General features: G+C 66.9%; 48 protein-coding genes and 1 tRNA gene (2 of these 49 running past the window's edge). 28 read left to right on the top strand and 21 right to left on the bottom strand.

Annotated elements, in window-relative coordinates; all coding sequences use genetic code 11:
* Both DV709_RS15050 and DV709_RS15055 read right to left on the bottom strand, forming a co-directional pair.
* On the bottom strand, positions 1-538 hold the 5' portion of the coding sequence (locus DV709_RS15050; protein WP_117595209.1) for a hypothetical protein. The gene continues 65 nt to the left of window position 1, outside the view; the window shows 538 of its 603 coding nt (coding positions 1-538); it begins with the start codon at positions 536-538; the stop codon falls past the left edge of the window.
* Positions 539-608: 70 nt separating this feature from the next.
* Complete coding sequence (locus tag DV709_RS15055; RefSeq protein WP_157972755.1) at positions 609-1,628, bottom strand: M48 family metalloprotease; 1,020 nt, start codon at positions 1,626-1,628, stop codon at positions 609-611.
* 93 nt (positions 1,629-1,721) lie between these two features.
* On the opposite strand from DV709_RS15055, the gene folP reads away from it, so the two are divergent.
* Positions 1,722-2,891 (top strand): dihydropteroate synthase, encoded by a 1,170-nt coding sequence (gene folP, locus DV709_RS15060; RefSeq protein ID WP_117595211.1) that lies wholly within the window; start codon positions 1,722-1,724, stop codon positions 2,889-2,891.
* Positions 2,892-3,101: 210 nt separating this feature from the next.
* Positions 3,102-3,815 carry a 6-hydroxymethylpterin diphosphokinase MptE-like protein gene (locus DV709_RS15065; protein ID WP_117595212.1) on the top strand — a complete coding sequence of 238 codons (714 nt, stop codon included), beginning with the start codon at positions 3,102-3,104 and terminating at the stop codon, positions 3,813-3,815.
* 117 nt (positions 3,816-3,932) lie between these two features.
* On the opposite strand, the gene DV709_RS15070 is transcribed toward DV709_RS15065, so the two are convergent.
* From DV709_RS15070 to DV709_RS18105, 3 genes are read right to left on the bottom strand one after another with little or no spacing between them, the layout of a single operon-like run.
* Entirely contained in the window at positions 3,933-4,322 is a 390-nt protein-coding gene (locus tag DV709_RS15070; protein WP_117595213.1) for a hypothetical protein, read from the bottom strand.
* On the bottom strand, positions 4,319-5,596 hold the full coding sequence (locus DV709_RS18100; RefSeq protein ID WP_198665729.1) for a signal peptidase I: 1,278 nt from the start codon (positions 5,594-5,596) through the stop codon (positions 4,319-4,321). Before DV709_RS18100 ends, DV709_RS15070 begins: the two co-directional genes overlap by 4 nt.
* On the bottom strand, positions 5,593-6,717 hold the full coding sequence (locus DV709_RS18105; protein WP_198665730.1) for a hypothetical protein: 1,125 nt from the start codon (positions 6,715-6,717) through the stop codon (positions 5,593-5,595). The genes DV709_RS18100 and DV709_RS18105 overlap by 4 nt, the downstream gene beginning before the upstream one ends.
* A 404-nt stretch (positions 6,718-7,121) precedes the next feature.
* Here DV709_RS18105 and DV709_RS15085 point away from each other — a divergent pair, with 404 nt between their 5' ends.
* Entirely contained in the window at positions 7,122-7,646 is a 525-nt protein-coding gene (locus DV709_RS15085; protein ID WP_117595214.1) for a DUF7344 domain-containing protein, read from the top strand.
* 227 nt (positions 7,647-7,873) lie between these two features.
* Here DV709_RS15085 and DV709_RS15090 read toward each other — a convergent pair whose 3' ends face one another.
* Both DV709_RS15090 and DV709_RS15095 read right to left on the bottom strand, forming a co-directional pair.
* Positions 7,874-8,731: a hypothetical protein gene (locus tag DV709_RS15090; protein ID WP_117595215.1), complete on the bottom strand. Its 858-nt coding sequence runs from the start codon at positions 8,729-8,731 to the stop codon at positions 7,874-7,876.
* Positions 8,732-8,844: 113 nt separating this feature from the next.
* On the bottom strand, positions 8,845-9,825 hold the full coding sequence (locus DV709_RS15095) for a quinone oxidoreductase family protein (RefSeq protein WP_117595216.1): 981 nt from the start codon (positions 9,823-9,825) through the stop codon (positions 8,845-8,847).
* Positions 9,826-10,074: 249 nt separating this feature from the next.
* On the opposite strand from DV709_RS15095, the gene DV709_RS15100 reads away from it, so the two are divergent.
* From DV709_RS15100 to sod, 6 genes are all read left to right on the top strand, one after another.
* Positions 10,075-11,136 carry a zinc-dependent alcohol dehydrogenase family protein gene (locus DV709_RS15100; RefSeq protein ID WP_117595217.1) on the top strand — a complete coding sequence of 354 codons (1,062 nt, stop codon included), beginning with the start codon at positions 10,075-10,077 and terminating at the stop codon, positions 11,134-11,136.
* 163 nt (positions 11,137-11,299) lie between these two features.
* Positions 11,300-12,718, top strand: a complete 1,419-nt coding sequence (locus tag DV709_RS15105; protein WP_117595218.1) for a cryptochrome/photolyase family protein — start codon at positions 11,300-11,302, stop codon at positions 12,716-12,718.
* 214 nt (positions 12,719-12,932) lie between these two features.
* Entirely contained in the window at positions 12,933-13,871 is a 939-nt protein-coding gene (locus DV709_RS15110) for a UbiA family prenyltransferase (RefSeq protein ID WP_117595219.1), read from the top strand.
* 105 nt (positions 13,872-13,976) lie between these two features.
* Positions 13,977-15,731, top strand: coding sequence for a histidine kinase N-terminal 7TM domain-containing protein (locus tag DV709_RS15115; protein WP_117595220.1), 1,755 nt, complete (start codon positions 13,977-13,979; stop codon positions 15,729-15,731).
* A gap of 263 nt (positions 15,732-15,994) precedes the next feature.
* On the top strand, positions 15,995-16,612 hold the full coding sequence (locus tag DV709_RS15120) for a superoxide dismutase (RefSeq protein ID WP_117595221.1): 618 nt from the start codon (positions 15,995-15,997) through the stop codon (positions 16,610-16,612).
* Between the two features lie 290 nt (positions 16,613-16,902).
* On the top strand, positions 16,903-17,502 hold the full coding sequence (gene sod / locus DV709_RS15125) for a superoxide dismutase (RefSeq protein ID WP_117595222.1): 600 nt from the start codon (positions 16,903-16,905) through the stop codon (positions 17,500-17,502).
* An 84-nt stretch (positions 17,503-17,586) separates the two neighbouring features.
* Here sod and DV709_RS15130 read toward each other — a convergent pair whose 3' ends face one another.
* Positions 17,587-18,003, bottom strand: coding sequence for a DUF7522 family protein (locus DV709_RS15130; protein WP_117595223.1), 417 nt, complete (start codon positions 18,001-18,003; stop codon positions 17,587-17,589).
* A gap of 232 nt (positions 18,004-18,235) precedes the next feature.
* Between DV709_RS15130 and DV709_RS15135 the strand changes: the two genes are divergently transcribed.
* Together DV709_RS15135 and DV709_RS15140 are read left to right on the top strand one after the other, a co-directional pair.
* Complete coding sequence (locus DV709_RS15135; protein WP_117595224.1) at positions 18,236-18,511, top strand: DUF5827 family protein; 276 nt, start codon at positions 18,236-18,238, stop codon at positions 18,509-18,511.
* A gap of 3 nt (positions 18,512-18,514) precedes the next feature.
* Positions 18,515-19,354 (top strand): ATPase, encoded by an 840-nt coding sequence (locus DV709_RS15140; RefSeq protein ID WP_117595225.1) that lies wholly within the window; start codon positions 18,515-18,517, stop codon positions 19,352-19,354.
* Between the two features lie 2 nt (positions 19,355-19,356).
* On the opposite strand, the gene DV709_RS15145 is transcribed toward DV709_RS15140, so the two are convergent.
* Entirely contained in the window at positions 19,357-19,941 is a 585-nt protein-coding gene (locus DV709_RS15145; RefSeq protein ID WP_117595226.1) for an MBL fold metallo-hydrolase, read from the bottom strand.
* A 107-nt stretch (positions 19,942-20,048) separates the two neighbouring features.
* On the opposite strand from DV709_RS15145, the gene thyX reads away from it, so the two are divergent.
* From thyX to DV709_RS15165, 4 genes are all read left to right on the top strand, one after another.
* Positions 20,049-20,792 (top strand): FAD-dependent thymidylate synthase, encoded by a 744-nt coding sequence (thyX, locus tag DV709_RS15150; protein ID WP_117595227.1) that lies wholly within the window; start codon positions 20,049-20,051, stop codon positions 20,790-20,792.
* Between the two features lie 4 nt (positions 20,793-20,796).
* Positions 20,797-21,291: a dihydrofolate reductase gene (locus DV709_RS15155; protein WP_117595228.1), complete on the top strand. Its 495-nt coding sequence runs from the start codon at positions 20,797-20,799 to the stop codon at positions 21,289-21,291.
* A gap of 178 nt (positions 21,292-21,469) precedes the next feature.
* Complete coding sequence (gene psmA / locus DV709_RS15160) at positions 21,470-22,204, top strand: archaeal proteasome endopeptidase complex subunit alpha (protein ID WP_117595229.1); 735 nt, start codon at positions 21,470-21,472, stop codon at positions 22,202-22,204.
* 66 nt (positions 22,205-22,270) lie between these two features.
* The gene (locus DV709_RS15165) at positions 22,271-23,068 is read left to right on the top strand and encodes an MOSC domain-containing protein (protein WP_117595230.1); all 798 of its coding nucleotides are present in this window, start codon (positions 22,271-22,273) and stop codon (positions 23,066-23,068) included.
* A gap of 15 nt (positions 23,069-23,083) precedes the next feature.
* Here DV709_RS15165 and DV709_RS15170 read toward each other — a convergent pair whose 3' ends face one another.
* A complete protein-coding gene (locus DV709_RS15170) occupies positions 23,084-23,818 on the bottom strand; it encodes an SDR family oxidoreductase (RefSeq protein ID WP_117595231.1) in 735 nt (244 codons plus the stop codon).
* 117 nt (positions 23,819-23,935) lie between these two features.
* On the opposite strand from DV709_RS15170, the gene DV709_RS15175 reads away from it, so the two are divergent.
* From DV709_RS15175 to DV709_RS15190, 4 genes are all read left to right on the top strand, one after another.
* Complete coding sequence (locus tag DV709_RS15175; protein WP_117595232.1) at positions 23,936-25,351, top strand: WD40/YVTN/BNR-like repeat-containing protein; 1,416 nt, start codon at positions 23,936-23,938, stop codon at positions 25,349-25,351.
* A 107-nt stretch (positions 25,352-25,458) separates the two neighbouring features.
* The gene (locus DV709_RS15180; RefSeq protein WP_117595233.1) at positions 25,459-26,610 is read left to right on the top strand and encodes a metal-dependent hydrolase family protein; all 1,152 of its coding nucleotides are present in this window, start codon (positions 25,459-25,461) and stop codon (positions 26,608-26,610) included.
* Between the two features lie 133 nt (positions 26,611-26,743).
* Positions 26,744-27,931, top strand: coding sequence for a helix-turn-helix transcriptional regulator (locus DV709_RS15185; RefSeq protein ID WP_157972756.1), 1,188 nt, complete (start codon positions 26,744-26,746; stop codon positions 27,929-27,931).
* A 75-nt stretch (positions 27,932-28,006) separates the two neighbouring features.
* Positions 28,007-28,081, top strand: a tRNA-Glu gene (locus DV709_RS15190).
* Between the two features lie 281 nt (positions 28,082-28,362).
* Here DV709_RS15190 and DV709_RS15195 read toward each other — a convergent pair.
* Complete coding sequence (locus DV709_RS15195) at positions 28,363-29,379, bottom strand: rhodanese-like domain-containing protein (RefSeq protein ID WP_157972757.1); 1,017 nt, start codon at positions 29,377-29,379, stop codon at positions 28,363-28,365.
* 447 nt (positions 29,380-29,826) lie between these two features.
* Between DV709_RS15195 and glmM the strand changes: the two genes are divergently transcribed.
* A complete protein-coding gene (gene glmM / locus DV709_RS15200; protein ID WP_117595236.1) occupies positions 29,827-31,143 on the top strand; it encodes a phosphoglucosamine mutase in 1,317 nt (438 codons plus the stop codon).
* A 276-nt stretch (positions 31,144-31,419) separates the two neighbouring features.
* Here the strand turns inward: glmM and glmS are convergent, their stop codons facing one another.
* The 3 genes from glmS to DV709_RS18220 form a co-directional block, all read right to left on the bottom strand.
* Positions 31,420-33,222 (bottom strand): glutamine--fructose-6-phosphate transaminase (isomerizing), encoded by a 1,803-nt coding sequence (gene glmS, locus DV709_RS15205; RefSeq protein WP_117595237.1) that lies wholly within the window; start codon positions 33,220-33,222, stop codon positions 31,420-31,422.
* An 898-nt stretch (positions 33,223-34,120) separates the two neighbouring features.
* Positions 34,121-35,479 carry a helix-turn-helix transcriptional regulator gene (locus DV709_RS15210; protein WP_198665731.1) on the bottom strand — a complete coding sequence of 453 codons (1,359 nt, stop codon included), beginning with the start codon at positions 35,477-35,479 and terminating at the stop codon, positions 34,121-34,123.
* Positions 35,480-35,846: 367 nt separating this feature from the next.
* Positions 35,847-36,479 carry a DUF7344 domain-containing protein gene (locus tag DV709_RS18220; protein ID WP_232819754.1) on the bottom strand — a complete coding sequence of 211 codons (633 nt, stop codon included), beginning with the start codon at positions 36,477-36,479 and terminating at the stop codon, positions 35,847-35,849.
* Positions 36,480-37,366: 887 nt separating this feature from the next.
* Here DV709_RS18220 and DV709_RS15220 point away from each other — a divergent pair.
* The 6 genes from DV709_RS15220 to DV709_RS15245 all read left to right on the top strand — a co-directional run bounded on the left by DV709_RS15220 (position 37,367) and on the right by DV709_RS15245 (position 44,797).
* Positions 37,367-38,713: a nucleotide sugar dehydrogenase gene (locus DV709_RS15220; protein ID WP_117595238.1), complete on the top strand. Its 1,347-nt coding sequence runs from the start codon at positions 37,367-37,369 to the stop codon at positions 38,711-38,713.
* Complete coding sequence (locus DV709_RS15225) at positions 38,713-39,795, top strand: glycosyltransferase family 2 protein (protein ID WP_117595239.1); 1,083 nt, start codon at positions 38,713-38,715, stop codon at positions 39,793-39,795. Before DV709_RS15220 ends, DV709_RS15225 begins: the two co-directional genes overlap by 1 nt.
* The gene (locus DV709_RS15230; protein ID WP_117595240.1) at positions 39,792-40,850 is read left to right on the top strand and encodes a DUF354 domain-containing protein; all 1,059 of its coding nucleotides are present in this window, start codon (positions 39,792-39,794) and stop codon (positions 40,848-40,850) included. Before DV709_RS15225 ends, DV709_RS15230 begins: the two co-directional genes overlap by 4 nt.
* The gene (locus DV709_RS15235; RefSeq protein WP_117595241.1) at positions 40,847-41,782 is read left to right on the top strand and encodes a glycosyltransferase; all 936 of its coding nucleotides are present in this window, start codon (positions 40,847-40,849) and stop codon (positions 41,780-41,782) included. Before DV709_RS15230 ends, DV709_RS15235 begins: the two co-directional genes overlap by 4 nt.
* Position 41,783: 1 nt before the next feature.
* Positions 41,784-43,778 carry a hypothetical protein gene (locus tag DV709_RS15240; protein WP_117595242.1) on the top strand — a complete coding sequence of 665 codons (1,995 nt, stop codon included), beginning with the start codon at positions 41,784-41,786 and terminating at the stop codon, positions 43,776-43,778.
* A 578-nt stretch (positions 43,779-44,356) separates the two neighbouring features.
* Positions 44,357-44,797 (top strand): hypothetical protein, encoded by a 441-nt coding sequence (locus DV709_RS15245; RefSeq protein ID WP_117595243.1) that lies wholly within the window; start codon positions 44,357-44,359, stop codon positions 44,795-44,797.
* Between the two features lie 25 nt (positions 44,798-44,822).
* Here DV709_RS15245 and DV709_RS15250 read toward each other — a convergent pair whose 3' ends face one another.
* From DV709_RS15250 to DV709_RS17835, 4 genes are all read right to left on the bottom strand, one after another.
* On the bottom strand, positions 44,823-45,389 hold the full coding sequence (locus tag DV709_RS15250; RefSeq protein WP_117595244.1) for a metal-dependent hydrolase: 567 nt from the start codon (positions 45,387-45,389) through the stop codon (positions 44,823-44,825).
* Positions 45,389-46,519, bottom strand: coding sequence for a DUF1616 domain-containing protein (locus DV709_RS15255; protein WP_157972758.1), 1,131 nt, complete (start codon positions 46,517-46,519; stop codon positions 45,389-45,391). The genes DV709_RS15250 and DV709_RS15255 overlap by 1 nt, the downstream gene beginning before the upstream one ends.
* 5 nt (positions 46,520-46,524) lie before the next feature.
* Positions 46,525-48,234 (bottom strand): asparagine synthase-related protein, encoded by a 1,710-nt coding sequence (locus DV709_RS15260; RefSeq protein ID WP_117595246.1) that lies wholly within the window; start codon positions 48,232-48,234, stop codon positions 46,525-46,527.
* Positions 48,235-48,364: 130 nt separating this feature from the next.
* The gene (locus tag DV709_RS17835) at positions 48,365-48,574 is read right to left on the bottom strand and encodes a hypothetical protein (protein WP_157972760.1); all 210 of its coding nucleotides are present in this window, start codon (positions 48,572-48,574) and stop codon (positions 48,365-48,367) included.
* A gap of 54 nt (positions 48,575-48,628) precedes the next feature.
* Between DV709_RS17835 and DV709_RS15265 the strand changes: the two genes are divergently transcribed.
* Complete coding sequence (locus tag DV709_RS15265) at positions 48,629-50,080, top strand: glycosyltransferase family 4 protein (RefSeq protein ID WP_232819755.1); 1,452 nt, start codon at positions 48,629-48,631, stop codon at positions 50,078-50,080.
* Positions 50,081-50,158: 78 nt separating this feature from the next.
* A complete protein-coding gene (locus DV709_RS15270; RefSeq protein ID WP_117595350.1) occupies positions 50,159-51,526 on the top strand; it encodes a polysaccharide deacetylase family protein in 1,368 nt (455 codons plus the stop codon).
* A gap of 211 nt (positions 51,527-51,737) precedes the next feature.
* Here DV709_RS15270 and DV709_RS15275 read toward each other — a convergent pair whose 3' ends face one another.
* The 3 genes from DV709_RS15275 to DV709_RS15285 all read right to left on the bottom strand — a co-directional run.
* Complete coding sequence (locus tag DV709_RS15275; RefSeq protein WP_117595247.1) at positions 51,738-53,276, bottom strand: right-handed parallel beta-helix repeat-containing protein; 1,539 nt, start codon at positions 53,274-53,276, stop codon at positions 51,738-51,740.
* A 143-nt stretch (positions 53,277-53,419) separates the two neighbouring features.
* Positions 53,420-55,897, bottom strand: a complete 2,478-nt coding sequence (locus tag DV709_RS15280; protein WP_117595248.1) for a flippase — start codon at positions 55,895-55,897, stop codon at positions 53,420-53,422.
* A 207-nt stretch (positions 55,898-56,104) separates the two neighbouring features.
* Positions 56,105-57,671, bottom strand: partial view of a right-handed parallel beta-helix repeat-containing protein gene (locus tag DV709_RS15285; RefSeq protein WP_198665732.1) — the 3' portion only. The gene runs 35 nt beyond the window's last position; only the last 1,567 of its 1,602 coding nucleotides appear in the window; its start codon lies beyond the right edge, outside the window; its stop codon occupies positions 56,105-56,107.

Genomic DNA, 57,671 nt, shown 5'->3' on the forward strand with positions numbered 1-57,671 from the left:
CGCCTTCCTCGTCGTTGTCGTCGCCTTCGTCCGCGTCGGGACCGTACTCGCGCAGGTCGATTCGCTCGCCCTCGAACTCCTCGTTGATTCGTTGGTGGAGTTCGTTCGCGTCGGGGGGACTCGGCAGGTCGTCGGGGTCGGTGTCGACGTGTTCCATCCCGCCGTAGCCGTCGGGCGCGCGGCCGCCGTCGGCGAACCACTCCTGGAACTCGTCGCGGAACAGCTCGTCGCCGACGAACTCGCGGCCGCCGGCCTCGCGGAACCAGTAGAGGAGGTCCGCCTCGTGCTCGTCGCAGAGGACGACTTCGTTCAGCGGTTCGCCGTAGACGATCGTCGCCTGTCGGCAGCGCCCGACGTTCTCCTCGCCGTGGACCAAGTAGCAGGCCTGGCACGGTTTCTCGACGAGCAGACTCAGGCGGAGGAGTCGCTGTCGGGGGTCCTCCGGAATCTCGTCGAGCGGTTTGAACTCTCCCTCCTCGGTGAAGATTTCGGACTCCTCGAACCGCCAGCCGCGGAGTCCGACGCTGACTTTCGCCATTACGCGGTGGTAGCCGGTCGCCGGATAAAAAGCACGTGACTTCGGCGGTTCGGGGGAGCGAGAGCACGAGCTACCGCGACTGAACCTCGCGCTCGGCCTGCTGAAGCCGCGACACCCGGTCGCTCACGGACGGGTGGGTCCGCAGGAACGTCCGGTAGACGAACGCCTCGTATCGGTCCGAGTAGTACGTCAGTGTCGCCGGTTGGTCGCCCTCCGCACCGAGCATGATGGGGTCGTCCGGTTCGACCTGCTCGGGGGAGACGACGGTGAACGCGGCGACGCTCTGGGCGCTGCGGAGGTCTTCGACCGGGTGTTTCCCGAGTTCCGTTTCGATGGACGCGAGCGCGCTCGCAAGCGACGCCGGGTCGCCGGTGATGGCGACGGCCCCGCGGTCGGCGGCGAGTTCGCGCACGCGGGAGAACGACGCGATGAGCGACCGGCCCACGAAGGAGAACAGGCCGGCGACGAGCGCGACGACGGCCGAGAGAAACGCGACGACGAAGACGAGGCCGCGACCTCTGACTGCACCGCCGCTACCGCTGGTGAGTCGCTCGCTGGTCGCACTCGACAGTTCGTGTAACCGGCTGGCGACGGCCGTCGGCACCGAAATCGCGGTCATCAGCGCAACGTCGCGATTCTTCACGTGCGCGAGTTCGTGAGCGACGACGGCCCGGAGTTCGGCGTCGTCGAGCGCGCGGAGCATCCCGAGCGAGACGACGAGTGTCGCGCCACCGGCCGTGTAGCCCGTGACGAACGCCTCGGGGGCGTCGTCGTCGGAGACGGCGATGGCGGGCATCGGGAGGTCGGCCTGCTGGGCGACGCTGCGGACGACGCGGTGGAGGCGCGGCGCGGTTTCGGCGTCGACTTCGTAGGCGTCGGCCTCGCGGACGACACGCGCACCTTGGGTCAGTTCGAGCGCGCCGAACCCGAGGAGAACGACGGCAGCGCCGACGGGCGCGACGACCATCGGCCAACCGAAGAACGCCGCGAGTCCGGCGAACCCGGCGACGAGGGCGGCGGCGAACGTGAGGGAGACGACGCCGAGGAGGACGGTGGCGAGCGCCATGCGAACGAGGAGGGACCGGTCCATGCGTCTACTGGTCATTCCGGTATCATAACTCCGTCGTCGACCACGACTACCGACACCGGACTGCCTATCACGGAGGCGTCCTTCCGAGAGGATATGCGAAACGTGGACGCCGCCGGTCTCGGCATCGGCGACGACTATCCGCCCCGAATCATGGGCGTGCTCAACGTCTCCGAGGAGTCGCCGTACGAGCCGAGCGTCTTCGACGACGCCGCCGAAGCCGCCGACTACGTCGACACCGCGCTCATCGACGAGGGCGCGGACATCGTCGACATCGGCCTCGAATCCGCGAACAAGCGCTTCGAGGTGCTCTCCGCCGAACAGGAACTCGACCGCCTCGACACCGCCGTCGAGGTGCTCGACCACGTCTCCGGCGACGCGGTGTTCTCCATCGAGACGCGGTACCACGAAGTCGCCGACGAGGCGCTCTCGCGCGGGTTCGACATGGTGAACGACATCTGCGGCTTCGCGGACCCGAAGATGCCCGAGGTGTGCGAGGCCCACGACGTCGCCGTCGCGAAGATGGCGAGTCCGCCGGACCTCGAACGCCCCGGCGCGGTCGAGGAGGTCGACGACATCTACGAGGCGCTGAAGCAGAACGGCCTGACGGACAAGACCATCGTCGATCCGGCGTTCGGCGGGTGGTCCGAGGCGAAAACACTAGAGGACGACCGCGAGACGTTCCGCCGCCTCCGCGAGTTCCGCGGCCTCGGTCAACCCATCTTAGTCTCCATCAACCGCAAGAACTTCCTGCGCGAACTCGCCGGCCGGTCCACCGAGGAGGCGCTGCCGGTCAGCCTCGCGGCCACGTCGATGGCCGTCGAACGCGGCGCACACGTGGTCCGAACCCACGACGTCGCGGAGACGCGCGACGCGGCGCTCGTCGGCGCGGCGTTCAAACGCGAACGCGTCCGCGAGGCGGGCGCAGTCGAGGTCGAAGAACTCGACGTGACGACGCCGCGGGAGGCCGCCCGCCACATCGAGCGCGTCGGCGGCGACCCCCGGGCCGCACCCGATGCCGTCTCGAACGTGTTCGAGTTTGCGTCGTTGTCGCCGGAGCAGCGGGGCGCGCTCGTCGCGGCGACGAAGGAGTCGGGGGCGATGCTCGTCGGCGGCGAAAGCGGTCGGACGCTGCTCGTGGGGACGCCGGGGGCTCTCGTCCGGACGTCGGTCGCCGCATCGGGCGTCTCGGAGGCGCTCGACGCGGTGTTGGCCGAGATAGCGGAGACATTCACGTACGAGAAAACTTATGCCGAACGCGCCTGAACCGGAGAAGTGGACGCCGGAACGGCACGCGGGTAGGGGTACTTGGTGCCACTCCGGCCCATACCGTATTATTATTGCCGAGCGCTCGCGCCGTGAGCGCCTACGCCGCGACCACCTGCGCCGCGACCGCTCCCGCCGAAACCGCGCAGTCGTGACGCCGCCGACAGCCACGGCCGACGAGCGGCGCCCCCGAGCGCGACGGAGCGAGCCGTGAACTTCGAGACGTGGGAGCCCGTCTACGAGCGGATTCTCGCCGACTTCGGCTTCGACCGCAGCGCCGACGAACGCGCCCGAGACGACCTGGCGAGGCTCGCCGAACCGTTCGACGAGTCGCGCCTCCGCGTCGTCGACGGCGAGACCGTCGCCGTCGTCGGTGCCGCGCCGTCGCTTCCCGACGAGGTCGACCGCGCGGCCGACGCCGACTACGTCTTCGCCGCCTCGACGGCCGCCGACGTTCTTCGCGACCGCGGTGTCGCCGTCGACCTGATGGTGACCGACCTCGACAAGAACCCCGAGACGGCCCGCGAGTTGACCCGAGAGGGCGTCGCTGTGGCCGCGCACGCCCACGGCGACAACCGGCCGGCGATACGCGAGTGGGTGCCCCGATTCGACTCGGAGCACGTGCTGGCGACGACGCAGGCGGCCCCCGTCGGACCGGTCGTCGACTACGGCGGGTTCACCGACGGCGACCGGGCGGCGTTTCTGGCCGACGAGTTCGGGGCCGAGGAGTTGACGTTCGTCGGCTGGCAGTTCGACGACCCGACGGTCGACGAGGCGAAAGCGAGGAAGCTCGCGTGGGCCGAGCGGCTGCTCGGCTGGTTGGAGCGACGCCGCGGCGAGCGGTTTTCGGTTCTCGACGGCCGCCGGCCGTCGCTCGACCTGCTCACCTCAGAGAGCGAAGTCGACGACGAGAGCCAGCAGTAACAGATACCGGAGTACGAGCAGGCGTCGCGCTTCGGAGCGTCGGCACGGAGTACGAACCGCGAGGTGACCGTTTGGGCGGGTTCGTCCGGCGTCTACCGACCGGTCCTCGGGTGAGTGTCACGGCGAATCGCTGATCGGTCCTCGGGCGAGCGGTGTCGACTGGACCGAGTCGGCGTCCGCGACGGTGAACGACTCGGTATCCCCGTCTCCGGAGGTTCCGTTAGGAGCCGTCGCGTTCGTCTCGTCGGGCGTCGCCGCGTCTGTTTCGTCGGACGGAGCCGTCGCATTCGTCTCGTCGGGAGTGGTCGTGTCCGGAGTCGACGGCGGGAGGCTCGCTCCGCTCTGTTGCCCGGGCGTGTCGGTTCCGGCGTCCTCGGCGACGCTGATGGCGACGTCGACGTCGGCACGGTCGGTGTAGAGCGCGTAGGTGACTCCGCCACCGAACGCCGAGAGGAACACGCAACACAGCACGGCGAGCACGACGACGCGACCACCGGGGCGGTTCACCGCGTCGCCTCCGCAGCAGCGTCGTCGGTCGGAGCGTCTACGCCGGCGTAGACCGCATGGAGGCTCGAATCGGGCTCTTCGTCGGCCGCCGCGTGAGCGTACAACACGTCGCCGTCGACGACGAGGAGCGTGCCGTCGTGCTCGTCGGCGACGAGCGGTCGGCCGACGGTGGTGGCGATAGTGGAGAGCTCGTGGCGCTCGCTGACCTCGATTCGCGGCAGGTCGGCGACCCCGGACGAGAGCCGGACCTCGGCGAGAGCGGCGGTGGAATCGGTACCCGGGAAGTGTTCCGAACTCCCGGCGGGGAACGGTTCGTCGGTGTCGGGCGAATCGCCCGGGTTGCCGCCACCCTCGCTCGACGAGGACGCGTCACCGAGACCGAACCGACGGGCCAGGAGCAACAGCAGCGCTGCGGTGAGTGCGCCGACGGCGACGGTGACCGAGAGCGGGTCCTCGCCGGTCACGCCGACGTAGCCGGCGTACACGCCGAGAACGGCCAACAGCACCGGAGAGAGGGTGAGGTCCGCTCGCGTCAGCGTGATACCGGAGTCGGACGGCTCAGGGCGGTCGGACGAGTCGGGTCGGTCAGACGGGTCGAGTCGGTCGGTCGGAGTCGTCTCTGTATCGGATACGTTCATGGGTGTGGGTTCGGTTGCGTCGGTCGGTGAGTCGTCGTCGGACGACGCGGCGGAAGCAGCGTCGACGCCAGTGCGTTCGCTCGTCACTTTGTCCTCGGGCGCGCGAGTCTCCGCGTGGTCGCCGCGGCGAGCGTGGAGAAAGCCCCGGAGTTCGGTTGTCGCGAGGAACCCGAACGGGACGAGCACGAGCGCGACGAAGCCGACGGGGGTGTCGGCGAACGTGGAGACGTAGCCGACGTACGGCAGCGTCAGGACGACTCGGCCGATGACGGCGTCGGCAGCGACCGGAGCCGGGTCGACGTCCTCGTTGGCGTCGCCTTTCGTGACGAACCGGCGCTCCGCCCCGTTCCGTTCGACATCCACGACGCGGTGGGTGACCGGCGTGTCGCTCGTCTCGGAGCGATGGAACGTGATGACGTCGCCCTCCGCGATCCGTTCGGGAGCGACGCTCCCGACGACGACGGCGTCGCCGGGCTGTATGTCGGGCGACATGCTGGCCGAGAGGACGACGTAACTCTGGTCCGCGCCGACGACCTGCGGCACCGCGTAGACGACGAACGGGGCGACTGCGCCGACGAGGAGGAGCGCCGCGAGTACGTTGAGCACTTTTCGGGAGCGGCCATCGAGGAGGTTCATTCGTCGCCTCCGTCGCCCCGTCCTCTGTTCCCGTCGCCGCTGCTGCTCCCATTGCCTTCTCCGTCGTTGCCGCTGCCACCACCGTTTCCGTCGCCACCACCGTTTCCGTCGCCACCGTTGTTGCCGCCACCACCATTGCCACCGCCACCACCTCCGTTGCCACCGCCCCCGTTGTTGCCGCCTTCGGCGACGAACTCGTCGCCACTCCACTCGAACTTGACGCCGCTGGAGCCGGCGGGGCAGGGCCGTGAGGCGGTGAGCGACGAATCCGGCGTTCCGGTGCCGACTTCGACGTACTCGGGACCGGTCGTCGCCGGGGAGTACTCGAAGTACTCGATTCGCTGACCGGCTTTGAGGACGACGTATCTCACGGGGTCGGTCGACTCCCACGTGAGCGCGACGACCTCGCCGGGCTCTTTCTCGACGAAGTTCGAGAGGGTGACGGCGTCGTCCGGGAGCTCGCCGGAGTCGCTGCAGAACGCGACGAAGCTGATGGCCTTCTGGTCGGTCGGCGGTTCGGGCGTCGGAGTCGACGTCTCGCCGCAGCGTTCGGACCACGGACTCGTCGTCGAGTCGACGTGACGCGCTTGTTCGGCGTAGAGCTGGAGCGTCAGGTCGAGCGTCCGACCGCGAACTTGTCCGGGAGAGACGCCGTTTCGGTCGGGGGGCAGCGAGACGGCGAGGGTGAGACAGACCTCTTCGTCGGGTCGGGCGGGTGATCGAGTCGCCAGGACGCCGTCGGCGATCGCTTCGAGGACGTCCGCGAGCGTCCCCGTGAGCTCGTCGTCTGCGAGCGTCAGGGTCGCGTCGAGCGCCGACGCCAGCGGGTCGGTGGTCGGACACGCCCGAAGCCAGAGCCACGCCGGGTTCGACGAGACCGACAGACAGACCGTTCGCTCGCTGACGCGGCCGTCGTCGCGGAGATTCTCGAACGAGAGCCGAGTGGCGCTCTCCGTGCCTGTCGTCAGCGCGAGTTCGCCGCCGCGAAGCAGCGTCGTCGGCGCGGATTCGCCGTCGCCGAGCACCGCGCCGGTTCCCGCCCCGACGAGTCCGCCCGCTGCGCCGACCGCCGTCAGCGCCGCGAGCAGGCGGCGGCGACTCACCTCCGGCTCGTCGGTCATCTCGTCGCTCCTGTCCGGGAAGCGCTCCCGAGTCGTCGTGCGTCCTTCGTCATAGTGTTCCCCCGGGGGAGTCCCACCGACGGAGTCGAACCGTCGCGTTACCGCTGTGGGGTCGGTCTCCGAGCGGTGGCACGGAGCACGGATATCGCGTCGCGGCGAACCGGTATAGGTACGAGCCGCCGGATACGGACTAACGGTCGGTTCGGCGGCTTTAACCGATAGTTTGGCCCGTCGGAGACGAACCGTGAGGACGGTAGGCACACCGAACCGAATCCACAGGCGACCGGAGACGGACCGGTACGCACCGCCGGTCGACCCCGTATTAGCCCCATACATATGCCGTAGTCCGTCCAGTCGTCGTACGTCCGCGCCCGCCGGCCGGGACGGACGGGGGAGTACGAGTAATGCAACTACGACAACGAACCGTCCCGGAGTACGAGATTCACACCGTCTTATCGAACCAGCGTCGTCGGGTCGCCTTAGAACACCTCGGGTCAGGACCGGGGCGAACGACCGTCCGCGAACTCTCGGAGGTGGTCGCCACCGCCGAAACAGGCGAGTCGCCGCCGCCGCGGAACGTCCGCGAGTCGGTGTACATCTCGCTCCACCAGACGCACCTCCCGAAGCTTCACGACCTCGGGGTCGTCGACTACGACCGCGAGCGGAAGGAGATTCGACTGCTCGAAGGCGCTCGCGACGTCGACCTGTACATGGAGGTCGTGACGAAACACGGCATCACGTGGGGCGAGTACTATCGAGGACTGGGCGTCCTCTCGCTTCTAACCGTCGTCGCGGCGAGTATCGGCGTCCCCGGACTCTCGCTCGCCGCTCCGGTTCTGTGGGCGAGCGCGTTTCTCGCCCTCTTCGCCTGTTCGACGCTGTACCAACTGTGGGCCAGACGGTGGCAGGTGTTCAGAGCGTTGAGATAGCCCCGAACGACGTCGCTCGCGGCGAAAGAGCGCCGGTCAGTAAGTTTCGAGACCAATCTCGTATCAAAATAGTTATCAGCGACGACTCTGTATCGGAAACCGATTGTCGGTGCTGACGGTCTGAGCAGCCATACAGCACACGTGAAGGTGGTGGAACCCTCCAGGTTTCACGCGCATCGACAATCTCTTCTCTCTGATCGCTTCGCCGTCAGCGGCGCGCTTCGAGGTCAGTCGACGAACGCGCCGTCGGTGGCGTCGTACTCGGCTTCGAAGTACCGCACCTCGCAGTGTCCGCAGGACGCCGCGATGACGTCGTAACTCCGACAGCACGATTCGACGGCGTGCGTTCCGAGGTCGACGGTGCCGCCGCAGGCCGGGCAGTGCGCCATACACGCGCGGAGACCGCCGAGCACCTGACCGCGAACGTCGACGGGGAGCCGCGACCAGACGTCCGTTCTGTCGTCGAGTTCCGCGCTCGCGGCCATGTCGGCGGCGAACGCTTCTCGGGACTCCCACTGGCCCAACCAGTCGTCGTCGAGCCACGCGGCGACGGCGCTGCCGTGGTCGCTCAGCGACACCCGTTCGGCGTCGACGCCGACGGTTCGAGCGAGTTGACCGACGCCGCCGTCGCCGCCGCGGACGGCATCGATTCGGTGGAACCACGCCCGCTCGAACGACGCGTCGAGGACGACGTCGGCACCGGCGTCGTCGGCCCGGAGTGCGCCGACTTCGACGAGGAACGTCTCGGTGTCGAACGCCGCCGCGTCGAGTTCGCCGGACTCCCGGTCGGAGGGTTCCAAGACGTGTCGAACCGACCCCGTGCGTTCGGCCTTGTCGAACCGCCGCAGGAGCCAGTCGGGGAAGTACCGCTTCGTGAGCGACGGCGTTCCCGGGACGAGATACCCCCGGAGATAAATGAGCGCGAGCGAGGCGGCGAAAGCCGCGACTCCGACCGGTGGCGAGAGAACGACCACCGGCAGCGTGACGGCGCCCGCGATGGCAAGGTTGACCGCCGTACAAGGGAGACAGCGGTTCTCGCCGACATACTCGGGGTTTCGGACACGTTCGAGCAGTGATGGTATCATCGGATCGACCCACCGTCCGTCCCGTGGACGATACTGGGTCGTTCGCCTCCGGTAGTATAGGTGTGTGGGTCGTCTTCACTCGGAGCGAATCCGGTCGCCGAGATTCGGTCGCCCTACGGTTCGAGCACGACCTTGCCGGTCGACTCCCGGTTCTCGATGTACTCGTGGGCGTCGGCGGCCGCAGCGAGCGAAAACCGCTCGCCCACGACGACTTCGAGTTCGCCTCCGGCGAGGAGTTCGGTCAGTTCGGGCACCGCCTTCAGCACCGACCGGGGGTCGCGCTGCATCGCGCGACCGAGGTGGAAGCCGACCACCGACTTGTTCTCGAACAGCAGACGCGTCGTGTCCGCCTGCGCGGGGTCGCCGCTGGCGACACCGTAGGTGACGAGTCGGCCGCGGTAGTTCAGCGCGTCGAGGCTGGCGTCGAACACGTCGCCGCCGACGCCGTCGAGGACGAGGTCGACGCCCTCGCCGTCGGTCTCGTCTTCGACGACCTCCTCGAACGCGTCTTCGGTGTAGTCGATGGGGTGGTCGAGACCGAGACGCTCCGCGAGGTCGAGTTTCTCCCGACTGCTCGCGGTCCCGAACGACTCCGCGCCCGCGGCGTCGGCCAACTGGACGGCCGCTGTGCCGACACCGCCCGCGGCGGCCTGAATCAGGACGCGCTCGTCCGACTCGTCGCCGTCGAGGCCGCCCCACTCGTGGAGACAGCAGTGCGCCGTGAGAAACTGCACCGGGAAGCCGGCGGCCTCGGCGAACTCCATCCCGGGCGGCACGTCGAAGAGGCCGTCGGCGGGCGTGACGACCTTCTCGGCGTACGCGCCGCCGCCGGTCATGGCCACGACTCGGTCGCCGACCTCGCGGTCGACGCCCTCGCCGACGGCGTCGACGGTCCCGGCGGCTTCCATCCCCGGAACGTACGGCGGTTCCGGACCGCCGCGGTAGTGGCCGCGCCGCTGCATGATGTCGGCGAAGTTGATGCCGGCGGCCTCCACGTCGATCCGGACCTCGCCCGGTCCGGGATTCGGCTCCTCGACATCGACGGGTTCGAGCGCGTCAGTTCCTCCGAACTCGGTGACACGAATCGCGCGCATAACGACCACTACGGGGCGACCGCCGATAAGCCTCGGTGAACGGGGTGCCGGTTGTACGCCGTTGTCGAACCCGAACGGCCGGTGACGAACGGCGGCGTCCACCTGCGCGGGACGAGACGACGGCGTCCACCCGCGCGGGATGAGACGGCGATGTCTCCCGTCCGTCGCGGGCGAATTTGGTCAGTTTGTGAGACTTTCAGTCGAGAGTGTACTGACGTTTATGCGTATTGTTTCCGAGTGTCACACGTAATGCGAGCAGCAGTACTCGAAGCGCACGGAGAACCGCTGGAGATCGCCGACATCGACCGACCGACAGCCGACCCCGACGGCGTCGTCATCGAGACGGAGGCGTGCGGTATCTGTCGGAGCGACTGGCACGCCTGGCAGGGCGACTGGGGGTGGCTCGGGCTGGAGGCACAGCCCGGGCAGGTACTCGGCCACGAGCCCGCCGGACGAGTCGTCGAAGTCGGTGAGAACGTCGAGAACGTCGCCGAGGGCGACCACGTCGCCGTCCCGTTCAACCTCGGCGACGGGAGCTGTCCGGAGTGTCGCCGGGGGCACTCGAACACCTGCGAGAACGTGATGCCGCTCGGCTTCGTCGAACAGGCTCCGGGCGCGTTCGCCGAGGAGCTCCACGTCCCCGTCGCCGACCACAACGCGGTGCACCTCCCCGACGGCGTCTCGTCGACCGACATGGCCGGCCTCGGCTGCCGGTTCATGACGTCGTTCCACGCGCTCGCACACCGCGCCGACGTCGGTGCCGGCGACTGGGTCGCCGTCCACGGTTGCGGCGGCGTGGGTCTCTCGGCGGTCCACATCGCCGACGCGCTCGGTGCGAACGTCGTCGCCGTCGACCTCCAGGAGGAGAAACTGGAGAAAGCGAAGTCGCTCGGGGCGGTGGAGACCGTCGACGCCTCCGACACCGACGACGTTCCGGACGCGGTGAAGGCGCTCGCCGGCGGGGGGACGCAGGTGTCGGTCGACGCGCTCGGCATCGAGACGACGTGTCAGAACTCGGTTCTGAGCCTCGGCAACCGCGGGCAACACGTCCAGATCGGGCTGACGACGCAGGACGAACAGGGGATGGTGTCGCTGCCGACCGACGCGATGGTGATGCAGGAGATCGAGTTCATCGGCTCGCTCGGCATGCCGCCGACGCGCTACGACGAGATTTTCCGCCTCGTCGCCAGCGGGAAGCTCGACCCGAGCGCCGTCGTCTCCGAGACGGTCGGCCTCGACGACGTACCGGAGAAGCTCGACGCGATGACCGACTACGAGACGGTCGGAATCCCCGTCATCGACGAGTTCTGAAGGGGCCGACGCGACCCTCTCGGGTCGATGCGAGGCCGAGCAGTCGGTCGATGCGAGGCCGAGCAGTCGGTCGATGCGAGGCCGAGCAGCCGGTCAACGCGAGGCCGAGCGACCCCTCCGATTCCGTCGGTAGGTTAACGGAAACTGCGTCCTTTTCGACCGCATGCAACTGCACTGGCACCGACGCGACCTGCGGGTGTCGGACAACCGCGCGCTCGCGGCGGCGGCCGACGAAGCCGAGCGTCGCGGCGAGGTCGTCCCCGTGTTCGCCTTCGACGACCTGATTCTCGAACACGCCGCCGCGCCGAGGGTCCGGTACATGCTCGACTCGCTCGCGGAGCTTCGGGAACGATACCGCGACCGCGGCAGCGACCTCGTCGCCGTCCGCGGCGACCCCTCGACGCTGCTCGTGGACCTCGCCGAGGAGTTCGGAGCCGAGCGAGTCGTCTGGAACGACGACTACTCCGGACTCGCCGAGGAGCGCGACGGGGCGGTTCGGGCCGCGCTCTCCGAGGCGGGAGTCGAACACGAGTCGTTCTGCGACCAGGTGCACCACGAACCCGGCGAGATTCGGACGAACGCGGGAGACCCCTACTCGGTGTTCACCTACTTCTGGAAGAAGTGGCGCGACCGCGAGAAGGCGGAGCCGTACCGCGAACCCGAGGCGTCCGAACTGGCGTCGATAGCCGAAGACGACGAACTGCCGACCATCGACGAGTTGGGCTTCGAAGAACCCGCCGCCGAGGTCCAGACCGCCGGCACCGACGCCGCGCGCGAGCGACTCGCGGCGTTCTGCGACGACGCTATCTTCCGGTACGCCGAGGACCGCGACTATCCGACGCGGGAGGCGACCTCTCGCCTGTCGGCGGACCTCAAGTGGGGGACCATCGGGATTCGGGAGGTGTACGAAGCGACCGAGGCGGCGAAATCGGCGGCCGAGGGCGACGAAACCGAGTCGGTCGAGGAGTTCCAGTCGCAGTTGGCGTGGCGCGAGTTCTACGCCCAAGTCCTCTACTTCAACCAGCGCGTCGTCTCGGAGAACTACAAGGAGTACACGAACGAAATCGAGTGGCGAAACGACGAGGAGGGGTTGCAGGCGTGGAAGGACGGCGAGACGGGCTACCCCATCGTCGACGCGGGGATGCGCCAACTGCGGGAGGAGGCGTACATGCACAACCGCCTGCGGATGGTCGTCGCCTCGTTCCTGACGAAGGACCTCCTCGTCGACTGGCGCGAGGGGTACGACCACTTCCGCGAACTGCTCGCCGACCACGACACGGGCAACGACAACGGCGGGTGGCAGTGGGCGGCCTCGACGGGCACCGACGCCCAGCCGTACTTTCGGGTGTTCAACCCGATGACGCAGGGTGAGCGCTACGACCCCGACGCCGAGTACATCAAGCGGTACGTCCCCGAACTGGCGGACGCTGACGCCGCCGCGGTTCACTCGTGGCACGAACTGTCCGCGGACGACCGGGAGGACGCCGCTCCCGACTATCCGGCGCCCATCGTCGACCACGACGAACGGCGCGAGGAAGCCGTCGCGATGTTCGAGCGCGCTCGCGGCGAGACCGACGAGTAGCATCGACCGGGTCGGAGTCGAGAAAGAGCGCCGTACGGCTCCCATCTGGTACAGCCAGAGCCGGTTCTGGAGCGGACTGAGCGCGTTTGTTCTACCTCTGTCGAAGTCAGATTACAGTTAGACAGCTCTTAATTATAGTGTAGTAGGTGTTCGCTCGGAACGAGACGACGGATTCGGGCTCTCCGAACGCCCTCCCCGTCGAAGCGGGCAACCAATGACACACGGAAGTTCACATCAGACGGTAGAGGCGGAGAGTACGGCGGCGTGGTGGGAACGAATCGTCGACCGAACGACGAAGTACGGCGAGCGGGCGGGCGACGCCCTGATGTACAGTTCGGCGTACCTCGCGGTCATCGCGGCGGTGGAGCTCGCCATCGTGATGATGCTTCTGGGCATCGAAGCGAACCCCGCGCCGGTCGTCGTGGCGTTCGTGACGTTCGCCGTCTACGCCTACGACCGACTCGTCGACGTCGAGAGCGACGAGGTGTCGAACCCGCGTCAGGCCGCCTTCGTCAGACGTCACCGCGACGTACTGTACCTGATGGCGTCGGTCTGTTACGGGCTCGCCGTCGCGCTGTCGGTGCTCGGCGGCCCGTACGCGCTGGGTATCACCCTCTTACCGGGGATGTTCGGCGTCCTGTACGCCTCCGACTGGATGCCCGACGTCGGCGTTCGGTTCGCCCGGTTCAAAGAGATACTCGTCGTCAACACGGCCGTCGTGGCGTTCGCGTGGGCGGTCACCTTGACGTTCCTGCCGCTGGCGTTCGCCGGACGGGCGTTCACGCCCGCCGCCGGCGTCGTTTTCTGTTACTTCTTCCTTCGCTCGTTCGTCGACACGGAGCTACCGAACGTCGGTGACGTCGAGAGCGACCGAGCGTCCGACGTCTCGACGCTGCCACTGGTCCTCGGCGTCCGGGGGACGCGGTACGCGCTGTACGGGCTCGACCTCGTTTCGCTCGCGTTAGTCGTCTACGCGGCCGGTACGGGCCTCCTCCCGTCGGGTGTCGCCACGGCGCTCGGCGTCGGAATCGCGTACTCGTCGTCGGTCGTCTCCCGAATCGGTCGGACGGAGGACTACGAACTCCTCACGCTCGCGTCCGAGTGCGAGTACCTGCTCGTCGGTGCGACGCTCGCAACCGTCGTCCTCGTCTGAAAGCGAGGTGGACGGCCCCGGAGACGCCGCCGAACGCGACACGTCTGCGGTACTGACTTTCGTCGGGAAGTTAATACGTGAGCAGTCACATCGGAGAGTACGCCTGTGAGCGCACTGAGCCAACTGTACGTGGTCGTACTCGCCACCGTCGGCATCGGGCTGACCGCGACGCTGCTCGCCTGGCGCGAGCGGCCCGAACCCGGAGCGACGCCGCTGGTTGCGATGCTGGCCGGGCAGAGTTGGTGGTCGGTCTTCTTCGCGTTCGAACTACAAGCGACGACGCTCGCCGCCAAGGCGTTCTGGTCCGACGTCCAGTGGGTGGGCGTCGTCGTCATCCCCGTCGCGTGGGTGCTGTTCGCGATGGAGTACACCGGTCGCGACCAGTACGTCCGGTCCAAGTACATCGCGCTTCTGTCCGTCGTTCCCGTCGTTACGGTGGCGCTGGCGGCGACCGGCGACTACCACGACCTCCTCTACACCGGGTCGGAACTCGTCGTGCGGGACGACGTCACTACCTTGCGCCGCGAAGGCGGTCCGTGGTACTGGGTGACCGCCAGTTACACGTACGTTCTCGGGCTGGTCGGGTCGGTTCCGCTCCTCGGTTACGTCCGAAGCGAGACCTCACAGTTCCGCGGGCAGAGCGTCGCACTGCTGATCGGGACTATCGCGCCGTGGGTGAGCAACATCCTCTTTCTGTACGGCGCGGTCCCGGTTCCGGGACTCGACCCGACGCCGGTCGCGTTCGCTATCTCCGGCGTCGCGTACCTCGGTGCGCTCACCAAGTTTCGACTGCTCGGAACCAGTCCCGCTCCGAACCGCCGGGCGCGGCGACTCGTCTTCGAGCGCATGCAGGACGCCGCCGTCGTCGTCGACAGCCACGAGTACATTGTCGATATGAACGAGAGTGCAACGGAGATGCTCGGGACGACGGCCCGCGCGGCGCTCGGCCGACCGGCCGGGGAGGTGCTCCCGAAGTACGACCGCGTTCCGAGCGTCGGAACGACGTCCGAGCACGTCACCGTCGACGGCCGAAACGGGCGGCGGCACTACGACGTGACGGTCACGGAGATCAGCGACTTCCACGGCCGGTACGTCGGCCGCGTCATCGCCTATCACAACGTCGACGAGCACCTGCGCCACCAGCAACGTCTCGAAGTGCTCAATCGGGTGCTTCGACACAACATCCGCAACGAGACGAACGTCATCTACGGCTACGCCGACCTCGTCGCCGACGAGGGCGGTCCCCAGAGCGACCGTGCGGAGATAATCAAGGAACGGGCGATAGCCATCGCCGACATGGGCGAGAAAGCCAGGCAGATCGTCGACATCTTCGAGCAGGTCCGCCGGGACTCGCGGGCGGTCCCGGTCTCGGACCTCGTGACCGAACGGAGCGCCGACGTCGCCGACCGGTATCCGAACGCGGAGATTCGCGTCGAGGCGCTGCCGGCGGACGCGCACGTGAACGCGGTGCTCGGCCCGGCGCTCTCGAACCTCGTCGAGAACGCGGTCGAACACAACACCGGTTCGACCCCGACCGTCGAGGTGAGCGCCACCGTCGACGACGGTCGCGTTCGACTCGTCGTCGCCGACGACGGGCCGGGCATCGACGTCTACGAACAGGCGGTTCTCGAACGCGGCACGGAGACGGCGCTCGAACACGGCAGCGGCCTCGGTCTCTGGCTGGTCGCGTGGGCGGTCGGCATCGCCGACGGTACCGTCGAGTTCGAGGAGAACGACCCGACGGGGTCGGTGGTCACCGTCGAGGTGCCGGTCGTCTCGGCGGACAGTGAGAATCGAGGGGAGCCAGAGACCGCTCCGAGTCGGGCAGAGACGAGCGAATCTCCGACTGTAAGCGAGTGAACGGACGAACACTGCTGGCGATAAACCAGTTACACGGCCCACGTAGTTGGTTCGACGACGACGGCGAACTGGAGTACGAGCGACGCGAGACGCCGTCCCGAGGCCGACGGCGTAGAGCGTCTGTCGGCGCCGAGAGACTGCCGGCGCGGAGGTCTGTCGACGCCGAGAGACTGCCGATACAGAGAGACAGTTTCTGTTGAAAGTCAGCACAGCTAACCACTGACAGTACGTTTAATCGTTTCTTCGTTGAGTACCCCTACGGAATGGCAACATACGAACTTCCGGACCTCCCGTACGACTACGACGCACTCGAACCGTCCATCGACGCGCGCATCATGGAACTCCACCACGACAAACACCACCAGGGGTACGTCGACGGTGCGAACTCGGCGCTCGACAAACTGGAACAGATGCGGAGCGACGGCGACTACGGCGACATCAAAGGCGTCGAACGCAACCTCGCGTTCAACCTCTCGGGGCACGTCAACCACACCGTCTTCTGGGAGAACATGTCGCCCGACGGCGGCGGCGAACCGGGCGGCGAACTCGCCGACGCCCTCGACGAGCACTTCAGCGGTTTCGACCAGTTCAAAGACCACTTCTCGGCGGCCGCGAAGGGCGTCGAAGGCTCCGGATGGGGCTTCCTCGCCTACGACCACGTCGCCGACAAACCCATCGTGACGATGGCCGAGAACCACCAGAACCAGACTCCACAGGGCGCGACGCCGCTTCTGGTGCTCGACGTGTGGGAGCACGCCTACTACCTCCAGTACGAGAACGGACGCGGCGAGTACGTCGACAACTTCTGGGACGTCGTCGACTGGGACGACGTCGCCGAACGCTACGACCAGGCGCAGTCGGCGAGCCTCATCACCGGGTGAGCGACCGGTTCCGCTCGTCGTTCCCGGCGGCCCGCCTTCGCTCGGAGACGACCGAGCGAACGCGATACCGTCCGCGTCCGTGACACCGTCGACGACTGTCCGCGTCCGTGACACTGTCGACGGTGGTCCACGTCCGCGACACCGTTGACGGCTGTCCGCGCCCGTGGGTGACCGCTGCCCTCTCGAAGCGGCGTCGTACGCGTAGCCCACCGCTTCGTGAGTCGTGCTATCGTATGACTCCTCAATCTTTAACATCGCAGCAGAGTATCATTCGAACTGGAGGATTCAGTATGAGCTACGAACTCGACCCACTCCCGTACGACTACGACGCACTCGAACCCCACATCTCCGAGCAGGTTCTCACCTGGCATCACGACACCCACCACCAGGGCTACGTGAACGGCTGGAACTCGGCCGAAGAGACGCTCGCCGAGAACCGCGAAGCCGGAGAGTTCGGCTCCTCGGGCGGTGCGATGCGTAGCGTCACGCACAACTCCTCGGGCCACATTCTGCACGACCTGTTCTGGCAGAACATGTCGCCGGAGGGCGGCGACGAGCCGTCGGGCGACCTCGCCGACCGCATCGAGGAGGACTTCGGCTCCTACGACGCCTGGAAGGGCGAGTTCGAAGCCGCCGCGAAGGACGCCTCGGGCTGGGCGCTTCTCGTCTACGACACGTTCTCGAACCAGCTTCGCAACGTCGTCGTCGACAAGCACGACCAGGGCGCTATCTGGGGCGGCCACCCGATTCTCGCACTCGACGTCTGGGAGCACTCGTACTACTACGACTACGGCCCGGCGCGCGGCGACTTCATCGACGCGTTCTTCGAGGTCGTCGACTGGGACGAACCCAGCACCCGCTACGACCAGGCCGTCGAGCTGTTCGAATAACGCGACGACCCCGACAGTTTTTTCGACGCTACCGGCCGTCGAGCGACGGCCGAATCGAACGGAGAATCGGGCTCTGTCGGCGTCTCAGTCGCAGGTGCTCGGCACGAACTCCTCGACGGGCGTCTCCTCGACGGCGGAGACGATATCCTCGTGCAGCCGTGCGAAGTCGTGACCGCCGCCCGAGCGGTCGAACCCCGCGAGAACGCCGATACGGTGGTCACAGTCGGCGAGAAACGTCCGAAACTGTTCGGTCTTCTCGAACCCGCGAACCGTGTAGGCGTACTCGTCGTCGAGCAGCGATTCGTAGGTATCGCGGGTGACGTAGCCGTAGCGCTCGTTGTCGATGAGCGCGTCCACGTCGAGCGCCGAGAGGTCGCTCGCGACATCCGACCGGACGTACAGCTGTTCGTGGGTCCACTGGTCGAACAGCCATACGTCGCGGAGCGACTCACCGCCGAACCGTCGGATCGACACGAGGAGTCGCTCCGTCGCGTCGCTCATACTCTCTCCATTCGTGGGTGTGTCATAACCATTTTTGTGATAGATTGGACAGGTGTCAGACGGTTGTCGGACGCATTACGGTTCTCCAACTGGTCAATCCCGTATTATATAATACTGCTTTTGTGTACAATAAAATTGTGTGCGGCGGAGTGAGATTCGAGACGGCGCTCCGAACCGGAGGGGGCAGCGCGGGACCGCAGGAGTTTACGACGGGGGCGGCGTACCCTGGCGTATGCCGCGACCGAAATCCGAGTTCGGGGAGTTGTTCCCGTGCGACTTCTACACCCCCGAGGAACTGCTCGACGCCGACCAGATGTACACCGTCTACGAGATCGCCCGACTACTGCAGGGGCTCGACGCCGACGCGGAGATCGACGAGGGTATCGAGGATATCCTGCTCGACTGGGCGATTCCGTGGATCATGCGCAACTCCGAGGAGATGGTCGTCGCCGAACCGCCGAACGACGAGGAACCCGGCTACTACGGGCTGAAAGACGGAGACGACTGAGGGATGCGGCTGCTCGTCGCCGGCGGCGACCGCGTCGACGCCGGGAAGACGACGTTCTCGGTCGGCTTGCTCGCGTCGCTCCGACGCGACGGATACGCGCCGGTGGGGTTCAAGCCACGCGCGGGCAACGACTACTGGTTCGACCACGACGACTTCCGCAACTCGGTCGACGCCGGGCGACTGTACGGGAAGGACGCCCGGAAACTCGCGGCGACGAGCGCGGGCGACGTCGAACCCGAGACCGTCAACCCCGTCCACCGTCTCTGGCGACCCACTCCCGGCAAAACCGGCCTGCTCGGGGAGAGCGGCCGGACGTTTCTGGTCGACAGGGTGACCGGCGGCGACGGCCCCGAGTTCGTCGTCAACGCCGACGCCGAGGCGGACGGACTCCTGCCCGACGAAGCCGTTCGGTCGCTTCCGCTCGCCGACGCGACTCGCGTCGGGACGGTTCCCGAGTTCAACGAGGTGATGCGCGACCGACACGTCCCGGCCGCGGAGCGTCTCGCACGGCGAGTCACCGCGACGGAGACGAGCGTCGTCGAATCGTACGGCGACATCGCGGTCCCGCTCTCGGGCGTGTCGTTCGACGCGGTCGCCGTCGTCGAACCGGGACGAGCGCGAATCTACGACGCGGACCGATATCTCAAGGCCCGCGAAGCGGCGAGCGGCGGGCCACGCGAGGGACGGCTCGAAGAGTACGTCGACAGCGTGGTCGAGCTGATACAACCGCTGTCGACGGTCGGGTTACCGGCGCTCGGGGGCGAGGCGCGTGGGAACCCGGAGCGAATTGCCGACGCCTACGCCGACGCGTACGACGCGCTGGTCGACTCGGTGAGGCGCTGAACTCACCCCAACCTCGCCGCGCGGGCGGCCATCTCCACGTGGTCGTACGGCCGTTCGAGGACGCTCGGGCCGTGCCCGACGTGCATCGCCGCGAGCGAGTCGTCGACGACGGACCGTACGCGGTCGATGCTCCGTATCAGTAGTTCGCGGTCGCCCTCCGGCAGGTCGGTGCGTCCGAACCCGCCGTTCTGGAAGACGAGGTCGCCGGCGAACAGCGTCCCCGCGTCCTCGCTGTAGAAGCAGAGGTGGTCGTTCTTGTGTCCGGGCGTGTGGAGCGCGACGTACTCCCCGTCGCCGAGTCGCACCGTCGACTCGTCCTCGATGGCGCGGTCGACCGCGGGTTGCTCGGGGTCGAATCCCCACGTCTCCGCGTCGAAGGCCTCTCGGACGGCGTCCACGTTGCCGACGTGGTCGGGGTGAGTGTGGGTGAGGACGACGGCGTCGATGCCGTCGTCGCCGACTCGGTCGCGGAGTTCGGAGACGAGGTCGAAGTTCGCGCCGGTGTCGACGAGGACGGTTCGGTCGCCCTCGACGAGAAACGCGTTGCTGGTGAAGGCGGAGACGCCTCCGGCGAGGTTCTGAATCACACGACCGATTCGGTCGGGGTGGACTCTACTCCATCGGTCCGCGACGGGCGGCCGACGCTGACGACAATGAGTGCCCTTTTTGCGCCCTGAGTCACCTCCCCTCGGATATGGACGTACGCCTACTCGAAGCCACGCCGAACCCCGAGAAGCTCGTCTGCAAGGGCGCGAGAAACGACTACTCCGCGGAATTCGTCGGCAGCCAGTCGTTCGAGGAGACGATGGCGACCGTCGACGGCGACACCGGGAGAGAGAAGATGGAGACGCTCATCGGCCACCTGCTGAGCCACGGCCACTTCGGGCCGTTCGAACACCCGCAGGCGACGTTCGCCATCGAGGGCGTCAGTCGCTCCTGCATGGCGCAGATCACGCGACACCGCCACGTCAGTTTCGACGTGCAGTCGATGCGGTACGTCGCCTTCGACGACGTCGACCCCGCAGACGTCGCCGCGGGCGAGATGGTCGTCACGCCGCCGTCGGCGTCGGACCCCGACTGGGTCGGCCGCAACCAGAAGACCGGGGCGGTCGACGAGGAGACCGTCGAGAAGCGCAAGGAACTGTTCCGCGAGTCGGTCAGTCGGTCGGTCGCCGACTACCAGGAACTCTTGGACCTCGGGATGCCGCCGGAGGACGCCCGGTTCGTCCTCCCAATCGGCACGGAGGTCAACATCGTGATGTCGATGAACGTCCGGATGCTGATGCACGTCGCCGACATGCGCGCCGCCGCCGACGCCCAGTGGGAGATTCGAGAGCTCACCGAGTCGGTGCTGGAACTCGCCGAGGAGTGGTGTCCCATCACGTTCGAGTACTACGACGAGAAGATGCGCAACCGCAAGAACCGCCTCGCGCCGTAGTCGAATGGAACTCGCTCTCATCGCCGCCGTCGCCGAAAACGGCGTCATCGGGGCCGACGGCGACGTGCCGTGGCACTACCCCGAGGACCTCGAACACTTCAAGCGGACGACGATGGGTCACCCCGTCGTCGTGGGGCGACGGACATACGAGAGCATCGCTCGACAGCTCGGCGGACCGCTGCCGGGGCGGACGAACGTCGTCCTGAGCAGGGACGAGATGGACCTCCCCGAGGGGGCGATTCACGCCGACTCGGTCGACGCCGCGATGGACGCAGCGAGGGAACTCGTCGGTGAGGGGGACGGAACCGTTTTCGTCGTCGGCGGTGCGACCGTCTACGAGCAGTTCCTCCCGCGCGCAGACCGCCTCGTGCTGACCGAGATTCACGAGTCGTTCGAGGGCGACACCGAGTTTCCGGCGTTCGACCGCGACTCGTGGGTCGAGGTCGCGCGCGACGAACGCGGCGAGTTCGACTTCGTCGAGTACCGGCGTCGCGAGTAAACCCAGCGAATCGGTTTCTGTCGGGCGTTTTCGGGTGTCAGCGGGTCGGATAGTACGGACGGACGGTGATATCTGCTATAATTCGTCTTAGCGAGAGTTTTTCCGGACGGGCCTCGTAGACAGGTCCGATGACCGGCAGCGTCCTCGCACGGACAGGTCGAACCGACGGTGATACGCGATGAACAACTCTAACCAGCAAGCGTACGACCGGGGCACCTCGCTGTACTCCCCGGACGGACGCATCTACCAGGTCGAATACGCGCGCGAAGCGGTCAAGCGCGGCGCGCCCGTCGTGGGCATCCGCGCGGCGGACGGCGTCGTTCTCGCCGCCCGGACCCGGTCGAGTTCGTCGTTGATGGTCACCGAGAGCATCGAGAAACTCCACAAGGTCGACGACCACGTCGGCGCGGCCAGCGCCGGCCACGTCGCCGACGCCAGGCGACTCGTCGACTACGCCCGTCGAGAGGCGCAGGTCAACCGCCTCCGCTACGGCGAACCGGCGGGCGTCGAGGGGCTCACGAAGGAAGTCACCGACTTCATCCAGGAGAACACCCAGCGCGGCGGCACGCGCCCGTTCGGCGCGGCGCTGCTCGTCGCCGGCGTCGACGCCTCCGGTCCGCGGCTGTTCGAGACCGACCCCTCGGGGACGCCCCACGAGTGGAAGGCCGTCGCCATCGGCGGCGAGAGCGCGACCATCCGCGAGTACCTCGAAGACGCGTACGACCCCGAGATGAGCGTCGACGACGGCGTGACGCTCGCCGTCGAGGCGCTCCTCGAAGGCGCGAAAGACGACGAGATCGCCGCCGAGGGCGTCAGTCTCTCGACGGTCGACGAGTCGGGGCACCACACCTACAGCACCGACGAGATCGCCGCCGTCATCGACGGACTCGACGTCGACGACGACGACGAGTAACCGGAGACCGCCGCCGAGTCGCCGCCGACCACGACTGTTTTGCGGCCCCGCGGCGAACGACCGACGATGGCGACGCTTCGTCGAATCTTCGTCTACCCGATAAAATCGCTCGACCCGCAGACGGTCGACGCCGCCACCGTCGTCGAGAACGGCGGTCTCGACGGTGACAGGGAGTTCGCGCTGTTCGACGCCGACGGCCGGTACGTCAACGGCAAGCGCAACCGCGACGTCCACCGACTCCGCTCGGCGGTCGACCGCCGAGACGGAACGGTGCGTCTCGAACCCCGCGATGGCGACGCACGGACGTTTTCGCTCGGCAGCGACGACCTGACCGACTGGCTCTCGTCGTACTTCGGCGAACCCGTCACGCTGGAGCGCGAGCGCGCCGGCGGGTTCCCCGACGACACCGACGCCTCCGGGCCGACGGTTATCTCGACGGCGACGGTTCGAGAGCTCTCGTCGTGGTATCCCGACGTCGACCCCGAGAGCATGCGCCGTCGCCTCCGGCCGAACCTCGAAGTCGACGGCGTCCCCGCGTTCTGGGAGGACCGCCTCTTTTCGAGCCGCGACGAGGTCGTGGAGTTCGCCGTCGGCGACGGTGACGACTCGGTCGCCTTCGAGGGCGTCAACCCGTGCCAGCGCTGCGTCGTCCCCTCGCGCGACCCCGACACCGGTTCGGAGTACGACGGCTTCCGCGAGCGGTTCGTCGAGAAGCGCCGCGAGACGATGCCCGACTGGAGCGGCGGCGACTGGTTCGACCACCACTTCCGCGTGATGGTCAACACCCGCGTCGACGAGTCCGACTGGGGCGAGACGCTCTCGGTCGGCGACGAGGTGGAGATACGGGGCGCGAAACCCGCGTGAAGGCGGGGAGTCGGGCTACCAGTCCGAGAACTTGTCCCGGCGGAAGAGGTCGAGTTCGCTCACCGTGGAGTTCGTCTGCTCGGCGGCGAAGGCGATGGCGTCGGCTATCTCCTCCGGTTCGGTGACTTCGCCGGGGTCGAAGCGGTCCTCGAACGCCTCGTCTATCTCCGCGCCGAACTCGGTTCGGACCTCCGTCGGGTTGACGACGGTGACGCCGACGCCGTCGTCGCCGGCGGCCGCCTCGACGCTGTGGGCGAACCCGCGGAGCCACCACTTCGTCGCGGCGTAGACGGGGTTGAACGGTCTGGGGAACTTGCCGGCGAAACTGCCGACGTAGACGAGGTTACCCTCGGTCTCGCGGAGGTGCGGCAGCGCCGCACGCGTGGTGAAGAACGCGCCGTCGACGTTCGTGTCCATCATCGTCCGGTACTCCTCGGTCGAGATGTCGACGCCGGAGCCGAGTCCCAGCCCGGCGTTGACGACGACGATGTCCAGCGTGCCGAACCGCTCGACGGTGTCGGCGACGACGGAGTCGACCGCCGACTCCGCTCGGACGTCCGCCGGGGCGACGAGCGTCTCGACCCCGTGTTCGGTTTCGAGTTCGTCGGCGAGTTCGGTCAGTCGTTCCTCTCGGCGCGCGGAGAGCGCGACGTTCGCGCCCTCGGCCGCCAGTTTCCGTACCGTCGCCGCGCCGATTCCGGAGCTCGCACCCGTCACGAGTGCGACGCGTCCGGCGAGTTCGTCTGCCATACGTCCCGATAGGTGGGCCGTGACTTAGTTTCCGAGGCCGAAACGGAGCGAATCGGAGGTGCCCGCCGCGCCCCGGCGGCGACAACGCTGATTGTGCTCCGCCGACTATCGGAACTCATGTCGTCGAACGGTCGCGTGCGCGACTTCTCACAGTTCTACCGGGAGTACGCCCGCGGCGGTGTCCACGCAGCCAGCGCCGCCGCGATGACTGCGTTCGGTCTGCTCACTATCTACCACGAGGCGTTCGCGCTGTTGGCGGTGGTGTCGTACGTGGGACCGGCGCTCTACGTCTACGCGGAACGAGACGGAGACGCCGAACCCGAACCCGAACCGGAGCCCGGCCGAAACGTGGAGCCGGAGGCCCGCCGGTCCGACCCCTCACCGACCGCGAAACCGTCCGAGTTGGACGCCAGGAGCGCCAGCAGGTCCGAAAACGTCGACCGCGAGAGCGACGAGAGCGGCGCGCGCCGCGACCGCACCGACCCCCGACCGCCGCCGTCGACGGCGGCGACCCTCGACGACAGTGATGCCGACGGGGGCGGGGAGCGCGGGGACGTGAGCGACGACGTCGAGGGCGGGGAACCCGACCGGAAGGGCGAATCCGACGCGACGACCGAAGACGATGGTGCGTGGACGAGCGTCGACTCGCCGGTCGGCGTCGACTTCTCCGATGCGGTCGCCACGGAGGAAGCGGTCTACGCCGTCGGAGAGGACGGGTACGTCCTCGCGCGCGGAGACGGCGGGTGGTCCGCGGTACTCGAAACCGGCCCCGGCGCGCAGGGGGAGAACCTGACGGGCGTCGACGTCACCGACGACGGACGCGCCGTCTGGGTCGCCGGCGACGGTGGCGCGCTCGGCAGAATCGACGCGGAGTCGGGCCGACACACCGACTACTCCGCGCCCGGCGGGGACACGAGCACTATCACCGACCTGGCCGTCACGGGGCGGGCGGACGAGGCGGTCGTCGTCCTGGTGAACGGGTCGGGCGAGGTCCGCCGCGGCGAGTACGACGGTCGGCGAGTTCGATGGGGCGAACCGCAGAAACCCGGAAGCGGGTCGAGTTTCGCGGCCGTCGCGTTCGGAGACGCCGAGCGCGGTTACCTCGCCGACACGAACGGGTCGGTGTTCCGGACGACCGACGGCGGCGAGACGTTCGACGAAATCGGTATCGACGGCGCTGGAACGTTGACGGCCCTCGTACCGGTGTCCGGCGAGGGGTCGAACACCGAAGCGTTCGCCGCCGAGGACGACGGGACGATTCACCGGTACGACGGGACGCGCTGGACGCCCGTCCGCCCGACGGAGGAGGGCCTCTGGGCGATAGCCGCCGAACGGGGCGAGCGAGTCGTCGCCGTCGGCGAGCACGGGACGGCACTGGACGGCGACGAGGGCGACTGGCAGCGCCGCGAGATGCCGACCGACGAGACGCTTCGCGGCGTCTGCGTCGCGGCGGACCGTCAGGTCGCCGTCGGCGACGACGGCGTCGTGCTCGAACGGCGAGCGACCCGTCGAGCGAGCGAACAGCCGCGGTGACACGGGCCGAGACGGTCGTAACGGCTTCGGCGGTCGCCGACCGTCGCGTACGCGTTCTAGGCTGCCGCCATCGCCTCTTTTAGGAGGCGAGGCACTAACCACGAGACATGCACGTACTGACTGGTGGGTTAGTCTCAGACGTGGACGGAACGCGGGAGGCAGACGTAGCCATCGAGAACGGCGAAATCGTCGCCGTCGGCGACGTACCGGAGGGCGACGACCGGACCGATGTCTCCGGACAGGTGATCGCACCCGGGTTGATAGACACGCACGTCCACGTCTCGATGGACGGGCGTCCCGACGTGAGCACGGTGTTCGGCGACAGTCCGTACACCGCGGGCTACCGCACGGTCGCGAACCTCGAAGCCGCCGTCGAGGCGGGCGTGACGACGGTTCGAGACCTGGGGAGCCGCGAGACGCTGGCGCTCGACGCCGGTGCGGCCGTCGGCGACGGCGTCCTCGACGGGCCGCGAGTGCTCGGGGCCGGCGAAGCCATCGTGATGACCGGCGGTCACGGACATCCGTTCGGGTACGAGGCCGACGGGACGGACGAGGTGTTGAAGGGCGCTCGCGAGCAGTTGAAGCGCGGCGCGGACGTCGTCAAGTGTATGGCGACCGGCGGCGTGCTGACCGCCGGCGCGGTGACCGGGTCGCCGGAGCTCACCGAGGAAGAGCTTCGCGCGGCCGTCTCCGCGGCGAGCGCGAAAGGCGTTCCGACGGCTGCCCACGCTCACGGCGAGGAAGGCATCAAGAACGCGGTCCGAGCCGGAATATCGAGCGTGGAGCACGGGACGTTCATGGACCGCGAGGCGGCGGAGATGATGGCCGACGACGGAACCTACTGGGTGCCGACGGCGAGCGCTCTCGTCAACATCGTCGAGAACGGCGTCGAGGCGGGAATCCCCGAGGAGGCGGTCGAGAAGGCGAAGGACGCCGCCTCGCGGTTCGAGCGCGCGTGGGAACACGCTCTCGACGCGGGCGTCGACATCGCCATGGGGACCGACGCCGGGACGCCGTTCAACTACTTCGGCGACATCCCGCGGGAACTCGAACTGATGGTCGACTACGGACTGGAGCCGGACGCCGCGCTGGAGGCGGCGACGGTGAACGCGGCGGACCTCGTCGGCCGCGACGACCTCGGCCGCGTCGCCGAGGGATACCGCGCGGACCTCGTCGTCCTGGAGACGGACCCGAACACGGATGCGACGGCGTGGCAGTCGCCGACGGCGGTGTTCGCCGACGGCGAACGAGTCGACTGACGGCGGGGCGGGTGTTCGACGGCGAGAGATATACATGGCACGGGGACGGTCAGCGAAAAGCGATTATGACAGTCGAGGACACAGTCGATTGGTGTCACAAACTCTTTTGCCCATCGCTGAGTGTATCCGGCCGATGCACCGCCGGGCACCGTTCGTTCTGCTCGCCATCTTTCTCGTCGTGGCGGCGATAGCGCCGCCAACGGCGGCGTTTTCGGGCACGAGAGTCGGCGGACCGGCCGCCGACACCACGTCGGACTCGATGGCATCGATGCAACAGTCGTTCGACAGTAGTGAAGTTCGCATCGTCGTTCACGAGGACGGCTCCGCTCAGTGGACGTTCCACTACGAACAGACGCTGGCGAACGAGACCGAACGAGAGAACTTCGAGGCGTTCGCCACCGAGTTCAACAACAGCGGTACCCCGCTGTACAACGGGTTCAAGAGCGAGTCACAGTCGCTCGTCAAGAGCGGGGCGAACAGTACCGAGCGGCCGATGAACGCGCAGAACCACTCGCGGCAGGCGTACGTGACCGACAGTCTCGGCAACTCCATCGGCGTCGTCGAGATGTCGTTCGTCTGGACGAACTTCGCGCAGACCGACGAGGAGAGCGGAACCGTGACCGTCGGCGACGTCTTCGAGGGCGGCCTCTACATCAGCGAGAATCAGTCGCTCGTCGTCGAACCGGGCGAGAGCCTCGAGTTCAAGAACGTCACGCCGGTGGCGATGCAGTCGAACACCAGTTCGCTGCCCGCCAGCGACTCGGTGACGTGGATGGGCGAGAAACGGTTCACCGACAATCGCCCGCAGGTCGTCTTCGTCCCCGAGGGAACCCAGACCATCGTCGCCGACGGTGACGGCGACGGAGGGGCGGCCGGCACCGACGACGTGACGACGACTCCCATCGGAAGCGGCGGCGGGAGTATGTGGCTCGCCGGAGCCGTGCTCGTCATCTTCGGCGGCGTGGCCGTCGCGCTCTGGTACCGTCGCGGCCGCGAGGAGACGGTCGACAGCGTCGACCCGGGGACAGGTGGCGGCACGGAGGCGGCGACGGCAGCAGTCCCGCCGGAGCCGTCGGTCTCCGACGAGGAACTCCTCTCCGACGAGGACCGCGTCATCTCGATGCTCGAAGATCACGGCGGACGGATGCGACAGGTCCGCATCGTCGAGGAGACGGAGTGGTCGAAGTCGAAGGTGAGCATGCTGCTCTCGGAGATGGAAGACGAAGGCCTCATCTCGAAGCTCCGCGTCGGCCGCGAGAACGTCATCAGCCTCGACGGTCACGAACCCGAAGCGGCGAGGTCGCCGTTCGACGACGAGTAGCGCGGTACGCCACGCTGAGACACGGCTCTTCCGAAACGCAAACGTTAAACATCACTCGCGGATAGTAGGAGATGCGCTCCGTTGGTGTAGTCCGGCCAATCATCTTGCCCTCTCACGGCAAGGACCAGGGTTCGAATCCCTGACGGAGCACTTCTATCGTTACATTACTCCGAGCGGCGGGCTTCATCCCGCCGCGAGGCTTGGTCGAGTGGATGCTCGACGGGATTCGAATCAGAGAGTGAAGCGAGCGGAACGACCGTGGTTCGAATCCCTGACGGAGCACTTTTCGAGACTCGAGTCAACGAGCGTAGCGACTCGCGTTCGTTTGCGAACGGCGGTAAACCGTCTCAGAGAGGTACCGCATTCGAGGGGCATCGAAGGACGGTCAGTGCTTCAGAATCGGAGCACTGTACGCCGAGATACGCCAGCGATTACCCCAGCAGCCGCCGAAGCATCGCCTTCGACGAGTCGTTACCGGAGCCACCGTCGGTCGAGAGTTCGCCCTCGGCCGTGATTTCGGCGCTCGTCATCGCGCCGAGCGAGTCGGTGAGCGTGTAGCCGGGCGTCTCGACGGTGACCTCGTCGGAGTCGGCGACGCCGACCCAGCGGAGTTCGAGTTCGTAGCTGCCGTCGGTCTGCACCGTAGCCGATTCCTGCTGGCCGGTCGCTTCGTGGAGCGCCCAGACGCGCTCGTCGGCGTACTCGAACCCCGCCTGTCCGGCGATAGTCCGCACGTCCACGGAGCGGTCCGTGTCGGACCCGGCCATCGGATACTCGCTGTCGACCCACGCGCCGTACCCTTCTTCGACGGCGTACACGTTCGTGTACCCGTTCTGGATGAGCGTCGCCGCCCGCTGTGCGGCGAGCTCGTTCGGGCAGTCGCAGTAGACGACGATGCGGTCGGACTTCGGCCAGTCGTCGACCGGGTCGTTGCGCTCCAGTCCGTCGGGAGCGATGGTCCGGACCGCGCCGAAAACGTGCGAGGCGTCGTACTCGGCGTCGGTCCGCGAGTCGGCGAAGCGGGCCTCGCCGCGGGCGTACCAGTAGTACGCGACGTCGGCCGGGACCAGCGGCACGTTGACCATTCCGGAGTCGCGTTCGACGCGTTTAGCCGCGAACCAGCCGGTGTCGACGGTGCGTTCGGACGGGGTGGTGTCGAACTCCGGCGGATAACCGTCCATCGGGTCGGGGTCTGCCGGGAGGTCGTCGCCGTGGCGCGGCCCCTCTACGTCCTCGAAAGAGTCGGACCGTTCGACGGGTTCGTCGGTGACCGTCTCGGTCGTCCGGTTCGCCGCCGTCTCGGTCGCGTTCGGTTCGGTGGACCCGGTTTCCTCGGTCGACGGCGTCCCCTCCGGGTCGTTAGAGGACGTACAGCCAGCGATACCGACGGTCGCAGCCGCGCCGAGCGTCCGGATACACCGACGGCGCGTGATATTCTTCGATGCCATTCTGTCCGCCACTGAACGGTCTCGGCGCTTTACTATCGACATGGTAAGGCGTGAACACCCGACTCACCGTCGCCCTGGGGTGTTCACCGCGACGGTTCCAGACGGTTTCGAACCGTTCAACGACGGCGATGGCGACGGAGCCGTCGGCGACGAACGCGGCGGAGAGCGCTTATCTCGTCTATAATAATAGGCGTAGACGGTGACTCACGAGATGCGCCGCGTCGAACGCGGTGTTCCGGGCACATCGACTCCCACGGCACGTGAACTGACACCCGTTCGCGCGGCCGACCCATCGCGGGTCCGTCGACCCTTTGACCCGAGGGACGTCGGACTCGCCACCTACTCTCCCCTCTCCCGTCCTTCGTCGGGGACGCCCCGACGGTGGTGTGTCGGACGGGCCGATTTATTCCATCTATAACTACCATCGGCGAGTCCGAACTACCGACAATGTTTGGAACCAGCGGTATCCGTGGAGCAGTCGGTGACGCCGTGACAGGGGAGTTAGCCTTCGCCGTCGGTCACGCCCTCGCGGCGGAGGACTACGACCGCGTCGTCCTCGGACGCGACGCCCGAGAAAGCGGTGCCTTCCTCGCCAACGCCGTCGCCGCGGGCGCGCAGGAGTGCGGCACCGACGTTACTCGCGTCGGCGTCGCGTCGACGCCTACCGTCGCCCGCAGCGTCGCCGAGTTCGGCGCCGACGCCGGCGTCGTCATCACCGCCTCGCACAACCCGGCGACGGACAACGGAATCAAACTCTGGACGCCCAGCGGCCAAGCGTTCGACGCCGAGCGCCGCGCGGCCATCGAGGAGCGCATCCGCGAGGAGTCGTTCGAGCGTGCCGACTGGCAAGGCGTCGGAATCGAGCGGGAGCGAAACGACGCCGTCGAGAACCACATCTCTGCGCTCGTCTCTGCGGTCGACCTCGGCGGGGAGCTTTCGGTGGTCGTCGACGCCGGGAACGGCCCGGGCGCGCTGACCGCGCACGCGCTCTCGAAGCTCGGCTGCGAGGTGACGACGCTGAACGCTCAACCCGACGGGAGCTTCCCCGGTCGGCCGAGCGAACCCACGGCCGAGAACTGCCAGACCCTGTGCTCGGTCGTCGCCTCCACGGACGCCGACCTCGGTATCGCCCACGACGGCGACGCCGACCGGATGATGGCCGTCACCGAGTCGGGTGAGTTCGTCCCCGGCGACCACCTGCTGGCGCTGTTCGGTCGCCGCGCTGCGGGCGACGGCGAGCGCGTCGCCGCCCCGCTGAACACGAGCCTCGCCGTCGACGACGCGCTCTCCCCGCAGGGAGCGACGGTCGAGCGAACGCCCGTCGGTGACGTGTACGTCGCCGAGGCCGCGAGCGCTCCGGCCGTCGCCTTCGGCGGCGAACCCAGCGGGGCGTGGATCTGGCCCGACGAGACGCTCTGTCCCGACGGGCCGCTCGCGGCCGTCAAACTCGCCGAACTCGTGAGCGTCGAAGGACCACTGGAGACGCTGCTCGACGAACTGCCGCGATACCCGACGCTCCGCGACAGCGTGGAAGTCGCGGACAAGACGGCGACGATGGCCGCGGTGAGCGAGCGCGTCCACGACGAGTTCGACGACGTCGACGAGATGGACGGCGTCCGCGTGGCGCTGGACGACGGCTGGTTCCTCGTCCGCGCCAGCGGGACCCAACCACTGGTTCGCGTCACGGCGGAAGCACGCGACGAGGCGCGCGCCCGAGAACTGTTCGACGAAGCGTACGCGATGGTCGAAGACGCCGCAAGGTAGCCTGCAATCGCCCACCCGACGCAGTAGCTCTCGGTGCTGCTTTTCGCACCTTTCTCGCTCTGTTCACCCGCGGTCTCGGCTTCCTATCGCGTCTCTGCTCGGCCTCTCGCCTCGAAGCCGCACGTCGGCCGTCCGGGACCGGGCCAGCCGTCCGGTACCGAGTCAGCAGTTCAGTGTACCGAGTCAGCAGTTCAGTGTACTAAGTCGGTAGTTCAGTAAGAACTCGACGGAGCAGCGGTCGTCGCCGAAAAGGAATGGTCCGCGGTGGAGGTCCCGCTACTCGACGGTGACGCTCTTTGCGAGGTTCCGCGGTTTGTCGATGGAGCGACCCAGGAGGTTCGCCGTGTGGTACGACACCAACTGGAGCTGGACGTTCGCGAGCAGTCCGGCCAGCGCGGGGTCGGTGTCCGGGATGGGCAGGTGCGCGTCCGCGGCGTCGACGGCCGGGTGGTCCTCGGGGGCGACGGCGACGATGGGCGCGCCGCGGGTTTGCGCCTCCTTGGCGTTGGTGAGCGTCTTCTGGTCGTCGGTGCCGGTGAACACCGCGAACACCGGAGTCTGCGGGGTGACGAGCGCCAGCGGCCCGTGCTTCAGCTCACCGGACGCGAAGCCTTCGGCGTGCTCGTACGTGATCTCCTTGAACTTCAGCGCGCCCTCGACGGCGACGGAGTAGCCGAGGTCGCGGCCGATGAAGAAGAACGCCTCGCTGCCGAGGTAGCGATTGGCGAGTTCGTGAGCATCGTCTCCGTCGAGCACGTCGCGGACGTTCTCGGGGAGCGAGCGCAGCGACTCGAAGAACGCCGTCGGGTCGTCCCACGGCAGCTCTTCGGCGACGTCCTCGCCGATGCGGTGGCTGAGCAGACAGAGCGCCGCGACCTGCGAGGAGAACGTCTTCGTCGCCGCGACGCCGATCTCGGGCCCGGCGCGGACGAGAAGCGTCTCGTCGGCCTCGCGGGAGGCGGTCGACCCCTGGACGTTCGTGACCGCGACGGTTCGGGCTCCCTCGGCGTCGGCGCGTCCGAGCGCGCTCAGGGTGTCGGCCGTCTCGCCGCTCTGGGTGACGGCGACGACGAGCGTCTCGTCTGTGATGGGGTCGGAGGTAGCGTACTCGCTCGCGCGGAAGGCGCGGGCGCGAACGCCGGCGGCGTTGAGCAGGCGCGCACCGTACAGCGCCGCGTGGTAGGAGGTGCCGCAGGCGACGAACTGGACCTCGGAGACGTCGTCGAACGCGTCTATCTCGGCGAGCGTCACGCCGTCATCGTCGACTCGACCTTCGACCGTGTTCGCCAGCGACGTCGGTTGGTTGTGTATCTCTTTGAGCATGTAGTGATCGTAGGAGCCTTTGCCGGCGTCTTCGGGGTCCCAGTCGACGGTGTCGATGTCGCGGGAGACGGGTTCGCCGGCGACGGTGGTCATCGCGACGCTGCCGGGTTCGACGACGACCATGTCGCCGTCTTCGAGGTAGACGACCTCGGCGGTGTGTTCGAGGAACGCGGGCACGTCGCTGGCGAGGAAGTACTCGCCGTCGTCGAGTCCGAGGACGAGCGGCGACCCCTGTCGCGCGGCGTAGACGGCCTCGAAGCCGTCGACGATGGCGGCGATGGCGTAGCTCCCGTCGAGTTCCTGAACCGCGCGGCGGAACGCTTCTTCGGGCGTACCTACCTCTCCGAGATGGGAGGCGATGAGGTGCGGAACGACCTCCGTGTCGGTGTCGGAGACGAACTCGACGCCCTCGGCTTCGAGGCTCGCCTTGAGCTCCTCGTAGTTCTCGATGACGCCGTTGTGGACGACGGCGACGCGGCCGGACTCGTCGGTGTGGGGGTGGGCGTTGTCGTCGGTGGGCGCGCCGTGGGTGCTCCAGCGGGTGTGACCGATGCCGACGTTGCCGTTCGGTTCCGCGCCGCGGATGGCGTCTTTCAGCTCCGAGACTTTCCCGGAGCGCTTGTGAACCTTGATGCCGGTGCCGTTTTTCACGGCGACGCCGGCGGAGTCGTAGCCTCGGTACTCGAGGCTCTCCAGTCCGGAGACGAGCGCACCGACCGAGTCAGATCGGCCGACGCGAGCGATGATGCCGCACATCTACATCGCCTCCGAGGCGAATCGGGCCAGAGGGCTGGCAGAGCGGTTTCGTTCGGTACTGCGTCCCGACAGGGCGGAACTGTGGCGGACCATACTCGTAGCTCTTACCCCGTATCAATTACTATGAACGAGGTAACCGCGGACTTATTCCGCCGCTAAAGACCGTTTCGACGTGCAACAGTAACAACCTCGGCAGACACCGCTCACCCGGAAACGCCCGCAGCGAGGCGCTCGCCGTCCGGCTCAGATACCGTGTGACGGAGGTCTGACGCGGGATGGAGGGGCCGACGCTGACGGATCATCACGCCGACCTCCCGATCCGCCACCCGCTACTCGGCGCGTCTGCTACGGGGGCCGTAAGACGGCGTTCGGGAGACGTCCCCCTCGGTGTCTCCGCCGAGAACTGCCGAGGTGGACGTCCCCAACCGTCCGGACGGATAGCGCCGAGATGGACGTCCCCAACCCAGCCGGGCGGACAGAGACGACCGCACACGGGCGCACTAACGGGAACCGGGGGTGACCGTCGGCGAGTCAACCGTTCCCGAAAGTTCGGGCCACACCTCGGAAAGCGACTCGGCTCGCGTGCTGATTGCTTCCCTCTCGACGAGCGTTCGAGGCCACAGTGAGCGCTGACGAGGGCAGGGCTACTGTCTGAGGCTACGCCGAGGGGAGTGCGAGTGAGGGCGGCAGGAGCCCGTTTGAGCGCACGGTGACCGCACCCGTACGACTGCGGAATCGACCCTCTCGTGCACGCGTCGTCCAAGAGCAGCGGAGCAGCGAGTTGCAGAAGGAACGGTTCGGTGAGTCAGCGTCGACAGCGGCGACGGGCACGGACGCGAGCGTGGACGTTCGGTTCGGGGTTCGACGGGGCGGGGTCGAAATCGAATCGCAGAGGCGGTCACCGAAGGGCGGAGTCGGCCCAGTCGGGCGTCTCGTCGGTGAGCGCGATGACGTTCTCGCGGCCCACGTTTATCTTCGTGAGTTTGCCCTCCTCCTCCATCCGCGAGAGGAGGCGGCTGACTTTCGACTTCGACCACTCGGTTCGGTCGACGATCTCGCTCTGTCTCAGCCGACCGCTCTCCTCCTGGAGCATCTTGAGGACGCGGCCGTCGTCGGAGAGCGGTACCTGCGCCTCCACCGGTGGTGCGCCGGCCGGGTCGCCGGCGGCGGGGTCGCGCTCCCCTCCGCGGAGGTCGGCATCGCCGTCCGTCTTCACCGCCTTGACGATGTCGCTGCCGCGTTTGCGGACCACCGCGGCGACGCTGTACCGACTCCGGCGGTACCAGATGCCGAGACCGGCGAGCACGGCCAGCGCCAGGCCGGCGAAGCCGACGGTCGTTGCCGGGTTGTTCGGATTGGTTCCCAGCGCAATCTCCTGACTGTCGGTGAGGCCGTCGCCGTCGGTGTCGACGCGTAGCGGGCTGGTGCCGTAGCGGTCGACTTCCGCGCGGTCGGCGAGGCCGTCGCCGTCGGTGTCGGAGTTCAGCGGATCCGTGTTGTGTCTGTCGACCTCCTCGCCGTCGAGGAGTCCGTCGCCGTCGGTGTCCTCGTTCCGCGGGTCGGTCCCCAACGCGAGTTCCTGATCGTCGGAGAGGCCGTCGCCGTCGGAGTCGGGGTCCTGCGGGTCCGTCCCGTGGTCGTCGACTTCCGCGCCGTCGGAGAGACCGTCACCGTCGGTGTCTGCGTCCAGAGGGTTGGTTCCGAGGATTATCTCCTGTTGGTCTCTGAGGTCGTCGTCGTCGGTGTCGGGGTCCAGGGGGTTCGTCCCGCGGTCGTCGACCTCCGTGCCGTCCGAGAGGCCGTCGCCGTCGGTGTCTCGGGAGTCGAGAGCGGTCCCGAGTTGGACCTCGCGTTCGTTCACCAGGCCGTCACCGTCGTGGTCGCCGGCCCGCTCGACGAACGTGTACGTCGCCGTCGTTTCGGCGACGGCTTCCTCGTTTCCGAATCCGCGGGAGGCGACGACGGTGACGTTGCGCTCGCCGGAGATACCCTCCGGATATCGCTCGAAGTCGAACGTGACTCTCCGCGACCCGTCCGGGTCGACGTTCATCTGCTGGCAGTCGAGTTCGACCCGCTTCCCGTCGTCGTCCTCGACGTGAGCGCAGAACTCGTACAGCGAGCTGTTTCCGGCGTTATGAAAGCGCGTCGAGAGCGTGCTCGACTCGTTCCGCCAGACGTACGTCTGGTCGCCCTGTTGGAGGGTCCCCTTCTCCGAGACCGAGAGCCCCTCGAACGAGGAGTTCGCACTCGACGCCACTGGCTGCGACGCGGCGACTGGAGCCACCGCTGCGAGCGCGGAGACACTCGCGAGGACTACACTGAGGGCTAGCATCGTCCGAGCGACACGGTGTTTCGATTGCGTCACGTCACACTCTCTCCTCGACCGGTGGATACGAGAGGTCGGAGGATGTCGAACGTAGTTCTTTCGGTGTCGTAATGTCTCATTACCGATACAAGTGTTCTACAATGACTAATTTCAGGTATCGGTCGGAACACGCCCTGGAGGCTCGAATTGGCCGGTAACAGGTCATTGAAATAATCGCGCATTCGGATATTCTTAATTATTCTCTTACATAACGGCCCGACGGAGGTAAACGGGGGAAGGATGACGTCAGGCGGGAGGATTACTCGCCGCTACCGTCCGGCGAGAGCGTCGACCGGGAGTACCCCGAGAGGGCGTACGCGAGGGTGACCACTGTGAGCATCACCGCGACGACGCCTACCGCGAGGCTTCCGGACTGACCGAGTACGGGCGCATCGAAGGTGATTCCGAGGAGTGCGAGCGCACCGACACCCGAAACGCCGATCGAGTACTTCTGCCAGGGTGCCGACTCTGCCGCCTCGACCCCGGGGGTTGCGGGGCTAGATGTAGTCGCCTCCTCGACGATCTCGTTCGTCAGGTACGGGTCGAACTGGTCGGCGATGTCGTTTCGCTCGACGACACCCCGGCTCTTGTTGTAGTCGATGACGCCGTCTTCGTCGAGTTTCGGGAGGTGTTCCTGGTAGAGAGCGATGTACACGCGCTGGCGCTGATCGGACATCAACGCTTCGACGGTGGTGTCGTTCTCCCAGGCGGCGACCTGTTCTGCGATGTCGCGCATGCGAACCGGGCCCTCGGTACCGCGAAGGTACCAGAGTACGTCGCGGCGGCGACGGTTCTGAAGGATGTGGAACAACTGGTCCTTCGAGAGGGGCGTTTCGGTGTCCAGTTGGGGGGGCTCGAACGGGGCCGTGTTATCGGACTCTGTGACTGTCATGTGCCAGGTACAAACCCTGGGTGGGTAATAAATCAGGATGTCCGTATCGATAGTCGCAACTGTTGCAAACGATCGCTCGAACTGTTGCAGACCGTTTCACATCGTTGTAAACGACCGTTCTGGACGTTTTTAGAAGTTCAATCACGAGTCTGATACGAGCTGCGGCGAGCGCACGCAGACTTCGTCAGATAATGGTAATGAATCTGGTAGAACGGGCGTGAAGAGAGGGTTGACAGTCACTCGTCGCGCCGCCGAAGAGGGGAGTTCTCGGCGGCAGTCACGGTGCCCGTTCACGGGGTCTCACTCGTCGAACTGTTCGGTCACCTCGGCCGTAGCTTTCGACTCGGCCACCCGTCGGAGTCGCGGAGACGTTGTGTGGGGGTCGGAGTCGACGTGGGGTAGTGTCGTGCGTTTCATCTGTTCGCGGGAGCGTCCCGCAGTTCCAGAGAAGGCGGAGACCCTCATTGTTATACGCGACACAAACACGGAAACAGTGAGATTCGTTGAAACGGACCGTCGTGCACGCGTTCGGTGCTCAGTCGGGTCCGAGTGCGTCTCGGTGCGCTGAACTACCGCGAGAGGGCTTGTGGACCTCCTAAACGGGATAGGAGAACGAAACAGTCGTCGGTTCGCCCGAGGAGACCGGCCGTCAGAGGCGCGAGAGCCGCCGAAGTTCCCCTTTTCGAACCGTCGCGTGTGACGGAAATTCGCGCGAGTCGCTTACTCGCTCTATAATAAAGCCGGTATCGTGTTACGGGAGAACCGAAGCCCGCCTGCGGTCTACGCAGGTGGGAGATTACCCCCATGAGCGAGACACAGACGCTTCGTCACGGCAGACGGAACTGCGCGGTCGAACACGAACGGTTCCTCGATACGGAGGAACAGCGATGAGTTCGGGACTGACCGACGCCCGTCGTCGAGGCGAGAATCGCCACGCCGAACCGGTCGCCCGGACCGAGACGATCTGCGTCGTCGGTCTCGGGTACGTCGGCCTCCCGCTGGCGGTTCACTTCGACCGCGTCGACCAGCAGGTCATCGGCTACGACATCGACGACGAGAAGGTGGACACGCTCGCAGAGGGCACCGACACGACCGGCGACCTCGGTGACTCGGTGGTCGCCGACAGCGACGTGGAGTTCACTACGGACCCCGCGGCCATCGCCGACGCCGACTACGTCATCGTCACGGTACCGACGCCCGTCGACGAGATGGAGAACCCCGACCTTCGATTCGTCGAGAGCGCCGCCGAGACCGTCGGCGCGCAGATGACGTCGGAGACGACGGTCGTCCTCGAATCGACGGTGTTCCCCGGTGCGACGCGGACTGTACTCACCCCGGCACTCGAAGAAGCGTCGGGACTGACTGAGGGCGAGGAGTTCTTCGTCGCGTACTCGCCCGAGCGCGCTACCCCGGGCGACGAGGAGCACGGCCTCCGCGACGTGGTGAAGGTCGTCGGGGCGGACAACCCCGCCGTGCTCGAGGACGTCGCCGACCTCTACGAGCAGGTCGTCGACGCGGGTGTCCATCGCACGTCGTCGCTCGAAGCCGCCGAGGCGTCGAAAGTCGTCGAGAACGTCCAGCGCGACCTGAACATCGCGCTGATGAACGAACTCGCCGTCGCCTTCGACCGCATCGGCATCGACACCCAGGAGGTGCTCGACGCGGCCGGGACGAAGTGGAACTTCCACGACTACTCGCCCGGACTCGTCGGCGGCCACTGCATCCCCGTCGACCCGTTCTACTTCGCGTACCGCTCGAAGATGGAGGGATACGTTCCGGAGCTGACGCTGAAGGCCCGCGACGTCAACCGCCGCATGCCCGAGCACGTCTCCGAACTCGCGCTGAAGACGCTGAACGACTGCGGTAACGTCCTCGGCGAGAGTCGGGTCGTCGTCCTCGGCCTGACGTACAAACCGAACGTCGCCGACATCCGCACCTCGAAGGTCGACGGCGTCATCGAGACGATGCAGGAGTACGGCGTCGACGTGCTCGGCTTCGACCCCCACGCCGACCCCGAACAGACGAGCCAGGCGTTCGGCATCGACGTGATGGACCACCCCTCCTTCGAGAACGCCGACGGCATCGTCCTGGCGACGCCGCACGACGTGTTCGACAGCCTCGACCTCGACGACGCGCGCGAGGAGATGAACGACGACCCGTTCCTGCTCGACGTCTGCGGCGCGCTCAGCGCCGAGGAAGTCGTCGAACACGGCTTCACCTACCGGAGGGTCTGATGTACCGAGATTCGAGAATCGGGGTCGTCGTCCCCGCCTACAACGAGGAGGGCCTAGTCGGCGAGGTCATCGACACGATGCCCGCGTTCGTCGACCGGGTGTACGTCGTCGACGACCGGTCGACCGACGGCACCTGGGACGAGATTCGGCGCCACGCCGAGCGCGCGAACGCCGCGCACGGCAGCGGCCATCTGGTCGAGACCGACGGCGGGACGGCGCGACTTCGCCGACCCGACGACTCGGCGGCAGCCGACGACACGGACGCCCACGAACGCGAATCCGGTTCCGAGGCCGCCGAGTCCTCGTCGGCGTTCGACGAACGCGTCGTCCCCATCCGTCTCGAGGAGAACCGCGGCGTCGGCGGCGCTATCAAGACCGGCTACGAGCGCGCGCTCGCCGACGGCATCGACGTCGTCGCCGTGATGAACGGCGACGGACAGATGGACCCCGAGAAACTCGACCGCCTCGTCGACCCGGTCGTCTCCGACGAGGCCGACTACGCGAAGGGCAACCGCCTCCGCTACCGCGAGTACCGCGAGGGGATGAGCGCCTGGCGCTCGTTCGGTAACTGGCTGCTCACGCTGCTGACGAAGGCGGCAAGCGGCTACTGGAAGACGATGGATCCGCAGAACGGCTACACCGCGATCTCGCGGGAGGCGCTGGAGACCATCGATTACCAGGAGCTCTACGAGCGCTACGGGTTCTGCAACGACGTGCTCGTCAAACTCAACGCCCACGGTCTCCGGGTCGCCGACGTGGCGATTCCGGCCGTCTACGGCGACGAGGAGAGCACCATCGAGTACAAAACGTTCGTCCCTCGCCTGTCGGCACTCCTGGCTCGCGACTTCCTGTGGCGACTACGCGTGAAGTACCTCACCGTCGACTTCCACCCCCTCGCGGGGCTGTACCTCTTCGGCGCGGCTATCGCCGGCGCGGGCGTCCTCGATTCGCTCAAAGGAGCGGTCTCCGACGAGAGCGACGGCTCCGGCGGCGCTCTCGCTTCCATCGGCATCGTCTCGGTGCTCCTGGCGATGGTGTTCGACATGCAGGAGAACGAGGAGTTGGAGGTGCGCCGAGAGTGAGAGTCGCCGTCACCGTCCAACACCCGGGCCACGTCCACTTCTTCAAGCACGCCATCGAGGAGCTGGAGGCGCGGGGTCACGAGGTCCACGTCTTCGCCCGCGAGAAGGAGATGGCCGTCCGCCTGCTCGAACTCTACGGCATCGAACACGAGGTGCTGGCCGGCGAGTCCAACGGACTGGCCTCGTTAGCGGCGGTGCAGGCGACGTACGAACTCCGGTTGCTCCGACGTGCACGCGAGCTGAACCCCGACGTCATCACCGCCATCGGCGGCGTCGCCGCCGCCCACGTCGCGCCGCTCGTCGGCGCTCGGAGCGTCGTCTTCTACGACACCGAACACGCGACCATCATCAAGAAGCTGGCGTACCCGTTCGCCCACACCGTCTGCACGCCGTCGTGCTACGTCGGCGACATCGGCTCCAAGCAGGTGCGGTACTCGGGCTACCACGAACTCGCGTATCTCCACCCCGACCGGTTCACGCCGGATCCGACGGTGCTCGACGACCTCGGCCTCGACGAGGACGAGTCGTTCGTCGTCACCCGGTTCAACGACTGGGGGTCGTCGCACGACATGGGTCAGAGCGGCTTCGACGACGTCGGCGAGGTCGTCGAGCGACTATCCGAGACGGGCGCGAAAGTGTTCGTCACGGCGGAGATGGAACTCGACGAGGATATCGAGGGCCACCGCCTCGACCTCTCGCCCGAGCGGATGCACGACCTGCTGTACTACGCCGACTGCTACGTCGGCGAGGGGGCGACGACGGCCGCCGAGTGCGCGATGCTCGGCACGCCGGCCGTCTACGTCAACAGCCTCTCGTTGGGCTACGTCACCGAACTCGACGACGAGTACGACCTCGTGTACAGTTGCAACGGGACGAATCGCCACAGAGAAGCGCTCAGCCGCGCCGTCGACGTCCTCGAAGGCCGAGACGCCGACGCCGAGACGTGGCGGGCTCGCCGCGACCGACTGCTCGCCGAGCGCGTCGACGTGACCGACGTCATCGTCGACCAGGTGGAGTCGGCGGGCGGCGGCAGCAGACAGAAACTCACAGCATGAGAGTCCTCCAACTCATCACCTCGACGCGCTCGTTCTTCGAGCAACAGGTCGAGGCACTGGAATCACAGGGCGTCGACTGTACCGTCGTCTCGGTTCCCGCCGAGTACAGTCCCGACTCCCCCCGTACCGTCCGCGACTACCTCCAGTACTACCCGGAGGTTCTCGCCGAGGGACTCGACTCCTACGACCTCGTCCACGCGAACTACGGCCTGACGGTTCCGTTCGCGCTGGCGCAGCCGACGCGCCCGCTCGTTCTCACCCTCTGGGGAACCGACATCATGGGCGAGTACGGTTGGCTTCGCTACCTCAGCCGGGTCGGCGCGCGCGCGGCCGACGAGACGGTGCTCCCGAGTCGCGCGATGGCGAGTCACCTCGGGCAGAACTACACCCACCTCCCGTTCGGCGTCGACACCGACCGGTTCCGACCTGTCGACCGCGACGAGGCGCGCGAGCGAATCGGCTGGGACACCGACGAGACGGTCGCGCTGTTTCCGTACGAGAAGTCCCGCGACGAGAAAGATTACCCACGCGCGCGCGCCGTCGTCGAGGCGGCCGACGCCGACGTGACCCTCCGGACCGTCTCGAACGTCCCCTACGAGGAGATGCCGTACTACATGAACGCCAGCGACGCGCTACTCGTCACCTCGCGCCGCGAGAGCGGCCCGATGGTGGTCAAGGAGGCCGCCGCCTGCGGGCTGCCGGTCGTCTCCACCGACGTCGGCTTCGTCCGCGACGAGTTCGGCGACGCACCGGGCGTCGCCGTCGGCACGACGAACGACGAACTCGCGGCCGAACTCGACCGGACGGTCGCCGACGTCGACTCGCTCGGTGACAGAGAGCGCCGACGGTCGGTGTCGCCGGACGTCAGCGTCGACCTGATGGGCGAGCGCCTCGCCTCACTGTACGAGTGCGTCGCGCAGGGGGCCGCCTGAGATGAGCACGAGTTCGGTCGGCGACTGGCTCCGCGCCCGTCGTTTCGACGTCGACGCGGCGGTGCTCGCGCTGCTCGCCGCGCTCGCGATGGTGCCGCTTCGTTTCCTGTTCTCGCAGGTGTACGTCGAGACCATCCCCCTCGTCCTCGGTGGGGCTGCCGTGCTGTACCTGCTGTCGGTGTACGGCGGCCACGGGAAGAACGACGGGGCCGCGTTCGTCTTACCGACGGGCGTCTCTCGGCTCCTCCCCAGCGTCGTCGTGCTCGGAACCGCGGGGATGCTGCTCGCGGCGGTTCTCGCCGGCGAGCGAGGCGTCGCCTTCTACGGTATCGCGGGGGTGACCGGGACGCTCCTCCTCCTGCAGATACTGTTCGCCAAAGAAGAGGCGTTCAACCCCTCGATACTGCTGTTACAGGTCGTTCTCGTCGCCGGAACCGTCCGCTTTGCCGCGCTGGCGACGGTGCCCGGATTCATCGGCATCGACATCTGGACGCACCTGCCCGAGTTGACGACCGGTATACTCGAAGCAGGGTCGTTAGACGCCATCTCCGACGACAAGCACTACGTCTCGCCGTTGTACCACCTGCTCGTCGCGTCGGCGTCGCTCATCTACGACGTGCCGCTTCGGACGGCGCTGTACCTCTCGTTGGGCGTCGTCATCCCGCTGTCGCCGCTTCTCATCTACATGGCGACGCGCGAACTCGTCGCCGAGCGGTGGGCGGTGCTCGCGGCGGCGCTGTTCTCGCTCGGTGACTACGTCATCGAGTGGGGGATGCACATCATCCCGACGAGCATGGGGCTCGTCATCTTCCTGGCCGTCCTGTACGCGCTGATTCGGCTGATGCAGACCGACTACGCGGCGCGCGACTTCGCGCTGCTCGCCGGTCTGTCAGTGGCGCTCATCCTCACCCACCAGGTGTCGTCGTTCATCATGCTCGTCGTCTTCGGCGGCGCGGTCGTCGCGTACTTCCTCCTCAACCTCGGCATCTATCGCGTCTCGCGGCTCCGCCCGGACGTGTTCCGCGCGCGCAACCCGGTGAACATCCTCGGCCTCGTCGTCTTCGACGTGGGGCTCATCACCTTCCTCTGGTCGTTCACGCCGTACAAGGGCGGGACGTTCTTAGAGACCATCCTGAGCTTCCTCGCGGAGACGGTGGCGTCGAGCGCCGGGTTCGGGAACCTCGCGGGCGGACCCAGCACCGCATCGAGCGAGAGCGCCGCCTCCGGCCCCACGCCGCCGCTGGCGGAACTGGCGGCGTACATCGACGTGCTCGGCTTCCTCTTGCTCCTCCTCGGGACGTTCGTCGGCTGTCTGTACGTGGTCCACCGCGACCGCGCCAAGCAGTCGGTGTTCACGCTGCTCATCGGAACGGCCATCATGCTCGTGTTCACGCTGGGGCTGCCGATGTTCGGCATCCGCAACTTCATCCCCCAGCGGTGGTTCGCGTTCATGTACGCCCCGATGGCGATTCTGACCGCCGTCGGCGTGCGCTACCTCGTGGCGAACCTCAACCCCAAAATCCTGGTCGCCGGGTTGCTCGTCGCCGCGCTGATGTTCCCCGGCGCGATGGTCGCCTCGCGGAACGGCACCATCGACAACCCGGTGCTTCCGCAGGGCGAGACGCTGAGCTACAACGAGGAGTCCGTCGCCGCCGTCCACACCATCGGCGAGATGACCGGCGGCCCCGACCCGATGGAGATTCGCCCCGAGCAGCAGCTGCGGACCGACCACCCGTACCAGACGGTGTTCAAGCGAACGGGTGCCTACACGGCCGACACGGCGAACGTCACCGACGGTGACCCCGTCGACCACGACGTGACCGTCTACCGCGAGTTCCAGTCCTCGGGGACGACGTACTTCGTCAACGAGCAGGGCATCGGCGAACCGCGCGACATCCCGCAGGAGCGCATCTGCCGACCGTCACAGAGCACACTGTACGACAACGGCGACGTGCGGATGTGCGTCACGCCGTCGGACGGAAACGCCGGCGCCTGATCTCCTTCTCACCGGATTCACCTCTCACAGCGCTCTGTTCTCGCAACACCTTCGGTGACGACCGCGACGACGGAGAGCGGCAGTAGCAAGCGACGAGCGACGACGGAAAGCGACGATGGAGAGCGGCAGTAGCAAGCGACGAGCGACGATGGAGAGCGACGCCGGAAAGAACGCCTTCTCGCCGGGCTGTCGGCGCCGTTCTCTCCTCCGCCGTCGCCGTCGTCGGATTAGCCGTCGAGTCGTTCAGTCTCGTGATTTTGCCCGACTGCGGCGTTCGATTTAGCCAGCGGCAGCGCCCGCTGTTCGTCGGCACGGCGGTTGCCGGGTCGGGAGCGTGCGGTCACGGTACCCGACCTCGGAACCTCACCGTCCGAGGCGGGTCGTCGTCGCTGCTGTCTCTGGCGGAGTCCTGTTCGAACGCGTCCGCCGTTTTCCGTTCGGTAGGAGTTCGGGGTGGCGCACCGTTGAGGCGTCGCTACCGCGAGCCGAAGAGAACTCATCGCTCGGACGACGACGAACCTCGCTCGGTTCCGAAGCGGTGTCGAAACGGACATCAGCCGAGCAACTGCAGCTATCGCATGCGACGCAGAACGGTCCTCTCGGGAATCGCCTCCACCTCCTTCCCCCTCCTCGCCGGGTGTTCGACGCTCGAAGGCACCGCCCCCTCGTACCGACTCGCTTCGGTCGTCGTCCAGAACCGAGACGCCGAAGAACACGACGTCACCGTCGGAGTCACCGAGGGCGACTCGCTCGTCTTCCTCGACTCCGGCGTCGCGTCGGCGGGCGAGTGGAGCGACGGGAGCCTCGAACGGGAGGGTGGCCTCGTCTTCGAACCGCCGCTCGCGGAGTCGGGAGAGTACGCGGTCCACGTCCGAGTAGACGACGGCCCGCTACGTAGCGTTCCGACCGAGGGGGTCGTCGAGGACGACGGCTGTCTCGGCGTGCGCCCGACCGTCGAACGCGGCGGCGGCTCTCACTTCTCCTACGTCTACGAGGGCTGTGCAGAAAACGGAGCGTGAGTTGCGTCGAAAAGCAGACGCGGAATCACCGACGTAGCGGCCGGACCGCCGTCGCCACGCCGGGGAAGCCGTCGTACGCCCAGAGACCGAAGACGAACGCCGCCAGCGTCAACTCGAAGGCCAGGAGCAGGCTCACGTCGAGTCGGACGATGTCGACCAGCCACCGGGCGAGGTAGTAGACGACGAGTTCCAGCGACCCGGCTTCGGGGGCCGCACCGGTGTTGTTGACCAGCGGCCACAACAGCGGGTCGAACGAGAGGGCATCACCCTCGACGAGCGGGTAGATGACGTCGCCGACGAGGTGCGAGAGGTGGCCGACGACGAACGCCGCGCCCCACATCACGCCGCCGAGCCGCTTTGCGAGGAGCAGCGCCGCGACGGCGAAGACGGGCACGAGAAAGACCGAGTGCGCGAGCCCGTACCCCGTCGGCACGACGCCGAAGGTCCACGAGAGCGGCTTGTCGACCAGGTCGGGAAACTGCGTCGCCGCCGCGAGGACGAACACTTCGGGGCCCGTCGGACTCCGTCCGGTCGTGTGTCGAAACAGCGAGTAGAGCACGTAGCCGAAGGCGAGATGTTCCCAGGGCCACATCAGCGGGTGCCCGTAGACCGGGTCGATGCTGTGAGAGCGTCCGCGGCGAGCGCCGCGTCACCCGCATCGCTTCCCGAGGCGGACGGACCCGCGAGCGACCCGTTCTGTCCGCCACCGCCGGAGACGGTGACGTACAGTTTGAGACTCCGATACGCGTTCTCAACCGACGGGTCTGCGGGTGCGTCGCCCCGGTACAACAGCAGCGAGAACCGAACGTCGCCGGACATCGACGGCGTCACCGTCACGTCGCGGGTGACGTTCTCTCTGGAGTCGAGCGTGAGGTCCGTCGACCCGATCTGTTCGGATTCGGTCACCGTCGTCTCGTTGCCGTTCGTCTGCACTCGCTCGCTCAGTACGACGACGCTGTACGACTCGGTCTGCTGCTCGCGGTTCTCGACGCCGAAAGTGACGTTCGCCGGCTCTCCGGCCGCGAACTGGTTCTGGTACATCGACTGCGTGTCGCCGTCGACGTTCTCGGTCTCGACGTAGAACTCGGTGAAGCCCTCGTCGTCGGTCGGCACCGTCGCCGCGTAGCCGACCGTCGAGAGCAGGACGAGCAGGCTCAAAGCCAGCGCGACGGCCGGGAGCCGTCCGCCCTCGGCCCGACCGCGCATCGGATGCTCCGGCGGCCGCGAGGAGAACAGCCCCGTGATGGCGGTCGGATACGGCGGTGCGTAGCGCTCGTCCAAATCGAGCGTCGCCCGGCGCACGAACGCGACGAGCAACAGCACGGCCGTCGTCGCCTCGACGCCGACGGCGACGGGCAGCAGTTCGATGGGTTGCGGCGATAAATGGACGCCCAGCGTGACGAGCGGGACGACCAACGCACTGCCGACGACGGCCAGCGCGAAGCGCTCGACGCCCGTCACCGACCGGGCGGTCGGGAGCGGGTTCCGAAGCCCCGAAACGGCGTCGTCGAAGGCGGTCCGGGAGGTGGTGTTTCGATCGGGAAAGATGGCGGAGACCAGCGCGTACCCCGGCAAGAACAGCACGAGCGGCATCGTGAGGAGGAGTCGCGGCAGTCCGGTGAGGGAGGTGTGAATCGCGGCGGCCGAGACGCCGAGGAGCGCGAGCGCGGCGACGAGGTCGGTGAACCACGGACTGCGGCGCGAGTACGGGGAGTGGGACACGGGTATCAGGCACCTCGTTTGCCCGTGTCCGGGACGCGTTCGTCGACGGCGAACACCTCTTTCGGGCGGATCGACCGCTCAGTGCAGAGTTCGAGCCAGCCGAAGCTGTCGTTGATGCGAAGCTTGTGCCGCACCGGGAGGTCGTGGACGTACGGTTCGTCGGGGAACAGCACCTCGTCGAGTTCGTACTCGCGGTAGATGTCTCGGCGGTCGGGCCACGGCGACTCGAAGCCCTCGACGAGCGGCAGTTTCCGACGGAGGAACCCCTCGACGTGGTTGAGAATCTGCGTGTCGTGCGGGCGGTCCGGCGGCGGGTTCCGCAGGATGTCGTCGTCGAGGCGGCGAAGCGCCTTGATGAACGTCGCCGTGTTGCGGTGCTGCGGCGGCGTCGTCAGGTGCCAGTCGAGCAGTTCCGCGTCCGCGACGACGAACGACTCGAAGAAGTTGTCCGCGAGGTGGGTCCGGAACGGCGTCGACGGCTGGTTGCTGATGCCCGTGATGTCGATAGCGTTCTGGACGCCGTCGGCGCGGTCCCACGCCTTCTCGAACTCGCGGGAGACGGCGTCTCTGACGAACGTCGCCGGGTCGGCGTCGAGGCCGACGAGTTGGTCGGCGACGGCCTGACTCGCCTCGGGCATGTAGCCGAGTTTCGAGAGCAGGTTCTCGACGGGGTTCGGGTTCGGGTCGAGGCGGCGGAACGGTACGGTCTTGCCGAACAGCTCGACGCCGTCCTGCGCGAGGAAGTGCCCGCGGAGGAACGTGTCGCAGAGCAGTCCGTGGAACATCGAGTCGACGTCCATCTCGTCGGAGTAGCCCGCGTGGTGGATGTGGAGCGACTCCTTGATCCCCTGCGAGTAGCGGACTTTCGACTCGTCGGCCATCAGGTATCGGTGCGTCGGCCGGAACGCGGTGTGTTCGGCACCGTACTGGGTGGCGAGGGTCCGCGCGCCCCCGGTCTCTTGCCCTTCGGGGTGGCCGACGGTGTAGCAGTGTTCGATCTCGGGCATCTTCGAGAGCACCGTCCGCGAGTCGTACCCCGCCGAGAGGAGCAGTCCCTTCCGACCCGGCATGCGGGCGCGGCGGCGGACCGCCCGTCCGAGTCGGTCGGCCAGTTCCTGGACGTAGTCGAACTCCTGCGGTTCGTAGACGAACCGCGAGAGGTCGTACGTCTCCGATTCGGTGAGTACCGCGTCGATAGGGAGGCGGAACATCCGTTCGAGCAGCGATTTCTCGCCGAGAACGACGCCGAGGTGGAGGAACTCGAGGAGGGCGTCGCGGCGGACGGCGTGACCCGAGAGCGTCCGCGCGACGGCGGCCGCGTCGGAGCTGAACACGCGCCCGTCGTCGGTGTCGGCGTAGAAACAGTCCCACGAGCGGATGGGGTCGTTGACGACGAACGCCTCGCCGTCCCGTTCGACGAAGACGAGGTAGGAGCCGTTGAGTTCGGAGAACGCGTCGTGTCCGACCTCGGCGTAGCGGTCGAGAACCCACTCGGCGACGTTGTTGTGGGTGCCGGGCGCGTACGCCTCGCCCCAGACCGCGCACTCGCCTTTCGGTCCGGAGTACGTGTCGCTGCGTCCGGGGTGGCCGAGGCCGGGGTCGCGGATGCCGACGGTGGCGACGTCGCCGCCGACGACGGTGTCGAACTCGTGTGGCGAGCGCAGGCGCTCGAACTGGCGGGCGTCGCCGAAGACGCCGAAGAACTGCTTCTGCATGCTCACTGTCTCACACTCCGTTCTCGCGGGAGGGGACGAACACGCACGGAACGCTGTTCGACTGTGGATGGGGTGGATGTACCGCGGTCGGTCGACGCGACGGGTCGACTCGGGCGGCGGGTGGTCGATATCATAGCTGTCGATAGGTGCGGATACGACTCTCTGGGAACGCCCGGGGCTTTGCTATGGACCGGGTAAGCCAGTTCACCGGCCGGATTGTGGTGGGCGTAACCGCCGTCTCGAACGCGAACGCGGCCTTACCGAGTTCATAATAATCCACTTTGAGCCCACAGTATCTCCTCGATGACCACTCCGCCTCTCCAGCGTCGCGCGTGCGCATCGGTCGCACCGAACTCGCGTCGACGCCGTCGGGACCAGTCCCCGGTGACGACCCGTGGGTGACCGCGACCGGACGCGGGACCCGGCCGCGACGTCGAACCCGACCGCGACATCAGACTCGGCTACGGCGTCGGACTCGACCGCGGCGTCGGACTCGGCTACGGCGTCGGACTCGGCCACGACGCCCGACGAACGGCTCGACGTGGGGTTTCTCCCCGTCGAGGTCCCAGGTCTGGACGGAACCGGCGCGACGTACACCGCGGCCCTCCTCATCCGCGAACTCTCGAAACACCACGATCTGACGGTGTACGTCGTCAGCCAACGAACCGCCGACCGCTCGCGGTTACCCGCGACCGACCGCGTCGACTACGTCGTCCGCGACGACCTCCCGAAACTACCGCACCCGCTGCTGGCGAAAATCGGCGTCGTCGAGGATCTCACCGACCGACTGGAGCGACACGACCTCGTCCACTCGTACTCGACGGGGTTCATCGAGCCGCTGTCCGCGCTCTCGACCCCCACGGTCGTGACGCTGAACTCCTACCAGCCGGTCTGTCCGAAAGGCGACATGATGTGGATGGACCGCGAGAAGTGCGGCGGGCCGGGCCGAACGAAGTGTACGGCCTGTATCGCCGGGAGCGCCTACACCCGCAAGTCGGGGGTCGAAACGACGCTTCGCTCGTCCTACGACTCGCTGGCGAAAGTCGAGTTCGTCCAAAAGTCCATCGCCGCGCGCGAGGGTATCTCGGCGTACCACCTGCTGTCGCCGCACCAGCGCGACGACTACGCCGAGTTCGGCTTCCCCGAGGAGCGTCTCAGAGTGATTCCGCACTTCGACAGCGGCGAGTTCGCCGTCTCCGACCCCGCGGCGTACAAACGCGACGGCGACCCCGACCTCGGCCGCGGCGACGACGACCCGTTCACGCTGCTGGCCGTCGGCGCGTTCAAGTACGTCAAGGGATTTCAAGTGCTGCTCCGGGCGCTGCCCTCGATACTCGACGACGGCCACGACGTGCGCGTCCGCATCGCCGGGGCCGGACCGTACGGTGACGCGCTCCGCTCGCTGTCGACGGAGTTGGGCGTCGACGAGCACGTCGAGTGGCTCGGGTTCGTCGACCACGACGACCTGCCCGCGGAGTACGCCGCCGCCGACGCGTTCGTCTACCCCGGCCTGCTCGACGAACCGTTCGGCCGCGTCTTCCTCGAAGCGCTGTCGAGCGGAACGCCCGTACTCTCCTCGGACGTGGGGAGCACGGACTTCGTCGTCGGCGACGCCGGCGTCCGGTTCGAGTCCGACGACCCCGAGTCGCTCGCGCGTGCGTTCGGACGCCTTCGCGAGGGGTACGACGGCCACCGAGCGGCGATTCCGGACCAGTTGGCGCGCTTTTCGCGCGAACGCGTCGTCTCGGAGTTCCTGTCGCTGTACGCCGACGTCCGGGCGGGACGGCCTCCGACCGAACGGACTGAAACGTTCGAAACGGAGCGAACGGTCGTTCGCACCGATTAGCGCGTCGGTAAGCCGAGTCGCTGGGGGCGCATAGCGGATTCATAGTAATGCACTGGGTTTGCGAAGTGGGAGGTACAGATGAAGGACGACAGTCGAAGCCGAAGACGGTTCCTCCAGACCACAGGTGCGGCCGGCTTAGCCGGCCTCGTCGCCGTCGCGGGTTGCAGCGGCCAGTCGCCCGACGACGCTAACGACTCCGCCGCCAACGGGACGACCCAGAGCGCGAATCAGACCGCGGGCGACGACGCGGCGACCGACGAACCGACCGAGACCGAAGAGCCGGCCGACGAGGCCGCGGAGGTCGAGACGACCTACAAGAGCCGCGAGAAGTACAACAAGCCGGGCGAGCTGCTCGACGACTTCACCGACCTCTCGGCGTGGTTCTCGAACGCGGGCGAGATGGAGTCGTCCTCCAAACACGCCTTCAGAGGCGATTCGAGCGCGAAGATTACCGGCAAAGACGGCGAAAACGCCAGCATCGAGCGCTCGTTCGAGAACAACCGCGACCTCACGAAGAAGGATTTCTCGCTCGCGCTGCGCACGACGACGCCCTCGAAGTTCGCGCTGTTCGTCTACCTCCGCGACCCCTTCGGCAACTACGCGGTGCTCGAACTGCGGAACATCTCGATGGAGACCCCCGACGTGGGCTGGTTCCGCACGGCGCCCGGCGTCTACGAGACGAGCAAGACGCCGCCGGACCTCACACAGATCAACCGCATCGAAATCGTCGCCAACAACGCCACCAGCGACGATATCGAGGTGTGGGTCGACGACCTCCGCATCCACGACAAGCCCGACAAAGGGTACATTGTCTTCAGTTGGGACGACGGGCGCAAGAGCTACTACAACGACGCCGCGCCGCTGCACGACGAGTTCGACATGCCGGCCGTCCAGGCCGCAGTCCCGCGATTCGTCGGACAGAACAAGTTCATGACGCTCGGTGAACTGAAGGAGCGCCACGAGGCGGGCGACGAGATCGTCGCCCACGAGAGCATCAGGAACCGCTTCCACGCTCTATCGGGCGACGAACTCCAGCAGACGCTCCAGCAGAACAAGCAGTGGCTGCTGGGTCACGGCTTCGAGAGTTCCAACTTCGTCGTCTACCCCGGCAACGACTACGACGCGACGGCGCTCGACGTCGTCAACAAGTACCACTACATGGGCGGAATGAACCAGTCGTTCGACCTGAACACGACGAGTCCGTACGCGTTCGACCCGCTCGTGCTACCCCGAACCGTCGGTCACGACCTGAACATCGCCAAGCGGGTCGTCGACCAGTGTGCGAAACACCAGAACGTGGGTATCCTCAACTTCCACGACTTCAACAACGACAACACGATGAACAAGAGCGACTACAAGAAGCTCCTCGAACACGTCGACCAGAAAGACGGTGTCGAGGTCATCAACTTCTCCGAGCTCTGGAAGCTCCGGAAGTCCGCACCGTAACCCGGCTTCACTGCGACCCGTCGCTCGCGCTCCGTCGGCTCTACGGTCCCCGTCTCGGTCAGACGCGAAACGGACCGACGCGCCGCTTCCGTTTCTCTTCGACTCCCGGTTTCCGATTCTCTGTTCGTGCAGCCTCGATACGGTGTCGTATCCGGGAACAGTGTCGACGAGCGACCCCGAAGCGTAGACACACCACACCGCGACGACCGACTTACGGGTACTCGTTGAGATACGTTCGCAGTCCCGCGGAACCGCGGTCCTCGATGCCGTTTTCGAGGACGCTCTCCTTGATCGTCACGCCGCTGCTCTGGTCGTAGAGCTGGACCGCTTCCCTGCCGCCGGTCGACCCGGCCGTGAGTTCCTCCATCCACGTGTCGTCGCCGACGTTGACGACCGGATAGCCGCCGGAGATGTACCGACCGCCGTAGAGGAAGCAGTCGTCACCGGTGAGTTCGATGCCGTGGCGGTATCGCGTGCTTATCTGGTCGATGGTGACCGCGCGAATCTGGGTGTTGTCCCGGTCGGCGCGAATCGCCGCGCGAGCGGTGTCGTCGCCGACGCTGCCGGTGAACGTGCAGTACTCGGCGACGGCGCGCTCGGAGTTCGAGCCGGCCTTCGTCCAGAGACCGTAGCCGCCCGGAGTCCGCTGTTCGATGTCGCTGTGGAGGAGTACCGTCTCGCCCGCCTCCGGGGAGACGACGACGCCGTGGTTCGGTTCGTCGCCGTCGACGCTGATGGAGAGCCCCGAGAGCCACGCGGAGTCGGCGCTGTTCTGCACCGAGACGGCCGCACCGTTGGCCGCGTCGAGTCGAATCGTCGTGTCGAACACCGACAGCCCCGACCCGTTTTCGAGGCGGATACCCCGCTGGTTGACGTCGTACTCGCGGTTTCGGTCGACGACGACCATCGCGCCGCGGACGTAGCTGTTCTGTCCGGCGAGGCGGATGCTCGCCGCCCTGCTGTTTCGGTACTCGCCGCCGCGGACGACGACCTGACCGTCGTCGTCGGAGACGTAGAGGCCGTTGTCGGGGAAGCCGCCGAGTTCGCAGTCGCGGAACTCGATGGTTCCGCGGTGGTTCACGTCGACGATGATGCCGGTCGGACCCCACCGGAGATCGCCGGGCGTCCGCGCCGAATACGTACCGCCGTCGGGCGCACGGAAGTTCTCGACGAGACCCGAGCCCGACGAGCTGGTGATGTTGAACAGTCCCGGCCCCCACGTGCCGCTGTCGTGCTCGCCGACGACGTCGACGTCGCGGACGACGAGGCCGTCGTCGACTTCGACGTGGAAGGCGCGAATACCCGTGTCGGCGGCGGTCTGGTCGATGGTGAAGTTCTCGATGTGGAGGTCGACGCCCGGGTCGTAGTCGACACCGAGCCGGAAGAGGCGGTACTGGGGGCCGTCGAACTCCTCGTAGCTCGCCGGGACGATAGTCGCGCCGTTGCTGGCGAGTCCGAAGTTCGAAAAGCCGGTGAAGCGGAACTGCTCGTCCATGTAGTAGCGGCCCGGCGGGAACTTGACGAGCGTGTCGTCGTCGGCTACCTCGCGGAGAACCGGCGTAATCGACTCACCCCCCTCCGGGTCGGCTCCGGCGTCGACGATGTCGACGACGGTTCCGTAGTCGTCGTTCAGCGAGTGTGTCGCAGCGGCGGTGCCCGAAGACGATGCGACGCCGAGGGCAGCGGCCCCGGCCAGTGAGAGATACGAGCGACGATTCAGTTGCCTGTTTCGAGAGTTATCGGTAGGCACGTCTATCACGCACTGCTGAGTGTGTTTTATTACCACCCGGCTAACAGTGCGGAAACCGTACTACAACACTCGAAACAGTCGAAACACGCGTGTTTCGAGTATTTGTGTCTACTATAATATGGTTCGAAAGAAAACGAGAGGACTCAGAACGGCGAGGCCGATCGGAACGTCAAGAGCGCCCCGAACAGGTCGCCAACGTCGGTCGTCTCGGTCGTCGAGTTGGTCGAGTCGGTCGTCGAGTTGGTCGAGTCGGTCGTCGAGTTGGTCGAGTCGGTCGTCGAATCGGTAGACGACGTCTCGGTCGACTCGGTCGTCTCGGTCGTCGACTCGGTCGTCTCGGTCGTCGAGTCAGTCGTTTCGGTCGACGTCGATGTGGTGGTCGTTTCCGACGGCGTCGACGTGGTGGTCGTCTCAGTCGGTGTCGACGTGGTGGTCGTCTCAGTCGGTGTCGACGTGGTCGTCTCTGTCGGTTCCGACGTGGTGGTCGTTTCCGTCGGCGTTGACGTGGTTGTCTCAGTCGGTGTCGATGTCGTGGTCGTCTCAGTCGGTGCCGACGTGGTAGTTGTCTCCGTCGGCGTCGATGTGGTGGTCGTTTCCGTCGGCGTCGACGTGGTGGTCGTCTCGTTCGGCGTCGACGTGGTGGTCTCTGTCGGTTCCGACGTAGTGGTCGTCTCCGTCGGGGTATCCGACTGACCGTCGTCGTCACTATCGCTGTCTCCGTCGTCGCTGTCTCCGTCGTCGCTGTCTCCGTCGTCGTCGTCACCACCGCCGAACCAGTCGCCGATACCACCGTCGTCGTCACCACCGCCGTCTTCGGGCGTCTGTGTCGTTGTCGACGCGTTCGAGTCGTTCGGCCCGTCCGTGGTGTTCGTCCCGGTCTGGTCGCCGTCGTCGCCGGCGGTCGACTCGTTGGACGTGTCCGGAGTGGGTGTCGGCGTCGGTGTCGGCGTTTCCGTAGTGTTGCTGTAGTCGGGCATCGACGGACCATCGTCGTCGTCGCCGACGATGCCCACGTCAGCGAGGACGACGCCGCCGGCGGCGACGAACAGCAGCAGTCCAGCGACGAACATGCTCCGCTGCATCACGTTCTTCCCCCCGTCGGTGACGAGGCGGGCGTGCCGCCAGTAGAGGTTGTCACCGGCCTTACCGACGGGGCCGGGGAACTCGGCGAGTAGTTCGAGGACCTCGCCGACGCCGAGCGCGCCGGTGAGACACGCGACGCAGACGAAAAGCAGCAGTCCGACCGGCGGAACGACGACCAGCGAGAGGAGGTCGTTACCGACGAGCGACGGCAACACGAGCACGAGCGGCGCGGCGACGCCGATAGTGGCGAGACTTCGGAAGAGGCGAGCCTCCGAGACGGGGTCGAAGCCGACCTTCTTCGCACTCCAGAGGTGAAAGAGGAACATCGTCCCGTAGCCGACGCTGGTGGCGACGGCCGCCCCGCGCATCCCGAACTGCGGGATGAGCGCGACGTTGAGCGCGACGTTGATGGCCGCCGCCGCGCCCGTCGCGGCGACCGGGAACTTCATCGTCCCGTTGCCCTGCGCGACGGCGAGAATCGGCCGCGCGACGGCGAATCCGACGGTCCCCGGCAGAAGCAGGATGAGCGGGATGACCGCGTTGACGAACTCCTCGCCGAGGTAGAGCGGGACGACGACCGGGGCGAGCGCCGCGAGGCCGAGCGCCATGATACCCGTAAAGAGGAGCGTGTAGCGCGTCGTCCGCGCGGTGAGTTTCGAGATGCGCTCGGTCTGTCCCTTCGACCACATCTCGGAGGTGGAGTGGACGAAGACGGTCTGGAAGGCGATAGGGGCGAACCAGAGAAACTCCGCGATGGCGAGCGCGCCCTTGTAGTGGCCGACGACGGCGTTCGGCTCCCAGTACTGCAGCATCAGGATGTCGAGGTGGTACAGCGACATCATGAGCGCCATCAGCACGATGCTCATCCCGTTGAACGTCAGCATCTCGCGGCGCGGTATCGTGGTCGGAGTGCCTCGGAACACCGCCGAGAGCGACACCTGCTTTCCGACCAGGACCAGACCGATGAGGCCGACGACGATGCCGGAGACGAGATGCCCGATGAGCGCCCCGAGGACGCCGTGGCCGAGGACGACCAGCGAGACGCCGACGCCGATGAACAGGAGCGAGTCGAGAACTCGCAGCGGCTCGGAGTACTCCTCGAGACCGAACCCCATCAGCGTCCGACGGGTGTAGGCGCGGAACTGCGCGGCGACGACCAGTCCGGCGAGAACCGCCGCGTACTGGACGAACGTGTCGCCGAACAGCGCGCCGCCGAGGCCGGTCTCGGCGAGGACGAGCACCGTGCCGCTACCGACCAGCGCGAGCACGATGGCGACGCGGAAGTAGAAGCCGACGACTGCGTCCTCCCAGTTGGGGTCGTCGCGGTCCTCGGCGATGTACTTGCGGACGCCGTCGGTGACGCCGGAACTGACGAAGATCATCAACAGCGCGAACACCGACAGGAGCGTCGTGTACGCGCCGACGTTCGCGTCGCCGAGTTCGCGGTACAGAAGCGGCGTCGTCGCCGCACCGATGATGAGCGTGGCGACGCGACTGCCGCCCACCGAGAGGATACCTTTCAGAATCGACCGATCCATCAGCCGCTCACCGGATAGCGATGTGAGAGACGTCTGGCAGGGGCGATGCTGTGGAGGCGCAGTGACATGGTCGCCACTCGGCGCTCCGGGGTGATTATTATAGAGACGCTATGCGGGTCTACCGCCGGAATTCGGGCGGCCGTAAGCTGTCGGCGTCCGCAGCCGAGGTGACCGCCGCTCAGTTTATTTAGTTCTCGTCACTCGACGTTAGAACTCGTTACCCCACGCGCGCAACTCGTCTTCGCTCTTGTCGTAGATGCCGTTGGCGAGCGTGCTCTGTTTGATGTAGGCGTCGCGGCTGGGGTCGTACAGATACAGCGCGTAGTAGCCGTCGGCGGACTCGGCATAGGTCCCCTCGACGCGGAGGCCGTCGCCGTAGTTACAGATCGGTCGCTCGCTCGCCACGTACTCGCCGCCGTATATCTTGCAGTCGTCGGCGACGTTCTCCACGGCGCGGCGGTGCGGCGCGCCCGTCTGGTCGACGGTCACCATCGAGAGCCGCACGTTATCTCGCGCACAGAAGATGGCCGAGCGTGCGCCCTCGTCGCCCACGTCCCCGGTTATCTTCACGTTCTCGCAGTTCACCCGCGCCGTCCGGGTGCTGTCGGCGAGTTTGATGCCGTATCCGCCGGGGGTGTTCATGTCGATGGCCGTGCGGTAGATAGTGGTCTCGCCCGCCTCCGGAGAGACGACGATACCGTGTTTCACTCTGTCGCCGGCCATCGAGATGCGAACGTCCTGAATCCACGTCGACTCGCAGGTGTTCATCACCGTCAGCGCGTGACCGTTGACCGACGGGATGCGGATGTCGGTGTCGCGAACCGAGAGATCCGTACCGTTCTCGAGGCGAATCGCCCGCTGGTTGACGTCCTGGGGGCGGTTGTCGTCGACGATGACCGTCGCGTTTCGAATCTCGCTTCCCTCGCCGCCGAGGCGGATGTTGGCGGTGTCGCTGTTCTTGTACAGGCCGCCGTCGACGACGATTTTTCCGGTCCCCCCGGAGGCGTACAGGCCGTTGTCGGGGAACCCGCCGAGTTCGCAGTCCCTGAACGTCAACTCACCGTGGTTGTGGACGTTCGCGACGATGCCGCTCGGCCCCTTCCAGAGGTTGCCGTCGTTGGGGGTTTCGTCGACCCACGCGCCGCCGTCGGGCGCGCGGAATCGCTCGACGATGCCGACGCCGTCCTCGTCGGTGACGCAGAACCGACCCGGCCCCCACGTTCCGCTGTCGTGGTGGCCGATAACGTCGACGTCGCGGACCTGCAGCCGCTTCGACGCCAGCGCGTCGATGACGCGGATGCCCGTGTCGTCGGCGGTGAAGTCGACCTCGAACCCCTCGAATCTGATATCCGTACCCGGAGCGTAGTGGACTCCCAGTCGGAAGAGCCGGTACTGCGGTCCCTCGAAATCGTGGTAGCTCGCCGGAACGAGCGTCGCGTCGTTGCCGACGAGACCGAACTGCTCGAAGCCCGAGAACCGGAACTGCCGGTCCATCAGGTAGCGACCCGGCGGGAAGACGAGGAGTGTGTTGTCTCCGCGGAGACGCTCCAAAACGTCGTTTATCGGCTGTCCGCCCGTGTTGTCGGCGCCGGCCTCGACCACGTCGTACACGCGGTCGTACTCCGCGAAGAGGTCGGTCGTATCGGACGAAGACGCCGCGCCGACCCCGGTTCCCAGCCGGACGCCGGCCCCGGCGACCCCCACGCCGAGAACGCCTTTGAGATAGCCGCGTCGCGTTCGGTTCGTCGCGTCGTCGTCGTTTGCTTCTACTGTC

It is taken from the genome of Haloprofundus halophilus (genome assembly GCF_003439925.1).
Lineage (GTDB): Archaea > Halobacteriota > Halobacteria > Halobacteriales > Haloferacaceae > Haloprofundus > Haloprofundus halophilus.

What these genes read in the sequence shown, in the direction of transcription:
- DV709_RS15095 (WP_117595216.1), bottom strand. Translation starts at nt 9,825, where the DNA reads ATGCGCGCGATTCGTGTCACCGAGTTCGGAGGAACTGACGCGCTCGAA.
- thyX (WP_117595227.1), top strand. Translation starts at nt 20,049, where the DNA reads ATGGACGTACGCCTACTCGAAGCCACGCCGAACCCCGAGAAGCTCGTC.
- glmS (WP_117595237.1), bottom strand. Translation starts at nt 33,222, where the DNA reads ATGTGCGGCATCATCGCTCGCGTCGGCCGATCTGACTCGGTCGGTGCG.
- DV709_RS15195 (WP_157972757.1), bottom strand. Translation starts at nt 29,379, where the DNA reads ATGGCATCGAAGAATATCACGCGCCGTCGGTGTATCCGGACGCTCGGC.
- DV709_RS18100 (WP_198665729.1), bottom strand. Translation starts at nt 5,596, where the DNA reads ATGAACCTCCTCGATGGCCGCTCCCGAAAAGTGCTCAACGTACTCGCG.
- DV709_RS15165 (WP_117595230.1), top strand. Translation starts at nt 22,271, where the DNA reads ATGGCGACGCTTCGTCGAATCTTCGTCTACCCGATAAAATCGCTCGAC.
- DV709_RS15225 (WP_117595239.1), top strand. Translation starts at nt 38,713, where the DNA reads ATGTACCGAGATTCGAGAATCGGGGTCGTCGTCCCCGCCTACAACGAG.
- DV709_RS15090 (WP_117595215.1), bottom strand. Translation starts at nt 8,731, where the DNA reads ATGATACCATCACTGCTCGAACGTGTCCGAAACCCCGAGTATGTCGGC.
- DV709_RS15135 (WP_117595224.1), top strand. Translation starts at nt 18,236, where the DNA reads ATGCCGCGACCGAAATCCGAGTTCGGGGAGTTGTTCCCGTGCGACTTC.
- psmA (WP_117595229.1), top strand. Translation starts at nt 21,470, where the DNA reads ATGAACAACTCTAACCAGCAAGCGTACGACCGGGGCACCTCGCTGTAC.
- DV709_RS15100 (WP_117595217.1), top strand. Translation starts at nt 10,075, where the DNA reads ATGCGAGCAGCAGTACTCGAAGCGCACGGAGAACCGCTGGAGATCGCC.
- DV709_RS15105 (WP_117595218.1), top strand. Translation starts at nt 11,300, where the DNA reads ATGCAACTGCACTGGCACCGACGCGACCTGCGGGTGTCGGACAACCGC.
- DV709_RS15155 (WP_117595228.1), top strand. Translation starts at nt 20,797, where the DNA reads ATGGAACTCGCTCTCATCGCCGCCGTCGCCGAAAACGGCGTCATCGGG.
- DV709_RS15180 (WP_117595233.1), top strand. Translation starts at nt 25,459, where the DNA reads ATGCACGTACTGACTGGTGGGTTAGTCTCAGACGTGGACGGAACGCGG.
- DV709_RS18105 (WP_198665730.1), bottom strand. Translation starts at nt 6,717, where the DNA reads ATGACCGACGAGCCGGAGGTGAGTCGCCGCCGCCTGCTCGCGGCGCTG.
- DV709_RS15250 (WP_117595244.1), bottom strand. Translation starts at nt 45,389, where the DNA reads ATGTGGCCCTGGGAACATCTCGCCTTCGGCTACGTGCTCTACTCGCTG.
- DV709_RS15270 (WP_117595350.1), top strand. Translation starts at nt 50,159, where the DNA reads ATGAAGGACGACAGTCGAAGCCGAAGACGGTTCCTCCAGACCACAGGT.
- DV709_RS15110 (WP_117595219.1), top strand. Translation starts at nt 12,933, where the DNA reads ATGACACACGGAAGTTCACATCAGACGGTAGAGGCGGAGAGTACGGCG.
- sod (WP_117595222.1), top strand. Translation starts at nt 16,903, where the DNA reads ATGAGCTACGAACTCGACCCACTCCCGTACGACTACGACGCACTCGAA.
- DV709_RS15170 (WP_117595231.1), bottom strand. Translation starts at nt 23,818, where the DNA reads ATGGCAGACGAACTCGCCGGACGCGTCGCACTCGTGACGGGTGCGAGC.
- DV709_RS15220 (WP_117595238.1), top strand. Translation starts at nt 37,367, where the DNA reads ATGAGTTCGGGACTGACCGACGCCCGTCGTCGAGGCGAGAATCGCCAC.
- folP (WP_117595211.1), top strand. Translation starts at nt 1,722, where the DNA reads ATGCGAAACGTGGACGCCGCCGGTCTCGGCATCGGCGACGACTATCCG.
- DV709_RS15185 (WP_157972756.1), top strand. Translation starts at nt 26,744, where the DNA reads ATGCACCGCCGGGCACCGTTCGTTCTGCTCGCCATCTTTCTCGTCGTG.
- DV709_RS15280 (WP_117595248.1), bottom strand. Translation starts at nt 55,897, where the DNA reads ATGGATCGGTCGATTCTGAAAGGTATCCTCTCGGTGGGCGGCAGTCGC.
- glmM (WP_117595236.1), top strand. Translation starts at nt 29,827, where the DNA reads ATGTTTGGAACCAGCGGTATCCGTGGAGCAGTCGGTGACGCCGTGACA.
- DV709_RS15240 (WP_117595242.1), top strand. Translation starts at nt 41,784, where the DNA reads ATGAGCACGAGTTCGGTCGGCGACTGGCTCCGCGCCCGTCGTTTCGAC.
- DV709_RS15055 (WP_157972755.1), bottom strand. Translation starts at nt 1,628, where the DNA reads ATGGACCGGTCCCTCCTCGTTCGCATGGCGCTCGCCACCGTCCTCCTC.
- DV709_RS15175 (WP_117595232.1), top strand. Translation starts at nt 23,936, where the DNA reads ATGTCGTCGAACGGTCGCGTGCGCGACTTCTCACAGTTCTACCGGGAG.
- DV709_RS15260 (WP_117595246.1), bottom strand. Translation starts at nt 48,234, where the DNA reads ATGCAGAAGCAGTTCTTCGGCGTCTTCGGCGACGCCCGCCAGTTCGAG.
- DV709_RS15140 (WP_117595225.1), top strand. Translation starts at nt 18,515, where the DNA reads ATGCGGCTGCTCGTCGCCGGCGGCGACCGCGTCGACGCCGGGAAGACG.
- DV709_RS18220 (WP_232819754.1), bottom strand. Translation starts at nt 36,479, where the DNA reads ATGACAGTCACAGAGTCCGATAACACGGCCCCGTTCGAGCCCCCCCAA.
- DV709_RS15120 (WP_117595221.1), top strand. Translation starts at nt 15,995, where the DNA reads ATGGCAACATACGAACTTCCGGACCTCCCGTACGACTACGACGCACTC.
- DV709_RS17835 (WP_157972760.1), bottom strand. Translation starts at nt 48,574, where the DNA reads ATGCGCACGCGCGACGCTGGAGAGGCGGAGTGGTCATCGAGGAGATAC.
- DV709_RS15130 (WP_117595223.1), bottom strand. Translation starts at nt 18,003, where the DNA reads ATGAGCGACGCGACGGAGCGACTCCTCGTGTCGATCCGACGGTTCGGC.
- DV709_RS15245 (WP_117595243.1), top strand. Translation starts at nt 44,357, where the DNA reads ATGCGACGCAGAACGGTCCTCTCGGGAATCGCCTCCACCTCCTTCCCC.
- DV709_RS15085 (WP_117595214.1), top strand. Translation starts at nt 7,122, where the DNA reads ATGCAACTACGACAACGAACCGTCCCGGAGTACGAGATTCACACCGTC.
- DV709_RS15235 (WP_117595241.1), top strand. Translation starts at nt 40,847, where the DNA reads ATGAGAGTCCTCCAACTCATCACCTCGACGCGCTCGTTCTTCGAGCAA.